The sequence below is a fragment of the Herpetosiphon gulosus genome, from assembly GCF_039545135.1.
Taxonomy (GTDB): Bacteria; Chloroflexota; Chloroflexia; order Chloroflexales; family Herpetosiphonaceae; genus Herpetosiphon; species Herpetosiphon gulosus.
This window is the reverse complement of the sequence record NZ_BAABRU010000016.1, coordinates 57,672-115,342: the sequence shown is the minus strand read 5'-3', so window position 1 is coordinate 115,342 and position 57,671 is coordinate 57,672. Positions and strand designations below refer to the sequence as shown.

Genomic DNA, 57,671 nt, shown 5'->3' with positions numbered 1-57,671 from the left:
GCTTAGTAGATTCATTATACCATGGCCCCATGACGCACAGGATTGGCGCTTAGTTAATCGGCTCAACCAAATGCTGGCGATTGGCTGGGGCTGGGTAGGGTTCGGGCCAGTATTCAACCTGCTTGATAATCAGCCCATCCTGAATCATAAAAAAGCTAATCACCCGTGCCTGCACTTGGCCATCAGTAACCGAAACATCACTACAGGCCTGATCATCACTTGCAATCAAGCGATTGATCGTAAATTGCCAAGCGCCAGCAGCAGGATATTCTTGGTTCATTTGGGCAAAGGCCGCTCGACCTCGAATTCGTTCATTCGATTGGGGCCATTCTAAACTATATTCATCGTGCAATACGCTACCAACCGCCGCAAAATCATTGGTTTGCATCAATTGCCAAAATTGGGTCACCAACTCATAGGCATTGCTGATCATTGAATTCTCCGCAATTAAAGGGCCGCCAAGGTACGCTGGGCAACTTCATTCCAACGACATTCGCGCAGCACAAACTCACGGCCAGCAGCACCCATGGCGGCGCTCAGCTCAGACCGATCCAGCAAATAGCTCAAACTACTGGCCCACTCGCGATAGCCTTGGCATGGGATGCCGCCACCGCTACGCAAGACAAAATCAGTTGTCACCGGGCAATCGGCATTGACCAAGGCCGGGCGGCCTTGCAACCAGCTTTCCATCAATACAATCGAAAAGCTTTCAATTGTTGAAAGTTGGCAAAAAACATTGGCCGCTGCGTAGGCATCATACTTGGTTTGTGGCTCGACAAAGCCTAAATCCAACACCCATGGCGCTAAAATACTGGGGGCATTCAGTTCGCCAGCGCCGATCCGCACAAAACGCAATGGGCGGCCAGTTTCAGCCTTCCATTCACGAAAATAGGCTAGCAACTGCGGCACATGCTTGCCCCAATCGGCTCGCCCAACGTAGAGCAAGATTGGCTCAACTCCAAGCCCATAGTGTTGGCGAAACCGCACCGCATCACCAACCCGGGTGAGATCAATACCCTCGCCCGCCACACTCGTTTTGACTGGATCAAGCTCATACAACCGTAAGGCTAGATCGCGCTCAGGCCGACTATTGAAAATCGTGCCTTGAGCACGCCGCAGCATTTCACGATAGGTCGAATAGTAGGCATATGGCTCGTCGTGCAAGCATGGAATATGGTAGGCACGACCTTGGGCCAAAAAACTGCCCCAATACGACAAGCCCATCGGATAGGGCATAAAAATACAGCGTCGCTCGGGATGTGCTAACAAATGTTCATATAAACCATCGCTATTCGGCAAACTGCCCAATAAATTAATTTCATGGGCAGGATGGTCGGGCAAGCGCCGCCCTGAACGAGCCGCCAACCGCCGCACCACTGGCGGAATGCCCATCGCTGGCGCGGCCATCGGCCAGCGTCGAATTGGCAAACCATTCCAATTGCTCAAGCCAGCGGGATAGTGCTCAGCCGTGCGTTCAGTAAACGAATCGCGGCCTGTCGTCGTCCAGACCTCAATATCCGCGCCTTGAGCATGGATGGCATGGGCCAAATCACGGGCTTGATCTTCAGCTCCACCACGGGTATCGGGGCCAAACCATGGCGTTACCAGCGCTACAGGACGTTGCGATCTCATGCTTGGAGCTCACGTTCAAGTTCAACCACTCGCGCTCGTAGCAACGCAATCTCAGCGCGTTGCTCGTCGATTGTGGTAACTAAGCCATGCAAGGTGCGCACAATCGCATCGTTGGCGGCATTTTGTTGTTCAGCAATTGGGTTAATATACCAACGCAGATAGCGGCGCACAACTTTATTCAATGTCGCAATGACTTTTTGGGGCAAGGTTTCGCCATGCAACGGCCAATGCACGCTAACCACGCGCGTGGCCTCGACCTCGGCAAGCAAGCGTTTGAGATCAACATCACTCAATTGGGGTTCATTGGCTTGGTCAATTAAGCCATTTGCGCGACGTTGACGAATTCCATCACGGATTTCGGCCAAAATCGCGCCAACATCGATTGGGGCTGGGTGCTCTGCCATTGGTCTGCCTCATACGCTAATCATTTCTGCGGGCAGTATAGCAGCAAATTTAGCTCAGGCTGGCACTACAACGTTTCACCGCGTTCGAGCAAGCCGATAAATTCTTGAATGCGTTTGCTACGTGTTTCGGGCTTTTTGGCAGTTTGGATGCGGAACAAAAATGAGTAGCGTTGGGCTTGCTTGAGCGTGGCGAAAAAGCTGGCTGCGCTTGGACTAGCATCGAGTGCCGCTTGAAAATCCTCAGGGATCGTCGCATTCTTCTGTGAATCGTAGGCAGCATCCCAACGACCATCGGCTTTGGCTCGTGCAACTTCGGCCTCACCAGCGGGCTGCATCAAGCCAGCAGCGGTTAAACGTTCGATATGATCACGATTAACTTTCGACCAAATGCTTTTTTTGCCGCGTGGTGTAAACTTTTGCAACCACGATTGCTCATCAAAACTCTTTTTTTGGCCGTCGATCCAGCCATAGCACAATGCCACATCAAGCGCCTCGGCATAATTAATTGAAGCGATGCCCGTGGCTTTTTTGGCCATTTTAAGCCAAATGCCCTTGCTGGTAGCATGTTCAGCAGCGAGCCATTCACGCCATGCCGCTTGATCAATAAAACTAAACGTTGGTAATTCGGCTTTTGGTTTGTCACTCATCACACACTCCGTTAAAAAAACTGACGTGTTCATGGAATCCCCAAAACCATGAACACGTCACCCAAAATACCATTAACATTTAGGGTGTAGCAATAAACCCATTCACAAACGATTCGCCCACTGCGACATCTTGTTTAAGGATATTTTGTTGGCGCAAGAAATCGTGAGTCGCTTGCCAAGTGGCCTGATCAGTAAAGCCAAGGCCATATTTAGCGGTCAGATCGCTTTGCCAATAGCCAATCGTTTTGGCTAAAACTTTTTGTTGCAAGGCTTTGGTTGAATCATCAGCCGCTTGCAGTTCAGGAATTTCGCGCAAACTACTATTAAAGGCCTGAGTCGGATCAGCAATCGTCTCGCTCATACCTTTTAATGTAGCCTTGACAAAGCTCATAACAACGGTGGGTTGCTCTTTAATCAAATTTTCGCTGACAATAAGGCCATCAGAGGTCAAGGCAAACGAATCTGACACCCGAATAATATTTAATTTAACCCCAGCCTCAGCCAATTGAATTGGCTCGTTATTGCCATAGCCACTAGCAACCTGCACTTTATCTTCACTGAGGGCTTGAACTTGAGCAAAGCCAATTTCTTGAATATTCAAATCGCTCTCTTGCAAGGAATTTGAATACATCAGTGCCAACAAACCAATATATGAAGCCCCAAAACGACCTGGAATCCCAACACTTTTGCCTTTAAGATCGGCTGGTGTTTTGATGTTTAACTCAGCTTTGCTATAAAAAACAATCGGTGAACGTTGGCTAATCGTTACAACGGTCATAATCGGCAGACCTTGCGCCCGCGCCAGTAGCACCGAATCGCCGCCAGCCATGCCAAATTGGACTGAGCCATTGGCCACACGCTGGACTGAATCAGTTTCATATTGATAATCGAACGTTACATCCAAACCCTCAGCTTCGTAATAACCTTGGGTTTTGGCCAAGTAAAATGGGGCAAATTGAATATTCGGCACATAGGGCATGGCAATCGTTACTTTGGTTAATGGTTTCGCTTGATCATTACCACTAACGGCGGTTGGCGTAGCAGTTTGCCCACCACAAGCCGCCAAAAAAAGTAGCCCAACAACGGCTAAGACACGACGATAACGCATTGAAAACTCCATCCAAAAAAATTATTCCCAAGTGACCAAACGTCGTTCTAGCCACATTGCTAGCTGATAAAACCCAAATGTGAGCAAGCCCAAGGTTAGCAAAGCTGCAAAAATCAGCGGTGTATCAAACAATCCACGAGCGATGTTAATCAGCGCTCCTAGCCCTTCGCGGCCGCCAATAAATTCAGCGACAACCGCGCCAGTCGTGGCCAAGGCTAGGCCAGTTTTGATCCCACCGAAAATTCCAGGCAAAGCCAAGGGCAATTCAATCTGCCACAAACTTTGCCAGCGATTGGCTCCACTGATCGCCGCCATTTCGCGAATATCGCGGGGCACGCTGCGCAAAGCCACAATCACACTGCTCAGCATAGGAAAGAAAGTAACCAAGGCGGCAACCAACAATTTTGCCCACAAGTCAGCACCGACCCAAATCAAAATTAATGGCGCAACTGCGACAATTGGAATGGCCTGCACAATTGCCAATTGCGGCGAGACAATCCGATCAAGCCAATGCCAATGGGCCAAGATATAGCCCAATACCAAGCTTGCACTGAAGGCCAAGCTAAAACCGCCCAGTGCTTCGACCAAGGTGCGCAAGGTGTGTTGCAACAACGCACCTTGGGTTAATTCCTGCCACCAGCGGCTAGCAACGGCTTCGGGGGTTGGCAAAACAAAAGCTGGGTATTGCTGCCAAGCGACTAAACCGCGCCATGCCAACAGCAAGCCTAGCAACGAAAGCCCAACCCACAACCGACTCGAACTCAACCAAGCGCGGCGTTGCTTGCGCCGCACAGTGGTTTGAGGATATTCAGCAACATAGGCCATGCGGCCATAATCTTGAAGCATAAGTGTGTACCTAAAAACAAAAAACCCCAAAAGAATCAATCATCTCAGGGTCAATCACGACGTAGCTGCAAGCAACCCAAGCACCGCTGAAACCAAACAGCACGCCTGAATTACGCAAATAACCCACAGCATTGTAGGTACACATACGTTGATCGATCTTCTTCCATCCGGACTTTGACCGTCGGCTCTGGATTCGCACCAGCATCCTACCTTGCGGCTCGCGGGCTTATGTGGCTAAACCACCATCACCGCCGATAAGGAATTTCACCTAACCCTGAAGACCAAAGTATTTAGTTATATCTACGATAGCACTGTGTTTTGTAGCTGTCAATACACTATCAGCCCGATTAGGATGTATAAGGGATCAGCAGTCAGCTTTCAGGGGTCAGGATTAGTGCCAGCAACTACTCCCAATCCCTATCAATAATGACCCAATAATTCGGGCAATTCTTCGCCACGAATTGCCCGTTCTTCGCCAACAAAAAAGCAACTGCCCCATTTGACAGTTGCTGTGTATCTAGCTGAAATCAGGCAAGTTTTAGAATTCGATTTTTTCTTCGATCTCGCTGAGCATAATTCGGGCAAGCGCCAAATTGGCAGTAGGTTTGTTGAGCGCTAGGTACAGGAAAATACTGGGTTTCTTTTGCAAAATCCGAATCAGGTGATATTGGGCACCGAGGGTAATCAAAATATCTTCAATCTGATCCTTCAAACCAAGCCGACTCATAACTTTCATTTTAGCACGTACTACTTCAGTGTTGCCCGCCGCAGCCAACTCTAAGTTCAAGGCGCTATTCCCGCCAGCAGTACCAAGGGTCATGCCACTGGTGTAATCGACCAACGCAACGCCCAACGCACCATCGATGTTCATGGCCGCTTCGAGTGACTGTTTAATGTTATTCATACAACGTCCTTTTGTTCTACACTCCAGACACACATAGCTATCATAAAAGGATTAAACTAGCCCGTCAAGAGTTAGCAGCAAATTGCACAGCTATTGATTTAGCTCGCTATTCAGGTTGCTTGCCTTAGCTGAAGCACTCGACAACCTTCAAGTTTCTTGATCGATCAATCCAAACTTCTAGCCAAGGTTCAGCTTCAGCATAGGTACAAACAAGCAGTTGTTGTTCTAACAACTCAGCCCAATCACCATCAGGCCAAACCATATGCCAACCACCAATTGAAGCGATCGCATTTTCGCAGTAGCGTGGATGCTGCGCTTGATACACAGTTTCATAGGCATCAACCAACGAACGATCAGGCATATCATCGGCACAGAGCCAATTATTATCTTCGCAAAATGGTTTACTCCATGCCTGAATCGCCGTTGACCCAAAACGCAACACTGCATCTAATGGCGGTAAACTGGTTGTTGTTTGAGCATACAGCGCAATCATGATTTCATATCCAAAGCAATCCGACGGCTGGTTTTTAATCGTGGCAGAATAGCCTGCAATCGGCTGATCGGGACTGGTTGGTTCGGTAGTGAGCATTGTCCATGGCCGAACTAACCCTTGCGCCTCAGCTAATAAGGTTTCTAAATCCATCCAATAAATCTCCTCTTTTAGTGATTGTATAGCCTCAGCATAGCTTTAAACCCTAATCATGCACAAGTCGAATATCGAGGCCACTAAACGCACTTAAACTATTAAGATCGGTTGGTTTGAAATTAGCAGCTATTAATGTTGAATTATTAAAGCTTATTTTGCAATTCAATATTCTATATTGAACCAGTTATTGACCCTAAACTTGTCACCCTATGCTATGCTCAAACCCTGAGTAGTATTAAAGTTGGGAGCTGCATTAATGAGAAGTTTTATCTCCAACTTGGTTGGAAAGAAAAATGGCCCAAACCATCCTATGCTGACCAAACCAATTCCCATCCCGATGCCGCCAACTCCAGCAGTCCTCGGCAAATGGTCAGCAAATGCTAATGGTATCTTGCCAACAGATCCTCGCTTTCGTTGGGATGAAACCTGGCGCTGGATTAATGGCCTGCCTAAGCCTCGCGAACATATGCTTATGGAGCTAGGTGTAGGCCTGATTTTTCCAAGTTTTATGTTACGACATTTTGCCTATACCACGCGTTGGTATGAATCTCCGATGGATTGGCTGATCTATGGGCGTGGGTTGTACGCTTTTTTGCAACAGCCTGATCGTTTACGTAGCTATCTGTATGGAGCCACTATCAGCCTAGTTAAGCGCACCGAACTTGTCGAGTTAAGTTCCAGCAAGCTGTTTATTGGCCAACAAGATACGTGGAATTACATCGATTCGCTCGAATGCCCAATTACCCGTGCATTGTTAGATGCGGCTCTGAGCTATGCCCTGCCGTTTCTGCGCGACGATCCAGAGTATCAAACCCGTTACCCAAGCAATCCACTTGATCTTTATTTATTCATAGTTGCAGCCAGCGACTTACTATGGCGCATCGACAAAATTCAGCAGATTATTGATGGCGAAGTCAATTCGCTTGAAAATTTTGGCTTTTTTAAATCTCAAATTGATAATCAATACTCAATCACAGCAAAAAGTTGCCTCGACAAACTCGAACAGGCGTGCTTTGACAAGAGCCTCATCCATCGGCTAAACTGAGCCAACGAGCTACAACGAGGCAGATCATGGATGAATTAGAGTTAATTCCACCGCAGCGCAACAATCCACTTGCGCCCGATTTTACGACGGTGATGAAGCAGCGTAGCGCCGTGGCTGATCAGATTTCGGCCCAACATAGCTTTATCGAATATCGCTTGCGTCAACGCCCCCAAACAATTCGCCGCCACAACACCGATTTGAAAATTTTCGCCGATTTTTTGACCTCGATCGGCATCGTCATTCCCGTTGATGAGCAAGAAGTGCCAATTCTAGCCACCGAGCCAACTGCTTGGGCTGAGATGAGCGTCGGCATCGTCACGACCTTTCGCACCTGGATGTTGAATGAAGGCTATGCGCTTGGCTCAATTAATATTCGGCTTGGCACCGTGCGCTTGTACTGCCGCTTGGCCCATCAAGCAGGTGTATTGAGCCTTGAGGCATGGAGCCGGATTCACACAGTTGAAGGCTATCGTCGCCGCGAGGGCGATGGCATCGATGCTCAGCGTGAAGCAACCGAAACTCCCACCCGCCTCTCGACCAAAAAAGCTGCACCGCATATTTTGGATCAAAGCCAAATTCGCGAACTCAAACGGGCCGCCCGCAATAATCCGATCAATCGCATGCCTGAAGTTGGTTGGCGCGATTATTTGATCGTCTGTTTGTTGGTCGATTTGGGCATGCGCTGTGGCGAGGTGGTCGTGCTCAAGTGGGAGCATGTGCAAGGCAAAATCTTGCTGGTCGATCGCCCAAAAGTTGATAAAGTGCAAAAACATCGGCTAATCGGCGATACGGCCAAGGCCTTGCGTGAATATCAAAAAGTTATCGCCCAACCGCTTGATCTCAAAACACCGTTGCTAGCAGCCTTTGATCATAAGGGCAACCATGTTGGATTTGGCATTTCGGAGCGGGCAATTCACAAACGGATTGTGCAGCTTGGCAAATTAATTGGCATCAACAATCTTGCGCCGCATGATTTGCGCCATTCGTGGGCCACGCGAGTTGCCCAAACCAACATTCCGGTGCAAGCCTTGCGTGATGCAGGCGGCTGGACCAACCTCAACACCCCCAATCGTTACATTGCCCAACAAGCGGTTGCCAATGATGGCGTGACCCTGCACAGCGATGATCGGCTGCTTGAGGATGATGACGAAGCCTAATTGCTACTTGCAGCTTTGCCTGTTTGCGTTATGATGAACAACAATTGAGTTTGGCTTGTGGAGTACCATGCAGCGTGGATAGCTTAATTCTGGCCTCGGCCTCACCCCGACGACATGATTTGTTAAGTAGTTTGGGGCTGTCGTTTATAATTGAAGCCAATGATGGGGAAGAGCGCCAAGATCAAGTGCCCTCAGCGATTGTGGAGTTGCTCCCAGCCTTCGACTTAGGCCTCGCCAATCACCCAACCTTATTAGCGTGGCGTAAAGCCCAAGCCGCCCGCGAAGTTGGTCATTCAGCAGCGATTTTGGCTGCTGATACGATTGTGGTGATTGATTCGTTGATCTTGGGCAAGCCACGTGATCCGGCTCATGCCTATGAATTGCTGCGCCGCCTCGCCGGACGTTGGCATACTGTTTATACCGGAGTTGTGGTGCTGCCCACCACCTCAGACCAACCGTTATGCGAGTTGGCTGCTGCCCAAGTGCGTTTAAGCCCGCTCAGCGATGCTGAAATTTGGGACTATATCGCAACTGGTGAGCCAATGGATAAAGCCGGAGCCTATGGCGTACAGGGCATCGGCGGACGCTTGGTCGAAGAGGTTAAAGGCAGTTTTACAACCGTTGTTGGGCTACCGCTTCCAACGACTGTCAGTTTATTGACCCAAGCAGGAATGTATATTCCCTACACGGTCGAGCAAGCTTGGCAGCGCTGGCGTGCTACATTAGCAAAGGAACCACTATGTATGCAACAGTCAAAGTGCTGATGGTCGATGATCACCCATTGTTTCGGCAAGGGGTTCGCTGGGCGCTTTCGAGCGAACGCGATATCAAGATCATTGGAGAAGGTTCTAGTGCCGAAGAAGGCTTGGTCTTAATTTCTGAGCATGAGCCAGATGTAGTCCTGACTGATTTGAATTTACCCAACATGGATGGATTGGAGTTTACCCGCACGATTCGCCGCCAATATCCCAACATCGGCGTGGTGATGTTGAGCGTTTACGAAAGCGACGAGCATGCCTTCAACGCCTTACGAGCTGGAGCTGCCGCCTATTATTCCAAGGAAATTAGCCCCAAAACCTTGGCAACTGTCTTGCGGCGCGTCGCCCGTGGCGAATATGTAATCAACGATGTGATGTTTGAAGATCCACGGGTTGCTGACCGGATTTTGACCCAGTTTCGTGGTTTGCAAACTGGCATCGTGGCCGAGCCGGATCTCGATATTAGTTTATTCTCGCCGTTGAGCGACCGTGAAATTGAGGTGCTAGAGCATATCGCTAGCGGCGCAACCAACAAAGATATTGCCGATGCACTCAAAATTAGCACCCAAACCGTCAAAAATCATATTTCATCGATTTTGCGCAAGCTTTCGCTGAATGATCGAACGCAAGCGGTGCTCTATGCCCTGCGCCGTGGCTGGATCGAAACCCCAGCAACCTTGCTGGAAAGCATCGAACGCCGTGGAGCGCAGGCAGCGCTGAATTTTAATAATGATGATGATAACGACAACGAATGAAGCGTGTAACTGTTATTCTTAATCCAAATGCAGGCAATGCCCACCAACGCCGCGCGATCGCCCAAGGCATTACCGAATGGCGCAGCAACCAAGGCTGGCAAGTGCGGCTACGCGAAACCCGCAAGGCTGGCGATGCCACCAGTTTTGCCCGCGAAGAAGCTAAACGCAACGATTTAATTGTGGCGGCTGGCGGCGATGGCACGATCAACGAGGTCATGAATGGCCTCGTTGGCACCGATACCGCGCTGGGAGCGTTACCAGTTGGCACAGGCAATGTATGGGTTCGCGAACTCCAACAATCGCTCAATCCATTGCATGCGGCGCGACAATTGGTTGATGGTCATGTCGAGCTGGTTGATGTTGGCCAAGCTAACGAGCGCTATTTTTTGCTAATGGCAGGCGTTGGCTTGGATGCCGCGATTACTCGCGAAGTCCATTCAGCTGATAAAAAACGCCTAGGCCGCTTGGCCTATGTGATCAAAAGCTTGCCAGTGCTCTGGCGTTTGCGGGGCACGCGCACCCGCATCAGCCTTGACGGCCAGCCGCTCAAAGGCAATGCCCTGTTTGTATTAATTAGCAACTCACGGCTGTATGGTGGTGTGTTGAATATTGCCTATCGGGCAGCCATGCGCGATGGCATGCTCGATGTTTGTACCATGATGGGCGATAGTGCCCTTGATGCCCCTAAATTGCTAGCTGGAATTTTGTTCCGTGGCTATGGTGTGATCCAAGGCTTAGAGTATGTGCAAGCTCGTGAGATCGAGGTTGCCTGCTCCAAGCCTTTGCCAATTCAAGTCGATGGCGATGCGATTGGCACAACACCCATGACCTTTCGGGTAGTTCCGCAAGCGCTGCGCGTACTCTTACCGCGTACCACTGAAATCAACTAACCCTATAGCCAGATTGAGGTTCTGTGTGAGACGTTCGTTCTATTTGTTGATCCTAGTGTGTTTGTTAGCCGCCTGTAGTGAAGCAGGCTCAGCCCTGCCAACGATGCAGCCACTCCCCACAAATGAAGCCCAACCAGCGGTCGATGAAACCCAAGCCACCCAAATTGTGGTCGAAGATCAGCGCGATATTCCCGGCAAATTGCTGTTCGTGCGGGTCGAAAACGGCTCAGGTGATATTTGGGTTCACGAAGGCACTGAGGCTCGACGCATTACCACATCGCACAAAAAATACCAGCCTAGTTGGTCGCCCGATGGGAGCAAAATCGCCTATATTCAGCGCGAAGAGAGTTTCGCCGATATTTGGGTGATGAATGCCAATGGCTCCAACAAACAGCAGGTCACCAATAACGAACCAACCAATATCGCAGCCCGCTCGGAAGATCATATTCAAACCCTGCGTTGGGCGTTTTATCCGCGTTGGTCGCCTGATGGGCAGTTTCTTAGTTATGTTTCGCAAGCCCAAGCACCGCGCGATGTTGGCGGCGGCTACCAAGAATATCCGCTTTCATTGTATATCTATGGCACACGGCGGATTGGTACTGGCCAATTTCCTGAGGCTAGTTTCCAACGCTTTGTTCAAGCAGATACCGATTTGAGCCACCCAACCTGGTCTGATGATGGATCGATGATTGTCTATAGCCAAGCCGAACGCTGCTTTGGCTGCGAGGCGGCTGAGATTCAGCTGGGCTACGCGGTGCTTGATCTGCCAGGTGGCAACGATAAATATGGGGTGCTGCAAGGGCCGAGCGAAGATACATTTAAAGGTGCGATTGATCCAGCCTTCTCGCCTGATGGCAAATGGCTGACCTTCACCAAAAGCGAAAATGGCTATAGTGATGTGTTTATCGTGCCAGCCCCCGATGCCAACGGTAAAGTGCGCAGCGCTCCAGTTAAACTCACCAGCACCGGACGCTCGCGCCAAGCCACATGGTCGCCTGATGGCACAAAACTAGCCTTTTTCACGATCAGCGATCAAGTCACGCTCTCGATCGCTGATCTCACGATTCAGGGTAGCACACCAAGCCTCAGCCAACCAGTCGATATTCGGCGCGACTTGTTTGATGTCGATTCAGGGATGTCGTGGGCCAAATAAGGCCCACTCCACCAAGGAGCAACGAAGCCCATGGATTTTGCAATTCCCAGCCATATTGCGGCAATGCGCGAACAAATTAGCCAATTTTTGGTTGAAAAAGTCTATCCTAACGAGCAAACATGGTTCGATTATGACGAAAAGGCCTATCCTGCTTGCTCCGAAGATCATCCTGAGATCAAGCAATTACAAGCAGAAGTCAAGGAATTGGGTTTGTGGGCCGGCCATTTGCCCCGCGAAGCTGGCGGCATGGGCCTCTCGATTATGGAATATGGGCTGCTCAACGAAATTATTGGGCGCTCGTACTTTGCGCCGCGCATTTTTGGCTCGAACGCGCCTGATAGTGGCAACGCCGAAATTCTCTGGCACTACGGCACGCCTGCTCAGCACGAGCACTTTTTTTGGCCTTTGCAACAAGGCGATGTGCGCTCATTTTTCAGCATGACCGAGCCAGATGTCAGCGGAGCCGACCCAACCTTGCTTCAGACAACTGCTGAATTAGTTGATGATCAGTGGGTGATTAACGGGCGCAAGTGGTATAGCACCAACGCCAATGGTGCAGGTTTTGGCATCGTTATGGCCATGACCGACCCCAATGCCCCGACTCATTTGCGCTATAGCCAAATTATTGTGCCTGCTGAAGCCCCTGGCTTAACCTTGGTGCGGCCAATTTCGGTGATGGGCCATACAACTGGTGGTGGCCACTGGGAAATTGAATATACCGATGTACGTGTGCCAGCCGAAAATCTGCTGGGCAAGCGTGGCCAAGGCTTTGCCATCGCCCAAACTCGGCTTGGTCCAGGCCGCATTCACCATTGTATGCGCTGGCTTGGTCAGGCTCAACGGGCGTTCGATTTGATGTGTGAATATAGCACCAAGCGGGTGGCATTTGGTGGGCCGTTGGCCGATAAGCAAATGGTGCAACATTGGATCGCCGAAAGTGCTGCGGAAATTCAAGCTGCTCGGCTGAGTGTGTTGCACGCTGCTTGGCAAATTGATCAAGCTGGGGCTAAATCAGCCCGCATCGATATCTCATTAATTAAATTTAGTGTCGCCGCCATGTTGATGAATGTGCTTGATCGGGCGATTCAAGTTCATGGTGGTTTGGGCGTTTCTGATGATACGCCGCTGGCCTTTATGTGGCGGCAAGGGCGGGCATCACGGATTTACGATGGGCCAGATGAAGTGCATAAAATGGTCGTAGCCCGTGAAATCTTGAAGCGTTACGGTTATCCTGAGCGCAAAGCCTAGTTTGCGTGTAGTGTCCCGAGGTACAACCCATGGATACGATTCAAGTTCGGCCTGATGAACAGTTGAATGAATCAGCTTTAGCCGATTATTTATACGATAAGTTGCCTGGTTCAAGCCAGCCCTTGACCGTGCGCCAGTTTGGGGGCGGCGCTGCCAATTTGACCTATCTGCTGGATTATGGTCATTATGAATATGTGCTGCGTCGCCCGCCACTTGGCCCAGTTGCCCCCTCAGCCCACGATATGGGCCGCGAATATCGGGTCTTATCGCAATTACATCCAGCCTTTGCTCAGGCTCCCCAAACCTTTTTATTCTGCAACGAACCTGAAATCATTGGTGCACCATTTTTTATTATGGAGCGCCGCCATGGTACGGTTGTCCGTCGCGAATTGCCGCATCAATTTAACACTTCCGAAGCACCACGTGCCCTTAGTTTAGCCTTGGTCGATACCCTCGCCGATCTGCATGCTGTCGATTATTCAATGATTGGATTGAGCCATATCGGCAAACCCGATGGCTTTATCTTACGTCAAGTTGTTGGTTGGTATGAGCGTTGGAACAAAGCCAAACCCGATGATCTACCAGCAATGGAGAATGTCTACGCTTGGCTTTGCGAGCAACAACCCCCAGCCTCAGCCCCAACCCTTGTCCACAACGACTACAAACTTGATAATGTGATGTTTCGCCAGAACGATCCCAGCCAATTGATCGCGGTATTCGATTGGGATATGTGTACCTTGGGCGAGCCATTGGCTGATTTGGGTACCTTGTTATGTTATTGGAGCCAGCCTGATGATCCGCCAGCCTTGCAAGCAGTAGCCATGATGCCGACCGATGGGCGATTTGCCACTCGTGAAGAGTTGGTTGCGCGTTATGCTGAGCGTTCAGGCCGTGATGTGAGCCATATCCGCTATTACCATGTGCTTGGCCTCTATCGTTTAGTGGTCATTTTGGCCCAGATTTATGCCCGCTATCAACGTGGCCAAACCAAAGATGCCCGTTTTGCCCAATTTGGGGCAGTTATTCCGATTATGGCCCAAGCCGCCGCAGATCTCACCAAATAACCCCCACACTCCAACCCTTCTCCCAATTGCTGGGAGAAGGGAATCTATTGATACCACTCACCTATATTTCAATCATATCAATATCATCAAACCCATTCTCAGGTTTAGACCTGAGAATCATTCCAATCATGGCCTGATGGTTGATTGGCTCATTCTCGGTACGCTTATGGCTAGGGGGTTCTCCAAATTTTTGCGGAGGAATACAGATGGATACCTTGACCGCAGCCCGAGCGCAGATGGAGGTCTCGCTCGCGTTTCACATGGTCTTTGCGGCGTTGGGCATTGGCTTTCCCTTGCTTATGGTTATTAGCGAAGGCTTGGGCTTGAAAACGGGGCAAGCTCACTATCTCGCCCTAGCCAAAAAATGGGCTAAAGCCACCGCGCTCACCTTTGCAATTGGCGCTGTTTCAGGCACGGCGCTAGCCTTTGAGTTGGGCTTGCTTTGGCCAACATTTATGGGTTTTGCTGGCAGTATCATTGGTTCAGCCTTTACGCTTGAGGGCTTTGCCTTCTTTATCGAGGCGATTTTCCTGGGCCTCTATCTCTATGGTTGGAAGCGGCTCTCGCCACTAGCCCACTGGCTGACTGGAATTCCAGTGGCGATCAGCGGGATGCTTTCAGGCGCATTAGTCGTGGCTGCGAATGCTTGGATGCAAACGCCCGTTGGTTTTGATTTAGTTGATGGCAAGGCGGTTAATGTCAATCCGCTTGCGCCGTTTCTCTCGCCTGCTTGGCTCGATATGGCCTTGCACTCAACCTTGTCGTGCTATATTGCCACTGGGTTTGCCGTTGCGGGCGTGTATGCGATGGGCTTGCTCAAAGGCCGCAACGACCGCTATCATCGCTCGGCCTTGACAATTAGCTTGGGCTTGGCAACCGTAACCGCCTTGTTACAGCCGATTAGTGGTCATATTAGTGCCCAACGCGTCGCCAAAGATCAGCCAGCCAAATTGGCTGCCATGGAGGCCTTGTTTGAAACTCAGGCTGGTGCACCCTTGTTGATCGGTGGGATTCCTGACCCTGAGACTGGTGAAATTCACTTTGGGATTGAAATTCCCAAGGCACTGAGTTTTATGGCCACCAACGATTTCAATGCCGAATTACGTGGCTTGAATAGCTTTCCGCCTGACGAACGCCCAAATGTGGTGATCACACATATCGCCTTTCAGGTGATGGTTGGCGCTGGCTTTGCCTTGATTGGCTTAGGTTTGTGGTTTTGGTGGCGACGTTGGCGAGGCAAGTTTTCTCTGAGTCGCAGACTCTTATGGGCTTTGGTGCTTGGCTCACCTTTGGGCTTTATCGCCTTGCAAGCGGGGTGGATTGTGACCGAGGTTGGCCGTCAGCCGTGGATTATTTATGGGGTGATGCGTACTCGCGACGCAGTTACCACGGTCGCTGGCGTGCCACAGGTGTTTTATCTGTTTAGTTTGCTCTATATTGGTCTTGCAAGCGTGTTAGTCTACTTATTACGTCAACTTGCAACGGGCTATCCCGCCGAAGCCAAGGAAAGCGAGGCGACCCATGCCGCTTGAGGTTGTGGTAGCCGCGATTGGCTTGCTGGGCGTGATTACCTATGCGATTCTGGCAGGCGCTGATTTTGGTGGCGGCATTTGGGATTTGTTGGCGTGGGGGCCGCGACGTACCCAACAACGCGAAGCGATTGCCCATGCAGTTGGCCCCGTTTGGGAGGCCAACCATGTTTGGCTGATTTTTATCATTGTCATCTTGTTTACGGGCTTTCCTACTGCGTTTGCTGCGTTGAGCGTCGGGCTATTCGCACCGTTCCATCTTGCGCTGTTGGGGATTATTCTGCGCGGCGCGGCCTTTGTGTTTCGGGCCTACAGCCCTCAAGCTGAGCAAAAACCCAGTCAAAGCAGCCAGCGTTGGGGTACGATTTTTGGGGCGGCCAGCGTCATCACTCCAGTGATTTTGGGCATGGCGCTCAGTGCAGTTTCGGCAGGCCAATTGCGGGTAATCAATGGAGTTGTGCAAAGTGAGGGGATTGTTTGGCTTACGCCTTTGGCAATCGCCATGGGTTTATTAGCCTTAGCCTTATGTGCCTACCTCGCCGCCGTGTACATGACGCTGGAAACCCGCGACGAATTACAAGCCGATTTTCGCCAACGGGCCTTGCTGGCAGGTACGGCAGTAGTTGGCTTATCGTTATTAAGCTTACCATTACTCTATTTCACGGCCCAACATTTGTGGGAAGGCTTGATTAGTATTCGAGCTGCACCAGTGTTGACAATTGGGGTGCTTGCGGCGTTGCTTTCAGGCTGGGCCTTGTTGCGTTGGCGCTTTCAACTTGCGCGAGGCGCAGCAATCGTCCAAATTAGCTGTTTATTGGCAGGCTGGGGCATCGCCCAATATCCCTACATCATTTATCCCGATGTGACTTTAGCGGCAGCTGCAGCTCCTCGGTCAACGCTTGTGTTCATTTTGGTCGCCTTGCCCTTGGGCTTGTTAATTCTGTTGCCATCGCTGTGGTTCTTGTTCAAGGTTTTTAAAAGTGCGCCAATCGACGATCTATAAGCTGTGCTTTATGGCCCAGCACAAGGTTTAGATTTGAATAATCAACGCCCTGTAGCGCTTAGCCGCAGGGCGTTTGTACCGCACTAGATTACTTAATGATCAGCAGGCAAGTTAGCGAGCGTCCATCGTGCCAGATCTTACAAATTAATCGATTGGTTCAAATAAAGGATACAAATTAGGATAGGTAGCCAAATGCACAGGATCATTCCAGATCTGCTCAAGCCTAGCAACATTTTGTTGAATATCAGTCACAAATTGCCATAGAAAATCCAGATTGAAATCAAATTCTCCGTTCGCCTCAAGAAATTCATGCTCAGTTGCATCGAGCGCATACACCACCCGAATATCGCCCCGCCCTCCAAGGACTTGCAATTTCAAACTAAAATTATTAATTTCTCCATAATCAAAATCGCTGATTAATGCTGCATCAGTTGTCCGAACCTTTAGCCAAGGCTCAACCTGTTCAGCAAACGTTTCCAGTGTTGCTCGCGAAAACCAACACCTAAAATCTTCGACCCGCAACCAGTGATCCTTCACTGTTAGACTGACCAAAACCCGTTGCGTTCGCAGATCAAGTTCAACAAAATGCAAAACCAGTCGTCGCTGCGTACCCAAGCCGATCACCAACGGTTTAATCTCCATCGTTCGTTCTCCTATCAAGCTGCACCTATCCGCATCCTAGCATAACTTGCCGCTTGACAAGCCTGCAACTCATCTTTATAATTCGACACACCATGTGTCTTAATTGAATCAAACTATTTCAACAGGTTGCTATTTTTCATCAAATCAAAGACACACCATGTGTCATAAAAATAATTTCACAAGACCTTTGACGTTGTAATCTGCAATTTATTCCCAGGAAAGGGTGCATTATGGGCTGGTTGAATCCGCTTACGCCATGGCGAATCGTCGGTTTATTAACGCTGCTTTGTCTAGGGTTGGCTGGGCTGGCGCGATCGCCACAAGCCTTACCAAGCGCCGATGATCCGATTCAGCGGGCATGGCAATTGGCGCAAACCAGTGGCAGTTATCGCTATAGCATTGATCTGGCCCAAACGACAACCACCGCGCCCAGCCTTGCCAACGCTGGAGCCAATCCGCAACGCACCGAGCGTTTGAGCATCAATGGCGAGATCGATCAGGCCGCTGATCGTATGGAAATGACAATTGCCAACAATGCCGAGCAACATGCTAGCAATAGTTTTGCCCTGAAAATTGAGCAAGGCCGCAGTTTTGGGCGCTATGGCACTGGCAATTGGCAGCCAATCGAGCAATCAAGCGATCTCTTTGCACCTGCTGGCGATCCCTTGGGCTTTTTAGCGGGGCTTGAGCAGATAACCAGCCTTGGTAATGAAACTCGCAACGTTGGTAATCTGCGCTTGGAGTTTCAACATTACACGTTTAATTTCAATGGCGAACAATTTGCCAACTATTTGCAGCCCAAACTCGAAGCCCAATTGCGCCAACGTGGCGAGCTACCGGTCGGCATGAGCCTTGATACCAGCACCAGCTATGCCCAAATGAACGGTACAGGCGAAGTCTGGCTTGATCAGCATGGCTTGCCCAGCCGTTTGAGCCTAAATTTGAATTTACCAACCCAAGCCGATGGTTCCAACGTTAGTGCCAGCATTCGCTCCGATTTTTTCGATTTTGATCAGAGTCGTTTGGCTTTAGCCAGTAGTTCGTTTTGGCAACAGCCTGATCGTTGGTTGGGCTATCGCTTTGAGCAAGCCCAACACCAATTGCAACCACTCGCCCAAATTGCCTTGATTCCATGTTTGGAAATTTTGCTTTTGGCGTTGGCTGTCGCATTTTGGCGTAAGCGTCGCACCCAAACAATGATGGCTGCCAGCGTGATCAGTGCTATGTTGATCACGCCCATGCTGCAAGCCGAGAATGTTGCCGCCGCCCGCAGCAAGCAAATCGCCAAACAGGCCGAACAAACTGAACAACAAGCCCAAGGCGAATTACAACAGCAGGCAATCGCCAAAACCCAAAACCTTTGGCAACCCAATACCAAACCTGAAGCCCAAGCGCTCAGCCCCAAGCAACTTGCCAGCAATGGCAGCGATAGCGATGGCGATGGCTTGAGCGATGCCGATGAAGACGATTGGTATAGCTGTGCCACGCTTGGCTCAAGCACTGGCTATTGTACTGGCGTGAGCAACGCCAAAGATTACGATGGCGATGGCTTGAGCGATGGCGCGGAAGTCAATCAACTTGGCACATTGCCGCGCAACAGCGATAGCGATGGTGATTCGATTCCCGATGGCTTGGAAGTTAAGGGTTTTCGCTATCAAGGCCAGCAATGGTATCTCGACCCACTCAGTAATGATAGCAACCAAGATGGTATGCTCGATAGCGTCGATTGTGGTGTTTGGTCGCAAACCTCAAATGCCTATAATCCCAATGCGATCTGCCCTGATACTGATGGCGACGGCCAGCCCGATCTGTTTGATCGCGATAACGACAACGATGGAATTAACGATGATGTTGATCTTTCGCCCAATTTGCTGAGCAGTACAGTTTTTGATGATCAAAATCCGCTCAAGTTGCAGATTGATAACCTCAAAACCAACCGCCCAGTCTTTGTGGATTTTCAGTTGCGTCCAACCGATCTTGAGCATTTGAGCTATTCTTCGCGGATTTTGGATTGGCCCGCCAACGACAATCAAGGCCAAATTCAGCGGGTGCTCGACACAACCTTTGCCACTAGCACCAACAGCGATATTCGAATCAACGCGATCAACGCCGATTATGGCGATGTGATGATGGTGCCAATGCTGGAAATTACCATGCCCTACAGCACTGGCCATTATGCCAACTTGCCAATTACCACGACTTACCAGAATAATCAGCGCCAACTTGGCGTGGGCGTTGATCAATGGCTCGATTCAAACGAGCTTGATCCTTATGGCATTACGATACGCGATCTGGATACGAATTCGGGCAATTTGCTGGCCTATGTGCCCGTTGTGCGGGTTAGCAATAGCATGGGTGGTAATCCAGCGGCCTTCGCTGCTCGCATGCTCTATTATCCCGAACAAGGCAGCAACGGCACGGCCAATTGGGGCGCGGCTCAACAAGTGCGTTTGGTTTGGCTAGTGCAGATGATCACCGATGAATGTATTGATGCTGAAGCCGACCCCAGCACTTGCGCCCGCCAAGAAAACTTGAGCATCGTGCAGCTCTATGATGAAGAGTGGTCACTCGCCGGCATGAGCGTTAGTGAAGATCATGGCGCAAAAACCGCAATGATCTACGAGCAACCAAGCAGCGACAGCAATTTGCAACTTGACGATGAGCTGTGGATGGTTGCCTGGAATCTCAATAACACGTTTATTCGCGGTCGCGATTGTGATACGCTCAACGGCACTACCTGCCAAGGCAACGGCCAACGCGATGTGCGCATCAATAATCTGGCCAGCCAAATTGCAAGCTGGTCGAGCAATAGTAACAATCTAGCGGTGCAAACCAGCAATTTCTTACACGAAGGTTACCTCTCGCAAGTATCGATGCAGCAAATTAGCGACCTACTTGAAACTCAATTTAATAGTTATAGCAGCCAAACCAACCCAAGCTTGCTGATTGCCCAAGAAAAAAGCAATCGCAGCCTGAATTTACAAGATGGCGCAGGTTTAATCAATGGACTAGCCCGCCTTGACCTCAACCCCAGCACAATTAAATTAACTACGATTGCAGGCATGAGTTGGGCTACCTATCAATATATTAACGGCACTTGGCAAAATTATGCAGTTGATGATTATCTGACCTTGTTGGAAACGACGCTGCGCAATAATCAAGCCTTTATTCAAAATGAAGTTGGCGAGGAGTTATCAGGCAAATTAATTTGGGCACAATTGTTCTATGCCAGTATCAATCAGGGCTTTTTGGGGCTGGCTGAGATCGACAGCGTACCAGTTTGGAAACCAAGCGCCGATGCGTTGACCGAACAGGATTATCAAGCAACCTGGTTTGTCAATGCAAGCCCAAGCGGTGGACATGGCTTTGCGGCAACTGCGAATCTCTATGCTGAGCAATTGCAAAAAGTCTATAAAAATCTGCGCAAAGCCCAATCAACCTCCAATAAATGGGCCAAATTTGATCGCACTCTCAGCCACGACAAGATCGACCCGACAACCTTGCAAGGCCTCAAAACGGTTCGTGCCGCCACCAATTATGCGATTGGGTTTTCGATTGGCTTGACCTTGCTAGGTGGAACCTTGCTATTAATTGGCTTGACCACCAATAACGCCACCCTGATTAAAACCAGCCAAATTATTCTGACCGCTGCATCAATGTTGCTGGTGGTTACCCGTATCACCATGATCGTCAGCCAAATGACGGCGGTTGTGCGGGCTGGCTCAACATTAATTTCCACCTTGAACATGCTGCAATCGGTGGCCAAAGCCAATCGTTCGCTGGGCACAGTTAATTTGGTGATTGCTCTGACCATGATTTGGGGGGTGTTTATCTTCCAACTGGCCAGCGGCCAATTTGGCTGGGGTTCGCATAGCTTCAATTTGGCCTTAGCCCAAGCAATCGCTGCCACCATTATGATTTTTGTGATGTTGGTGATTGCCTTTATCCCGATTATCGGGCCATTGATTGTGGCAATTATTTCGTTGGTCGATTTGATCTTGAAGCTGTTCCATATTCGCGGCTTCAACGATTGGATGAGCCAATTTATTGCCGATCAACTCTACGAAGCCAACAATCTGCTCGATAACCTGAGCGATCCCAATCGGCTCAGCATCACCAGCAAAACGATTGATTTGAAGTTTCCTGAATTGGGGTTTGTGCGCTCGAATGCCTTGAGCATGACCTTCGCAGTCACCAACACGCTCAAATATAACAATCATTTCAGCATAGGCGATGCCCGCCGTGCAACCTTCCGTTATTGGTTGCAAACCAGCGCCACCGATCAGCATGCGGCGCTGGCGCAAAATCAAATGCGCAACGAATGGGATGCAATTGGCAATCGCCAAATTCAAACCAGCGCCGAGATTAGCCTGCCAGAAGCCTTGCCATTCAGTGAGGTTGGCACAGGCATCAATCGCTCACTAGATCAGCAGTTATTTATCACCGAAGCTTCAGTCGCACCCTATGAAGGCTGTTGGTTGGTCACAACCATTGAAGTCGATTGCACGTGGTACGACACCAAATGTTCAAGCCATTCCAACATTGGCGAATTTCAATATTTCGACATTTTGCCCGATACCATCGAAGAATTTGCCAACCTCGACTGGAACATGAACGCCGATCTGCGCTTTAACCAGATTAAAGATGCTGATGGCGATGGTTTGATCAGCCAAGCCTTGGGCGGCGTTGACCCCGATGACACGCGCTTCGATAGCGATAACGATGGCTTATCAGATTATGTTGAGCTAAGCAACGGCACAAATCCACTTAATGCTGATAGCGATCAAGATCAATTGAGCGATTTTGAGGAGCATGCCTACCATAGCAACCCGCTCAAACGCGATAGCGATAGCGATGGCCTAGTTGATTATGTTGAGTTCAAACAGGGTTGGCTGATCGCCTACACCGATCTGAACAGCAACCAAACCAAGCTAGCGCGGATTTGGTCGGGCAATAGCAGCGATGCTGATAACGATTCGCTCAGCGATTTAGAAGAATATACCTTTGGCTTCAATCCGTGGGTCGCCACCGATCCTTCATTGATTGATAATTTAGTGGAGATCGAACAACTCACCGTCAACGAGCAAAACGCCCCGCGTTTGTTGGCGCAATTTGGCGAGCGCGAACAAAGTCAAGCTTTTGCCGATAGCTCAGGCGCGAATCACACCCTGCGTTGTAGCCCAACCCAGTGTCCAAGTTTGGCGATTGGGCGCTATGCCAATGGGGTTAAATTCGATGGCTCAAACGATCAACTGAATAGCAATGTTGGTATGCTCGAATTAGCCCAAGCCAGCTTTACCCTGGCTGCGTGGGTCAAAACTACCAGCACCAAACAAGCGATCATCACCAAAAACGATGGTGATAGCACATGGGAACGCGGCGAAAAATCGTTCTACATCAATGCCAACGGCCAACCAACATTCGTCGGCTTTGGCAACAACTACATCACCAGCAACCAAAGTGTCAACGATGATCACTGGCATCATGTGGCCGTCGAATGGGATTACCCCAACTTGACTGGGACGATCTCCATCGACGGCGTTGACCGCACCAATCGAGCCAGCACCAACTATCGCAGCACCAACCGCGATAACGCCAACGACACATTAAAAGTTGGCCGTAGTAACTCCAACAGCAACGAAGCCGCCAACAATTTCAAAGGAGTACTTGATGAAGTGGCGGTGTTCGATCGCACGCTCGGCAACGCCAAAATCAACGATCTGATGCAAGGACGCTACAATCCCAATGATCGGTTATTGGCTCCAGGTGCAGAGTTGAGCTATCAAGCCACGATTTCCAACACCTTACCGGCCCAAAGCGTCAATGGCCAACTGACTGCCAACAACCAAACCAGCGATCCCGATCTGACGAATCCTAATATTGCCTTGCGCATGGAAACGCTCGATCGCCAACAAAGTTATCGTAATAGTGCTGGCTCCAATGAAACCGCCTATTGTCTTGGCCAGCGTTGCCCAACCAGCGAATTGCTCAGCGGTCGCGATTATGCCGTGCGCTTCGATGGCGTTGATGATCAACTGATCATTCCGATGCAACTTGATGCGGATATCGCAACTGGCGAAATGCTACGTTCGCTCAAATTCTCAATCAAGCTTGAGCAGTTGCCAGCTTCCGGCCAAACCGCCACAATTTATAGTAGCGTCGTCAGCGCAACCAGCGATTTACAGATTGTGATTAATAGTGCTGGCAATTTGGTTATCAGCGTTGGCGGCAGCACCAGCAGCAGTTATTACAACGGTAGCACCACCGATAGCACATGGCGCAAACCGCACTATAGCGTTTATTCATTCACCAACAATCTTAATACATGGGTTGAGGTTCAGCTTGATTATCGCAATTTCAGCGATACAACGGGCCGCACGACGCTTTCGATCAACGGAACTCAAGATAGTCGGCTGGATTATAGTTATTGGCCACGCTTGAATATCGGCAATGCAATGTTGGGCGCGAACGCCAACAACAAGGCTTTTCAAGGCAGTTTGGGCTATCTCTGGGCAACCAACGAAAAAAATGTGCGGGTGCTTGACCTGAATTTCAACGAAGATTATGGCTATACTGGCAATTACTATCACAACACAGCGGGCAACCAACAAGCGCTGAGTTGTGGTACAACCGCCACTTGTCCAAGTTATCAACGACAAGGCTTCAAGGGCCAAGCAATTCGGCTTGATGGTAACGATGATTATCTTAATTTGCCCAATAATGCCAGCTTTACGCCTGGTGAACGCAACTTGCGAATGGCGGTCAAACTTGAGCAACTGCCAGCCAGCGGCCAAGTCGTCAGCTTGCTCGATACCGTTTGCGCCAACAGCAATAGCTACTGTTTGGATCTGACGATTAATTCCAGCGGCCAGTTGGTTATGCACATTTCACCTGGCACGACCCTGACCTCAAGCACAATTTTCAGCCAAGCCAACCTTAACACCTGGGTTCAGCTTGAATTCGATTTTGTGATTGCCTTCAACTCCAGCAGCCGCTCCAGCGTGATGGTCTATGCTAACGGCAGTCTAGTGCTGATCGATAGTCAATTTACGATTGGTGCGTTGGAGCTAGCGCCCAGCCGCATCGGACGCTCGGTGGCTAATACCAATCCGCTCAAGGCTTCGATCGATGATTTGTTTATTCAAGGTAGCTATAACCTAAGCTTCGATGCACCGCCGTTTGATAGCGAAATGCGCAATCATGTCAACCAAGCTCGGGTTGCCAGCTGTGAATTTTTGCTCACCTGCCCCAGCGTTGAGCAAAATGGTCGTTATGATCAAGCGCTTAATTTCGATGGCCTTAACGATAGTTTGCTGCTTGATCGCAGCATCAGCGAAGATTTTAGCATTGGCTTTTGGCTGCGTAGCAACCAAACCAGCGGCGCGGCGAGCAATTGGTGGCAAGGCGCAGGCTTGATCGATGGTAACGTGCTTAGTCCAAGCAACGATTTTGGCATCAGCCTTGGCAACAATGGCCAAGTAATGTTTGGACTTGGCAGCAGCGACGGCACAAGCACCACAATCAAAACTGGCGCAGTTAACGATAATCAATGGCATCATGTTGTTGCCACTCGCCACAAACAAACTGGCACGCTCAAACTTTATCTTGATGGAACCTTGGCAATCAGTGGCACTGGGCATCTCAATCGGCTCGATATTCCGCATTTACGCATTGGCGCAGCCCTGAATAACAGCAACTTCTACCAAGGTCAACTTGATGAGTTGGTGGTTATTCCAGCGGTGATCGAGCGTGATGCAGTGCAATTCTTGATGCAAAGCACCTATCCGGCGATCAAGATCGCTGCCGATTTTGCGCCATTCCACTTGCCTGCCCAAACCAGCAAAGTGGTCAGCAGCACCGCCCAAGTTAATGCCAACATTATCAGCAGTCAACAACGCTTTGAGCAATCAGCCGAAACCGCAATTGCCCTACAACAGAACATTGGCTATCCGGTAACCGACCTCAACGCCAACAAACTGCCAATCTTCTTGCCCTTTGAAGATGTGCCAGGCTCGCAAGTTTTCAAAAATGTTGGCAATGTGAGCTATTGGTCGAATTTGGGCTACGATAAAACTAACCTCGACTGTAGCAATCCCGATTGTCCGAGTGCTGGCTTACGTGGCTATGTCGAGCGAGCGGCCTATTTTGATGGCAATGGCGATCATCTGCGCTTCAGCGACCAATGTTGTAGCCCTGAAGCCACAACGATTGCCGCATGGGTCAATGGCAATAGTGGCACGATTGCCGATTTGCGCAACCCCAATAATGCAACTGGGTTACGCCTCGCCTATGACAACTTCTTGATCACGATCGATCTTGATGGCTCGACCGCCAGTGGTGGCAATGCTAGCTTTATCGTGCCATTTGAGCTACCAGAAGGCCAGTGGAGCCATGTGGTTGCCAATTACGATAAAGCCAACCAACTAGCAACGGTCTATATCAACGGTCAGTTGGCTGCTAGCACTGCCTTGCCTGGAGCCAATGGAACCCACGCCAGCATGAGTTCGCAGTTTCCAACGATTGGAGCAAATCAAGGCGATGGTGGCGATTTCTATCGGGGCTACTTGGATGATCTGCGGATTTATCAGGTGGTGTTGAGCGCGAGCCAAATTCAAACCTTATACACGACTTCAGCACCAATTTTGAAATTTGAATTCGACGAGGAACAAAACGCCAGCGAATTTCACGATAGCTCACAAGCTGGTTATTTGGGCAAACCGATCACAACCCAATGTGCCACGCTCGATCTTGAGAGCATTCGCGCGAATCAATTGGCCACAAGTCCGAGCACCATTTATGTGGCGAAAGCCAATGATCGGCTCGCCAGCCTGCGCTTGAATACCCAAGTTACCCAACCGCTCTCAGCCAGCAGCGTGCTCTGTGCTGGCGATCAACTGAGCGTTGGTTTGATCAATAGCGATGGCAGCACCAGCCTAATCGCCAACAAAACGATTGATGTAAAAGCTGTGGGCAATGGCAGTGCCATTTTCCAACAGGGCAGCAATCGCCTCACCCTGCGCTGGACGATTGACGATCAAGCGTTGTATCGCCACAACCCAGCACCTGGCACCGATGGCAAAATTGGCCGCACCGTGTTGTTTGATGGCAAAGGCGCAATTCAAGTTGATCGAGCCAATGCAATCAATAATTTACAAAATCAATTCACAATTTTGGCATGGATCAAGCCCGATACCATCACCGACACCACCTCGTTGCAACGCTTTATCGCCGCAGGCCGCGATAACTCAGTCAATGGCTTTGGCTTTGGCTTGAGCGGCTCAGCCTTGAATTTTGGCATCTTTGGCGGCTTCAAATATAGCAGCAGCGCCACGGTTGCCCCACGGGTTTGGCAACAAGTCGCGGTCGTATTCGATGCTAGCAATGATGCCAAGTTCTACGTCGATGGCGAATATATCGACACCATCGCAGGCAGCAGTGTCGTACCAATCAATAGCGACGACCCGTTGTATATCGGCGCAAGCACCGATCAACAAGGCCTGTTCAACGACCAATTCCGTGGACAACTCGATGAACTTACAATCTATCAACGCGAGTTGAGCACCGCCGAAATCTACAACCTTTATTTGCGCGATTTACGTTGGTATCGGGCGCGTTCAACTAGCTATTTGACGATCGATAACGATCAGCCAAGCGTTAGTTTGTTGGCGAGCAATCATTATCGAGCCAATGCGCCATTCCAACTAGCGGTTTCGGCCACCGACCCAAGTTCACGCGTCAGCTTGGTTGATATGGGCGTGCGTGGGCCACAAGCCAGCGATTATGTTTGGACGAGCGTTGCGGTATGTGCCGAAGCCCAAGCCAATAACGCCGCTTGGTGTCCAGTGATCGACCCCAGCGAATTTGGCGGCGCAGGAATCTACCAAGTGATTTTCCGCGCGGTTGATGCAGTTGGCCATGAAACCACCAGCGCCGCAACGACCCTGTATGTTGATGGCGCTGGCCCAATCGCCACCCTAGAGCACAGCCAAAACTGGCGTGAGTTACAGCCAGTTGCCAACCATGATCTCCAATGGACGCTAGCACTATCGGGAACGATCAGCGATCCTCAGCTTGGCAGTGGGATTGCAGGCAGCGGCCTTGAGCAAACCAAAGTCTTGATTGGCTTGTTCGATCAGCAAAATCGTTTGATTGGCAGCGAAAGTTGGCAACAAGCGCAGGTTTCGGGCGAACGTTGGTCGATCGATTATCACATTAGTGGCAGTCGGCCAAGCGGCAGCTATCGGGTCGAAATTAGCGCGGTTGATCAGGTGGGCAACCAATTAATAACCGCCCTGCGATCAAACCAACAGCAAACCTTGCTGCTTGATGCCCGCCCACCAAGCGTCGATCTGTTCCAAACGATCGTAGCCACACCATTAATTAGCGAAACATGGCAGATCAGCGGCACACTCAACGAGCTGCCAAGCTGGCATGGAGCCGTCGCCAGCTATCACTTTGAAACGCTTGCACCGCGCAACGATAGCAGCGGCAATAATCAGCATGCAAGCTGTAATGCCTGCCCCAGCAGTGCAACTGGCCAATTTGGCATGGCCGCCAGTTTCAACCCAGCCAACCAACAACGCCTGACCGTAGCGGCAACTACTAGCTTGAACCTAAGCCAAGCCAGCTTCAGCGTATGGATCAAGCCAGCTTGGAATAGCAGCCCTGGCTCGGCCTATAGTATTTTGGCTTTGGCTGATAGCAGCAACACCCGTTACAACTGGCAAATTGCCAGCGATTATCGCAGCATTCGCTTATTCAATGGCAGCACAACCAGCAGCATTAGCGCCACAATCATGCCAAATCAATGGCAGCATGTGGCCTTGGTGCAAACTGGCAGTGAATGGACAGCCTATTTGAATGGCACACATTTGGGCAGCGTTGAACAAAGCTTTGGCACTGCCAGCAATCTGCCGTTACAGATTGGTGCAGCCAAGCCAAACAGCGGCTTCTTCAATGGGCAACTTGATGAAGTGCAAATCTATGAGCGAGCCTTATCGGCGCGTGAAATCTATGCGTTGGCCCAAACCGAGCATGCGGGTGTAAACCAGGCCCAAATCTGGCTCGAACCCTATCATTTTGATGGCAGCCCCAGCAGCGAAGTTTGGCAAGCAGCACCAATTCAAGCGCAAGGCACAGATCTGGCAACTTGGAGCTACAACCCACCAGCCGCCAGCGAAGGCTTTTATCAATTGCATGTTCGCGGCAACGATGCCTTTGCCAACACCAACGACGAACGAATTATCTGGCGTGGTAGCATCGACACCCAAGCGCCACGGGTCAGCATCAATGCAACCCAAGGTGGCAGCGGCGCGAATAGCTACACCGATTATGTCATCAGCGCCGAGGACTTATTTATTGATGAAAATTCGTTGATCTCGCCATGTGCTGGAAGTTCAATCAGCTATGGCTACTACCCAAATCCAGCACGGATCAATCGGCTCAGCGTCAATTGTCGGGTCAATGGGCATAGCCAAAGCGTGGTGATTGCCAAAGCCTGTGATTATGCTGGCCACTGTAGCGCCAGCAGCGTTGATCCATTGCCAACCCCAACACCAACTGCGACCGCAACGCCAACGGCAAGTACCACTGCAGTACCTTCAGCCACGGCCAGTGCAACACCAACGGCAAGCGCAACGGTGGTTCCATCAGCAACATCAACCGCGATTGCGACGGCAAGCGCGACCGCCAGCGCTACGGCAATTGCTTCGCTAACCGCAACCGCGACGGCCACGCTGACGACTACACCTTCAGCAACCCCAACCGCGACCGCGACGGTAACTGCAACGGTAAGTCCTTCGATCACACCATCGCCGACCCCAACCATTGTGCGTTGGTATCTGCCGTGGGTGACGGTTCAATAATTAAAACCAGACGCTCTGGGATTAGCTACCTCAGAGCGTCTCGTCGCTAAAAAGCTCATTTCTGCTTAGGCTATCGCCAAGCAAAACCCGAACTTGTTATAGATTAATATTCTACCTGGCTCAATTGATCAGTTATCAACGAATCCTAACGATATGGAAGCTACATAAGGAAATTTCATAGCTAGATATCCGATCATATGCAGATAATTTGATATAGATTATGGTACAATGGCGCAGCTTTATTCTAGTCTTACTGGTTAAAGGAACATGGTCATGGGTCAATTGCCGAGCTTTGCAGATCAGCCGATTGCCGAAGTTATAAAGCATTGTCGCAATGAGCGTTATCGCTTTATCCAAGAACAGGAAAGTGAATCAGCCGCCTGTTCAGAGCTTTTTTGGCGAGCGTTAAAAGGTAATGATCAAGGAGCATGGAGCGCTATTTACGAGCAATTTAAGGGTTTAATCTATCATTGGATCAATGATAGTCAATTTGCTGATCCTGATGATATTCTCCAAGAGGCTTGGAGTAACTTTTATCATTATGCTCCAAAAAATCAGGAGCTTGTTGAAAGTTACAATTTATCGCGCTATCTTAAATATTTATTTCGCTGTGTTAAAACCGTTATCATTCGTCAGGCACAAAATGAGCCTAAACAACATTTATATCTAGATATTAATAATCCAGTTTTTGCAGATATTACCCTAATCGACACCAATCAGCTAAATAGTGCTGATGAACATCAATTGACTCAACGTTTAATCGAATTAAGCCATAATGAGCAAGAGCGATTAGTTTTCATCCTTAAATTTATCTATGAATATAAGCCTAGAGAAATTCTAGACCGTTATCAACAGCGATTTCAGGATATTCAAGAAATCAACAAAATCATTCAACGGTTGGTACGGCGCTTTCAAAACGATCCAATTATCCAACAATATAACCCCAATCTCGTTGCTGAAGAATGCCAAAATCGAGCACCAGTTGACTCGCTTACAGTAGCAAAATTTAGTTCTGATACTGAGGCTGAGGATACACTAATGGGTCAACCATGTTCATTAACCACCGATGTATTGTTAGATTATGTGCTAGGGCTAGCATCACCAACAATCCAAGCACAAATTAGCGCCTCAACGGCATGTCAAGCCGCCGCACGGAGCCTAGCCCAACGTATTTTACCGTTCCGTTGGTTTATGCATAGCTTAAGCTGTCCTGATCCAGAGCAACTGCTTGCCTATCAAGAAAAGCTATTAACTACAACTCCGCAATTAATCGTCTATGCTCATATCAAAACCTGTCCACTATGCCAAGATATTCTCGTTTTGCTTGATCACCTTGATCAGCGATTTGAACCACCACAACCAACCTTTGCACTATTTCGTAAACCACTAAGTTTTGGCTTACGTGGGGCAAGTAATACAATTTGGGATTTTGAGACTCCACGCTATTGGATTACATTAAGAGCAGATCGGCAAAGTCTCAATCAGCAGCGCTGGGATCTTGCAGGCCAAATTCGGCTACTCGAGGATCGCCAATTAGCAGCCCATGAGCTACAAGCATTAACCCTGCGATCAATTACCGATCCAAATCACACGTTTAGCAGTAGCGAACCTCAAGCAGCCCGCTTCCGAATTTTAAACATTCCAGCCGGCCACTACACCCTTGAGATCATGACCATCCATGGCCAGATCATCCTTGAAGCAATCAGCATCGAAGGAGTTCAGGCCGATGCATGAATGTCGGACATGGCTTGAGCATTATCAGCGCTTGGCTGAGCCGCAACGCCACATTTGGCTGCAACAACATCCTCCCTGTCTACAATGTATAGCCGAACTCAAGCACCAAAGTGATCAGCATTTACGGGTAAACGGCCAATTAGCTGATTGGTTCAGCCAAGCCGCCATTGAAGCTGCCTTGGCAAGCTCCGACCCCGAAATTCAGGCACTAGCCGATTGGGCGCGTGGTAATTGGGCGATTTATCACGATCATCAACAGGTTTTTGGATTCTATGAACAAGCATTAAGTTTCTACCGCAAGCAAACCGATAATCTTAGTATTGCGCGATTATTGGGTAATTTGGTTGGTGCCTATGCCGACCGTGGCGATTTTAAAGCAGCTGAGGCCGCCTATGCTGAGGCCAAACAACGCTACCAAGGTTTTGATCTTAGCTATCAATTAGTTTTGGAGCAAAATTATGGCATTGTTTTGAGTCGCCATCGCCATTATCCTGCTGCCCTAGCTTGTTTTAGCCAAGCAATTGTTATGGCCCACCAACTTAGCTTAGAGGATCGTGTTTTAGAAAATTCGGTCAATCAAGCCCTAATCTTCTTTTATCAGGGGCAGTTTCGCCAAAGTGAAGCCGGATTACTCAACAGCTATCGCTTGGCCCAAGCGCTTGACCATGGGTTAACAATTGCCCGAATCGCGATGAATCTCGCTGAAGTGTATGCCAATCTTGGGCAACCAGCTTTGGCGATCGATTATTTTAAACAGGCGCGTTTGGGCTTTCAACACCAACATGCCCACATGGAACAGGGATCGGTTTGGCTGCGCGAAGGCCAACTTTTTGAACGCCTTGGGAGTTTTGGCGCAGCAATTCAGGTTTATCAAGCCGCCATCAACCACTTCGAACAGCATGCCATGCAGCCACAGGTCGCCGAAGCATATGCCCGTTTAGCAATTGTATTTCGCGCCACACAGGCTTTTGATCAGGCAAATCAAGCGTTATTGCAAGCACAACAACGTTGGCAAGCATTAGATCATCAAAGTTGGTTGTTGACAATCAGATTAGAACAGATTGCCCTTGCATTAGCCCAAAAAGCCTATCAATTGGCTGAAACAGAGCTGGCACAGCTTCAGCTACCTGACCCTACTTATCAGTACCACATTATTGGTGCATATAAGGCTTTAGCCGCCGAACAACGCTTTGAGGCAACCCAACAGCTAGCAGCATTCCAGCAAGCAACCGAACATTATCAGCAACTACTAGCCTATGCGCAACAAGAACAACATCAGTGGCTTGCCCGTGATAGTTATGCTGGTTTGGGACGTTTAGCCTATGAACTCGATCCAATTCAAGCTCTAACAGCCTTTGATCAGGCATTAACTCATGAAAAAGCGATCCGCCAAGCACTTAGCGTCGAAGAACTCAAGGCCAGCTTTCATGCTCAAGCCTATGCGGTATACCACCTACCCATTGCAATCTGTCGCCAATTGCGGCGTTGGGCTGATTTGTTAAATTATGTATGGCACTATAAAGGCAGTGCTTTAGCCGAAATTATCCATGCCAAATCTCAACTTCAGATTAACCCTCTAGAATTACAACAACTCAACCAGTTGCGCCAATTGTTGGCGAGTCGCCGCTGGGAATATGGGCAACGCTCAGGGTTTGATCCAGAGTTTGCTGCCGAGATTTTAAGTTTGGAACAACAAATTCAAACCTTACGCCGTGAACGCAATAATCAAGCATTCAGTCAACCAAGTTTTGGCACGCTGCCAATGGTTTTTCAGCAGCATCAGGCCAGTTGTTTAATCGAGTTCTATACCGATCAGCACTTTTTGTATGCCCTGCGGATTGAACAAAATGGGAGTATCCAGCACTATCGATTGGTCGATCTCAACCAACTAAAAATACTCCTGATCGATCTCCAGCTTAGTTTCCGCAATGTCCTAACGCTGACACCAACCCAGCTCCAGCAACAACTGACCATGTGGCAGCAAGAAAGTCTGGCCTTATTAGGTGAATGTTTTGATTGCTTAATTCGTCCGCTCGGCTCTTTCAAGCTGCATAGCCAGATTCTGATCTCACCCTGCGATCCGCTCTATTTGGTGCCATTTGCCGCGCTATGGGATGGTCAAGCATATTTTGGAACAAATGTAAAGATCAGTTTAACTATTTGTGCTGGAATCTGCCAACCAACCAAGCCACCTGAGTACAGTGACTCTCAGCTAGCCCTATTGATTGGTGCTTCAGCTGAGGGAAAGCTTGAGCAAATTGAAGCAGAGATTAGCGCGATCCAAGCGATTTTACCCAAGCATCAAGCTTTATTTGATCATCCAGACGATTATCAATGCTTAAGCCAATTAGAGACTAGCCCGCGCTATCTCCATATTGCTGCCCATAGTATATTACGCTTTGATGCCCCGATCTTCTCGGCAATTCAACTCAAGGGTGGGGTTTTTGCGGTTGAACAATGCTATGAATTACCTTTGAACGCCAGCGAATTAGTTGTTTTGAGTGGCTGTACGACTGCTACAGGGTTAGACACTGGTGGGTCTTTACTCGCATTCCAATCAGCATTTTTTGTTGCAGGAGTGGGCCATGTGATTAGTAGTTTGTGGGAAACCCATGATCAAGCAACCATGTTGTGGATGCAAAGCTTTTATCAAGGCCTCACCCAAGGTTTAGACGTTCCTCAAGCAATCCAGACAAGTCAAGCTTGGCTACGCCAACACCCACTTTATAATCATCCCGCCTTTTGGGCAGTATTTAGCCATAGCCGTATCTAACGAATACCTAGATTAGTGCCAAAAAAGCCCAAACGCCGCCTCTCTTAGGATAGACCACAAGCCTTAAACATGTAGAAGGAGTTAAGTTATGCGGCTGCGATGGATGCTCAAACTATGGCTTTGCTTAATTGGATTAAGCATCGTTGGGATCGTTCTGCCAGCAACGACTCTTGCTGAATTCACCAACTCAGGCTATGCGCCTGATCCGATTGGCTTGCCTGGTGATTGTATTGGAGTTACCCCACCAAGTGGGGCAACCCCGATTTGCTGCATGAGTGGCTATGTTTGGTTTGATGGAGCAACTATTCAAGGGGCAATTGTAACGGTTGAAACCGCTAGTGGAACGCAACAAACCCTCAATACAGACTTTCATACAGGTAGCCCATATGCCTACTATAAGACAGCCTTGGCAGGCGCACCATTGAACCTCGTCGCGGGTCAAACAATCAGCGTTACGGCAACCTATGGTGGCTATACCCAAACCATTAGCCATACGGTTCAACGCGGTGGGCAACAGGTTGACCTCGTTTTGGCCCGTCAATCAGTCAATGATTATCGCTTCCAAACCAAAGTATGGCCAAGCGGGGCTTTAGGTAGTTTTCGTAACCCGCAGGCACTTGCAGTCAGCCAGCTTGAGAATGCGATTTATGTTGCTGATAGTGACAATTACCGCATTCAGGTGATTAAAAATGGGATATTTCAACAAAGTTGGGGTTCAATTGGCAATCTTGTCGATGAATTTGCTCGAATCTCAGATATTGGCTTAGATCAACAGGGGTTTGTCTACGTTGTTGATGCAGGTAATCAACGTATTAAAAAAATTAAAGCTGATGGTCAAGTCGTAGCGATTTGGGATAGCGATCAAGGATTAAACCAACCTGAAAAAATTGCGCTTACGCCTATGAATCAGTTATATGGCTTAAGCGTCGATGGAAGTGTCGATATTATTAATACGCTCAATGGACAGCATCAAGCTCATTGGAACTATAAACTCATTCTCAATAAGCCTTTGGGTATTATTCGAGATATTGCGGTTGACCAATATCAACAAGTGTATATCGTTGATGGTTACTACAATGCAATTTATAAATTCACCAGTAATGGTCAATATATTGGCACAATTGGTAGCCAACAACCTGGATTTAGACCAAAAGCAGTAACAATTAACCTTGAACAAAATACATTGATGGTAAGCGATATTTGGAATCAAAAGATTTATACAATTGCAGCAAATGGCTATACTTTAGAAGTATTAAACAATCAAAACGCTAATGATCTTGCACTTAGTGCAACTGGAAAGCTCTATGGATTAAATCAAAATCGAGTTCAACAAATTGGTTCAAACGGGGTAATTATTCAAGAATGGGGCAGTGATGCAACTGATCAGGAAATCCGCAAACCTGATGGAATCGCGATTAACGCTCAAGGCCAGCTCTATGTTGTCGATCAAGATCAAGCTCGGATTTATCAATTCGATCAGCAGCAACAATTAATTCATTCATGGGGTGGTTTTGGTAACTCAAATGGCCAATTTAATCGCCCAAGCGGCATTGCGATCGATCGTCAGAATAATATTTATATTGCAGACACCAATAATCATCGAGTTCAGAAATTCAATTCCCAAGGTCAGTGGCTAATGAGTATTGGTAGTTATGGAATTGGCAATGGAGCATTTGATCGGCCTCAAGGAATTAGTATCGATCAGCAAAATGGCGAGATCTATGTCACCGAATATGGGAATCATCGAGTTCAGAAATTCAACCAACAAGGGCAATTTTTGCTAGCTTGGGGTGGCTATGGCACAAGTAACGGCCATTTTGATGCCCCGATTGGCATTGCGCTTGGCACAGATCAGCTTGTCTATGTTGTAGATAGCGCCTTTGCGGCCTCCAACACCAATCATTCACGCATCCAAGTTTTTCGTAAAGATGGAACGTGGGTCAAAAGCTGGGGCAACTATGGCTTATTAGGGCATCCACGCTGGTTATTAATCGATGAAAATAATCATCTCTGGCTCAGCAATGCCCAACACCAAGGACGCATGCTCCAGCGTTTTAACAGCGATGGACAGCCGCTTCAGGCGTTTGGTAGTTTAGGTCAAGCCAACGGCCACTTTAATACGCCAGTTGGTTTAGCAGCTTACCAACAAAACCTCTATGTTAGCGATAGTCTTGATCGACGGATTCAAATTTTAACCCCCATGCGCTATACAAAACCGATTGCGACGATCACATGGGCTGGTAAATTACAACTTACCTTAGACACCGATCGTTTGGTGATGTATGGCCGAGGCTTCGATAGTAGTCAATCAAGCTATACAGATGTGCAGTATCAATGGTATTTCGATGGCGTTTTAATCGGCAATCAAGCAGTTTTAGATTTTGATATTCAGCATGCCTCGATTGGTCAGCATATTGTTAGTTTACGGGTTCAGAATCAAGCTGGTGAAAGTTCAGAAGAACGTTTTATAGAAATACGGATCTACCCAGTCCCTCAAACGACCTGGACTTTTCTACTGTACCTCGTTGCTGATAGTGCCAATGATGGTTCGGAATTATTGGCGGCAATGGATAGTGATGGCTTAGGCCAAGGCCTATTGGCTCGAATTCGCCAGCTTCAAGCACAAAATCCTAATGTTCATGTCAATGTTGTTGCCCAAATTGATGGCTATAATCAACCAACTCGTCGGCTAACCTTACAACCAGATGGAACATTTAGTGATCAACCAATTGGTGAGGTCGCAATGGATACCAGCTCTGGTCTGGCTGATTTTATTAGTTGGGGCAAAACTGAAAAACCAGCAATGTATTATTACTTGGCAATTGCAGGCCACGGCAATGGAATTCAAGGAACAGCATGGGATGATTCGAGTGGCTCAAATCAATATTTGAGGATCACAGAACTCCGCGCGGCCTTAGATGAAGTCCAAATCGCCAATCAACCAGTAATTGATGTGCTGCATTTCGATGCTTGTTCGATGGGTTTATTTGATATCGCCTATGAATTACGCCATCATGTCCGTTACATCGTAGCTTCACAAAATTTGGCTTGGTCTTTTTTCCTCCAAGATCGTTACTTTGCGCAAACTGGCGAATATACGACACCCCAGAGTTTAGCAACGTTTATTGTTGAAACCTATGCCAATCATGCCGATCAGCTCAGTCTAAACCCGTTGGCAGAGCAATATCCCTATACAATTGCTCTGCTTAATCTGGCACGTAGTGAAACCACATTAACTGCACTTAATCAAGTAGCACAACAATTAATCACTATCAGCAGTACCAATGTGGCTATGCGACAACATTTGGCCGAGATTCGCCAGCAGAGCCAAAAATTTGATTCCGATGGCTCATATGAGATTAGTCCTAGCGACGAATATATTGATCTTGTGCATTGGCTTGAACGGCTGCAAAGTAGTCCTGAATTAAGTGATCCGACGCTCCAGAGCGCAATTCAGACCAGCTTAAACAGCCTGAGTGGCGCAAATCCTTTGATTTTAGCTGATGCTTCAAGCGGAGCAAGGTATCATATGCCCAGTCGGTATCAATCGATCCCGACAGATTTAAGTGGGGCAAATGGCATTAGCCTCTACTATCCAGCTCCCAACTCACCAAGTGTTCCTACCAGTTTATGGGCCGAATATCGCAATCATCAACGCTTTTCATTAACTCAGGCATCGGCGTGGGATGAATATTTAACCCTAAGCCTTGGGCCATCCGCCTTACCACCTGGCCAAATTCCATTACCTGAGCCAGGCTATCCCTTCAATCAACGCCATGTTGTATATCTCCCGATCAGTCGGAAATAAGCTTACCGAGCTGTATGCAGGTTAAAAACCCCCTCGACTTGGTTTTTAGCCTGCATGCCAAAAATATCAGCAACGATACTCTCTTCTATCATAGACGCTGCATCCTAGTGCAATCTAGGGATAGTTCAGGGAGTATCTATATGGCCCAACGATCAACGCAACCGCCGCGCAAACTGTATCTTTGGATTATGTTTATCCTCGGATTAGGGTTAACAAGTGCCTCTGCTCGTACCGCAAGTTTTAGCGCAATCGATCCTCCATTCACCATAAGCTATCAGGGAAGTTTAGTTGATGGCTTGAATCAACCAGTTAGCGGGGCAACTCCCATGGTCTTTAAACTCTACAGTGGCCCCACCAGTGGCACTCCGCTCTGGACGGAAACCCGCAGCGGCAATAATGCTGTAGCCGTCAACCAAGGCCTCTTTCATGTGTTGCTTGGCAGCCTCAGCCCACTTGATGTCCAATTGGCCACCCAAACCCTGTGGTTAGGCATTAGTGTCAATGGCGATGCCGAAATGACTCCCCGCAGTCAATTAGGTGGAGTTCATTTTGCCCAAGTTGCAGCCAATGTACCAAACCAGAGTATCAGCAGCGAGAAGCAAACCATTCAAACGCTCCAAGCGACTGATCTTCAAGCAATTCGGATTCGGGGAGCAGTTCCATCACAGCTATTAAGCGAATTTATCTTTGAGGATGTTCCAGCTGGCGATATTAGTATCAACGCGACATTGGTTGGCCGTTTAGAAGAAGGCTTAGGCGATGGCTCACTCAGCCTCAAAGTTAATAATGCCTTGATAGATTATCGCCCTAGCCATGTTATTACCCAGGATTTTACCCAAGTAACCTTGATTGGGAGCGTTGATAATTTCGCTGGTGGCACACTCACAATCCAAATGAGCGCATCAACCGAACAAACCAACGCCCAAGTGTTATATGGAATCGACAATGATCCACGCTTTCAACGCAAAGTGGTCTTAACCGTTGGTCAATAAATCGCGTTAGGAGATTTGTTTCATGAAATTACGAACCCAGGTTTTACTCAATCTGTTAACCATACTGAGTGTTTTGGCGATTGTGCTAACCCATTCCAGTTTTGCGGCGATCACCGCCAATCCAACCCTCAGCAATCAAACTACCACCATTAGCTACCAAGGCACACTCAACGATTCGCTTGGTCAGCCGATTAGCGGAGCCACGCCGATGATCTTTAAACTCTACAATGGCCCCGCTGGCGGCACTTCGCTCTGGACGGAAATTCGCAGCGGCAATAACGCTGTAGCCGTCAACCAAGGCCTCTTTCATGTGTTGCTTGGCAGCCTCAGCCCGCTTGATGTCCAATTGGCCACCCAAACCCTGTGGTTAGGCATTAGTGTCAATGGCGATGCCGAAATGACTCCCCGTAGTCAATTGGCCAGTGTCCCGTTTGCCGCCGTTGCTGGCACCGTCCCCAATGGCAGCATTACCCAGCTTCAAGCACCTAATCTGATCGAAGGACCCACGGCTAATACCAAATTGGCCCACGGCCAAGCGGTCGCAACTCGAATCAACAATCAAAGTAGTTATGGCAATGTAACAATTTCGCTGGAAGATTATGCATTTAGCCAAACCCCCACGGTATTATGTTCAACTGCGGGCGGAGGCGGCTTTGATTGGACATGTCATGTCGAATATGAAACGCCAACTTCATTCACGATTTGGGTTGCGCGGCGATTCGGTGGCAACGATTGGGTAACCGCGCCCGTTCGTTGGATTGCAGTAGGCAATTAGGAGCAGCATATGCAACATTTAAAGCTTGTAAGCCAATGGTTTCGATTGATCGTGATTAGTTTTCTGCTAAGTAGTAGCATCTTAAGCCGATCATACGCTCAGAGCACCGAAGCCCCTATTTTGGTTGATCCAAAAGGACTCTTGTCAGCCGATCTGCATCCAGCGGTTATTGCGGCACTGGGCCAACCAACAATCAACCCAACGAGTAGCCATTATCTTGTTGGCAGTGTGCGGCAGGAGGCAGGCTGGGCACTTATTTCACTGCTGGTTTTGGAGCAACCCTCAAGTTCGGAGCTTGATCATGCACCATCGATTTTACTGCTTGCCCAGCAACAACACCTGCAATGGCAAGCAGCAGCGGCTCCTAGCCAGCAATTCAATCAGTTCGTTAGCGATGCTCCAACAACCTTTCTGAGCGCGAATGCCAAGCAAATCTTACAACTTGATCCTAATCGACCTCAACAACCAACCTTGGTAGAGTATAAATTTCCTTGGGTTAAAGATCTCGCATGGGCATTAACCTCGGCCCGCAATCCAGCGTGGCATGATGTATTTGGCAATACCGCTGCGCTAGATTTTATTACCAGCGGCGCAGACAAACGGGTTTTAGCCTCGGCAGCAGGCACGATTACTGGGATTTGTAATGGCTCAAATGGCCTAGCGTATAATGTCGAAATCATGGATAGCGATGGGGTGAAAATCAATTATGTTCACCTTGATCAAGCCGCATGGGATCGTAATGCAATCGCGCTTGGGCGGGTTGTTCAGCGGGGAGCTATTTTAGGCAATGCTAGAGCTGGTACCTTCAGCGATTGTGGCAATACCAATCAACAGGCCAACAGCGCCCACGTTCATTTAGTGGTACCAATAAATCGCACGATCGTCATGGATGGCTGGACGATTCAATACCCCAATAATTATCTTGAACGGAATGGTGAGCGACGTGGACCTGGTAGCTTCTTTACTTCAAGCAATGCCCTAGACTCAATTCCGCCAGTGATTAACTTTGTGGCAGGGCCAGCAACCGAACGTTGGTATAACACCAACCAACGGATCGAATGGCAAATCAGCGATCCTGACTCAGGTGTTCGCGGAATGAGCCAAGCTTGGGATAGTACCCCGCCAGGGCCACCACCGCAATTTGCCACCAATCAAGGCTGGCTGGATTTTAGTGGGTTGAGCGAAGGCCAGCATACAGTCAATGTCCGCGCTTGGGATAATGCTGGCAATGAAGCCAGTAGCAGTCGTGGCTGGTTTGGCTATGATATTAGCCAGCCCCAGGGCAACATCAGCAGCCCACTCAACAATACAATCATCACCAGCCCACAGCTTGAGATTAAAGCAGGTGCAAGTGATAGCTTAAGCGGAGTTCAAGAAGTTAGCTTCTATGCTCAATATAACAACACACGGCAGCAGATTTGCACTAGCACAGGAGCACCACACCGCTGCCAATGGACTATACCGCAGGGCATTTCCGATCAGTCAATTATTATTTCAATTGATGTGCTGGATAATGCAGGCAATCTAGCCCAGAATAGTGGGGGAACCCGGAGTCTGATTCTTGATCAAACCGCACCCGTTGGGGCTGTACATCTAAATTATGGCTGGGGATTTGCTCATGGTCTGGCCATGCCGCTTAATCTTGTTGCCGATGGCACAGGGAGCCCATTACAGAGCATGCGCTTAAGCCACAATGGAGTTGATTGGGCCGAATGGCAACCGTTTAAAGCTTGGTCATGGGTATTGCTTACTGGTGAACACCAGCAAACTGGGCGCATTTATGCTCAGGTTAAAGATTATGCCGGGAATACTTCGGCAACCTTCGAAGGCACAATCGACTTAAACTTTTACCCAACCGTACCACAATCAAACCATTACCAACTGCCTAAAAGTATTCATGCACTTGGTGGCACGAATCAGCAATCGGCCAATTATCAGATCATGGGTACAATCGGCCAACCAATCGCTAACAATGGCGATACAACCAGCAGCAACTATCGGCTTACCCTTGGATATTGGGGAACCCATGTAGTTGCCGAACCAGCGGTTTACACGGTCTATCTCCCCTACACACGCAAGTAACAAAATGCAGGGCGATTCCACGTGTGGAATCGCCCTGCGCTTTGGCGAATTAGCGTAAAATCGTTGGTAAATATACATGCTGCGCTGGTAAATCAATTAACTCCCATGTTAATCCACCATCCTGGCTTGTCCATAATTCAGTTTCAACCGCACAACGTAGTCCATCGCACTCCCCATTACGCGTATAGGCCCAACCATGGTCTTGGTCGATAAAATCTAAATCGTAGAGTTGGGCAGGTAAGCTATTAGCCAACACAGGTGCACCGATCAACCACTGCTGAGCCGATACAATCTCTATAGGCAATTGATCGATTGAATCAAATGGCTGATCAAGCGTCATAGACTGTGTACCATGCCATGTAAGCCCGGCATCGCTACTTATACGTAGACTGATGGTATGCTTTTGATCAGTTGTTTCAATCACAACCAGCGCCAGTTCACCAGTATCCAACTGCTTAATCTCGGCAATATACAGCTGTGCTTGAGGCTCAACCGTCCCAATTGAAGAATGAGGCTGCCATGTTACGCCACCATCAATTGTCCGATAAAGCTGAGCATTGGTGGGATGGGCAATCAGCCAGCCTTGAGAGGCATCAACCATTGTCACTGTTCCAGCAACTGGTAGTGGGTAGGCTTGCCAAGTCGTACCAGCATCAGAAGTTTTAAGCAATACCCCATAACTAAAATTACTACTAGAAGCATATTTAAGGGTCATCCAGCCTTGATTACGATCAAGCATTGTTAAATCGTGAAGCGTTGGCATTCCTTGGCTGACTAAATCATTAATGGTCGTGATAACGTGAGTTTGCCAAGTTTGGCCTGCATCAGCGGTTTGCCAAAGGTTAATTGCCCCCGCTGAATCATCGGGATTAGGGCTACTAACAATCCATCCATGAACTGAGTCACTAAAGGCAACTTGGTGAATAATTTGGTTTGACCAAGCAGGGGTAATTGTGCGCCAAGTTCGGGCATTATCATCAGTCCACTGTAATTGCTGGTTGCGAATAATCCATCCTTGGTTGGGCGCTACCAAACGGATCGACCGCAGTTCAAACGGATCTTGGATCAGCGTTATTGATGGCTCGGATTGGAGTTTATGCTTATGATTAAGCGTGGCATAATTAGCTTGAGCAGTAGCCACAATCCCATCAAGTGCATTCACATCAATATTCAGGGTTACCCCACCCCAAGTTTCGCGATGGCCCCCAGTATATTGCCGAATTCGTTGCTGATTTGGCCATAAATGGTTTGCAACACATGGCAGATTTGTCACACCCATTTGGGCATCGTAGCTTGGGCGATTCCATGCCGCAATCCAAACCGCATCAGGTTTATAACTGTTTTGTGCCCAATCACTAGCGGCTGAGCCACAAGCTGAGCCATACACGCCAGCTTTATTGGCACGGGCTTGCAATTGGCTCACCCAACCATCAATAAACGCCCTAACTGCTGCTCGACAGCTAGGATTGTTCGTCGGATACGCCTCTAGATCATAGTAGATGATTCCTTTGGCCTTGGCGAGATTGGTTAAACCTAACTGTTGCGCAGCATTTAACGCTGCATTGGCCTCAGCAATTCCTTGGTTGCGAGCAGCACTCGGCTCAGCACTCATCCGTGAACGAAAATTACTACAGGGAGCCTGAGGACCAACCCAAATTGGCATAAAATTCCAGCCCAATTGACTGGTTTGATTGACCCAATCGGCAGTAAGATTCGGTTGCGCACAAGCACGGGCCGAGCCACCAATATAGATGCCGATATTGCGATATGGGCTATGCCTTGACCAAATCCGCATGGTTGCTAGCGCCGGAGCTGCGCAGGTATCAAAGCCGGGCAAACGACTAGTCGTTGTATAGCTATCTTGCTGTTCTAATGAAGCAGGGGGCAAATTACCACTAAGGCAGCGGATTTGGCCTAATCCATCAACCCGACAACTATCGCGGCGAGCATTCGCCATAAATTCTTGATCAGTTAAGGCTTGATTGATCACGGTTGAATATAATCTGAAGGTTGTGCCAGGTTGCAAGCGAGCCGCAACTGATTCAGGAGTACTACAGCGCTCAAATAAGCTAGCCGTGTGATCAACTAATTGACGTTGGGGTTCTAATAATTCGGCGCGAATACGATAATATCGACCTTGACCACAAACACTTGATTTAACCGTAGTGGCCTGATGCTCAACCACTGCTTGGATTTGAGTCGCCTCATGAATTGCGGCAACTGGCGGGGTTGCACCTTGTTGGCAATCAATAATTCCACGACCAACAATCATACAAGTATCTTGGCGGGCACGTGCGAGAAAATCTCCATCGGCAATATTGCCATTAAAGACACTTGAATTAAATCGAAACTGCTGACCAATTTGACCATTAATCACAGCCCGATAGTTAGGACTACAGCCTGTTAACCCCGTATATGTTCGATCCCACAAAACTGTGCTGGTATCTACATCAACACTGCGAAAGCGATATTTGCTGCCTTGACCACAGACTTTGAGGAAAATCGTTGTCCCATCCCACTCAGCCCGCCCAGTTAACATGGTATCTGAATGCACAACATTGGTTTGTTGATCAATTGTTAGATGCCATGGATTCGACCACCCACTGAGTAAGTGACCATCACGTGCTTGGACTTGCCATTGATATGTGCCATCATACGGCAAGTTAAGCTGAGCGCTCGTTGCAGTCTGCCAATCAGTAATGTGTTCCCAAGATTGATCACTATTGGTAACTTTCAACATAAATTCACGATACGGCCATGGACGATTATCAGGATCGCCTGCATCAAGCCAGCTGAAATTCACAGCATAATCGTTCAAAATCGCTCCGTTGTTTGGGGTTTGGAGCGGTGGCTGATGTGGTGGATAATTGTTGTCAATTACAATAGGCTGTTCAATCTGCATCCAGCTATTGTTCATGGTGCTATAGCCAGCAACTTGCAATGTATAACTGCCATTAGGATAGGCGCGGGTATCAAATGTTAGCTCGTAGCCAGCATTGGTAAAACGGCTATCACCCAATTGGGTCGCAATGTCTGGACGAGCTAAGCCATACGTTGCGTTTCCTAGCGTGTAACTAGCCTCTTGATTGATTAATGTTATGGATACTTGGTTGATCCCTGAATTCGCCACCGCCGCGAGATCAACAAACCATCCTCGAATAGTCACTGAATCAGTTAAACCTTGATTATGCGTTGGAGTTTCAATCGCTGCCTGGGGGGCACTAACAACTTCTTGATGACAGCTAATCGAGCCTGTAGCGCCATTATTGACATAGCAAACATGCCGCCGCGCCCGTTGCAGAAAATCAGCGTCATTAACTGGTTGATCAAGTACCATCGAGTAAAACCGAAATTCCTCACCAGTTTGGGCTCCAATAATTGAGCGATAGGCAAATGGAGTACAGCCATTGACGGCAACATCATAGGTTTGATCCCACAAGATGGCATTATCATGAATTCGCGTCGAACGAAATCGATATTTTGGGCCATTGCCACAGATCCGCAACCAAATTGTTGTTCCACTAAATGCTGATTCATATTGGCCGCTAAGGCGCGTTTCAGTATGGTTTGATGCCTGTAACGAAGTTGGAAACACGCTGATAACAAGACTCAACCAAGCTAATAATAATCCCCAACGATACAACGACTGCCGAAATCGCATGATTACATTCCTCCTAAAACACCAAAAAGTGCCTCCTAAGATTGCTCTGGCTAGAACGCTAAACTTGGTTGCAGTCATATCATAAGGGCCAACAAATAAATGCATGCAACAAAAGTAGGGTTTAGCCTATCAACAGAGAGCAATTTAGGGTCTTTTTTTGGCAGAGGAACAGGGTTAATCTTGGATTATGGCTCCAATCAGATCATGATTAACCAGTCGTTTGAATATATTTCTAGCCGCGAACCACTCGCAGCCTTGCCTGCTCCCGCAAATGCTTGAGCGTCGCAACAAACGGATGATCATTAGCTTTAATATTGAGTGGGAGTACATATTGTTTAAGAATCATAGGTTTAAGCTCCCAAGGTTGGGCGTGCAGCATCCATGAAACCCCAGTATGTTGCGTTAACCAGCGTGATAACCGCTGCTCACCAGCGCCAAACGTTAAATATTTACTCGCTCCATGGGGAGCCAGACGTAAATTCAGTTGTTCGCTCAACAAACAGCCTAAACTCATGCGCAAGGTCGAACGATTAGCACCACCAGACAAATGATCATTCAAGCGCTGACGCAAATGGCGGGTCGTTTTTGGGTTATGGCCAGAGGGAGAAATTCCGATGTGTAGCAATGTCCAGTCATCAACTTGCCAACAGCCTGCGCTGGGAACTTGCGGCGGAAGCGTTTTAAACCACCAGCCATACATCCCTGATTCTGCCGGAATAGTAGCGAGTTGATCGATTAGCTTTGCTACAGGCATAATCGTTGTAGGCCGCAACAGTGGGATCAATTGATCGTCCATAACTCCTCACATATAAAAAAAGCTCAATGCTTTTTTAAGGCATTGAGCATCTGATCAACAGCTATTACTCGTCGTGCTTCTTCTTGAAATCGACGAAGCGATAGCCGACCCCACGTTCGGTCAAGATATAGTGTGGGTTGGCTGGATCTTCTTCGATTTTTTGGCGCAGGTAGGTGACATACAAGCGCAAATAATGGCTTTCATCACGATATTCTGGCCCCCAAACTTTGGCTAGCAAGGTTTCGTGCGGCATCACAAAGCCAGCATTTTGCACCAAATGATAGAGCAAGCGATATTCGGTTGGGCGCAAGCTGATCCGTTCGCCATTGACCAAAACCTCGCGTCGATCAAAATCGACGGTTAACCGATCGTCGATTTTGGTGGTTGAAACCGCTTGAGTTGGGGTCACATAATGGCGACGTAGTACTGCCCGCAAGCGGCTGACCAACTCACGATGGCTAAATGGCTTGCCAATATAATCATCAGCGCCAAGCTCCAAGCCGCGAATCCGGTCATCCTCTTCGTCTTTGGCAGTCAGGAAAATCACTGGAATCGACGAAAATTCACGTAGGCGGCGCAAGGTTTCATAGCCATCCAAGCCAGGCATCATAATATCCAACAGCACCGCATCGGGCATATCTTCGCGCACTTTTTCCAGCGCTTTGCGGCCATTCTCAGCGCTAATTACGCGACAACCCTCGGCTTCGAGGTTAACGCGCATAAATGTGACTAAACGTGGTTCATCATCAACCACCAGAATGAGCTTATCTCGTAGCTCAACATTGAACGTATCCACAACAGACTCCTTCTGTGGGCGAATGTTTTAAGCCAATCCTTAATCAACAATTGCAAACATTAGCCCACCTTCGGCAACCACTGTGCCATCAACTGTGGCCTTAGCTTGGCCTTTGCCAATGCGGCGGCGCATTTTATCAAGGCTTACTTCTAATTTAAGTGTATCACCAGGTGTCACTGGGCGCTTAAACCGAAAATCATCGATCCCAGCAAACATCACAATTTTGCCAACATACTCGGGCTGGCGCAAAATGATTACTGCCCCAACCTGAGCCAGGGCTTCGACAATCAATACGCCTGGCATCACAGGCCGACCTGGGAAATGGCCCACGAAAAAAGGCTCGTTCATGGTGACATTTTTCAAGCCCACTGCTCGCACACCATCTTCGATCTCCAAGATGCGATCAACCAACAGAAACGGCGGGCGATGCGGCAGAATTGCCAAAATATCTTCAACGGTCAGCATTGCTTACACTCCTAGCGGCTTTCAAAACCTCTCACAAAGCTCTCAGATAGCCTAGGCCTTAGTGTAACCGAGCCTAAAGCCAGCGGCAAATCCGTTGACGCTAGGATCGTTTTCGGGTATGCTTTGCTCTACGCGATAACTTTCACAAAGACCGAATTTATGTAGGAAGCGTGCTATGACGCACACATTAAAACAATTGGAAATCCCAAGCACGTTACGCCATGATCTGCAAGCCGTCGAAGATCGCATTATGCAGCGAGTCGAATCGCAATCGGCGCTGATCACGGCTGCTGGTCAACACATTGTTAGCTCTGGTGGCAAGCGTTTACGGGCCATGATGGTTCTGCTTGCGTCGCAATTAGGGCGCTACCGTTTGAGCGATAGCTTGCATGCGGCAACTGCTGTCGAGTTGATTCATGCAGCCAGTTTGGTTCACGACGATTTAGTCGATGATGCCGACCGCCGCCGGGGCAAAGTTACCGTCCATGCCAAATGGGATCAAGGCGTAGCATTGATGGTTGGTGATTACCTGTTTGCGGTGGCTGCTGGCGAAATGGCACTAGCTCCCGACCCACGGGTGATTCAGATTTTCGCTGAATCGGTTATGACGATTTCAGCTTCTGAATTGCACCCCGTTATGGCGACGCTCCCCACGGCAACAGCCCTCGAACAATATTATGCCAAAATTGGTGGTAAAACCGCCGCTTTGTTTGAAGCCGCTGCTGCTGCTGGGGTAGTTTGTGGTGGTGGTAGCCCCGAGGAAATTGAGGCCGCCGCCCGTTATGGCTACGATATTGGTTTAGCCTTCCAAATTGTCGATGATATTCTCGATTTCGTTAGCACTGAGGAAACCCTCGGCAAGCCTGCTGGCAACGATTTACGTGAAGGCACAATCACCTTGCCCTTAATCTTGGCGGTCAAAGATCATCACGAGCATCCGTTGGTCAACTTGCTTGACCAATACGAGCAACTTAGTGATGAGCAAGTTACCCAAGCAATTAGCCAAGTGAAACAGCTTGGTGGCATCGATCAAGCGATCGCCCAAGCTCGTGAGATTACCCAACGTGGCTTGGCAGCACTCGATATCTTTCCGCCATCAGATGCCAAAGAGCTGCTACGTGAAATCGCCGAATACGTGCTCGATCGCCATTTCTAAAATTCATCACGATTACTTGCTACTCGAAACCCTGTTGCAGTGCAGCAGGGTTTTTGAATGTCTTCCCTCACCCCCAGCCCCTCGCCCACTGCGGCGGGCGAGGGGCTGGGGGTGAGGGGACAAAATGGATTATCAATCGTATGAATCATTTATGCGCCAAGTAGCGAATTGGCACGCTTTCGCCAACCATCTAATCACGTATTTCAGCCACAAACGCTTTATGATTAATGTTGATGCTGGCTTGCTCGTCCGTTACCCCAAACCTTGTTGTGAAGAATGTAACAAAATCGCTGCAAGCTGCATCAATTAAGTAGCAATTGATGTTGCCATTTAAATTTGAGGCTTGTGATGAAAATTGTGATTATCGGCGGGGTCGCTGCAGGCATGAGTGCCGCCACCCGCCTCCGTCGGCTCGACGAACATGCCGAGATTGTGGTGTTGGAACGTGGCGAGTATGTTTCGTATGCCAATTGTGGCTTGCCTTATCATATCGCTGGCACAATCGCCGAACGCGAAAAGCTCTTAGTTGCCAGCCCTAAATATCTACGCCAAACTTTTAATCTCGACCTACGCTTGCAACACGAGGTGATCGCGATTGATCCCCAGCAAAAAATCGTGACGATCAAAACACCCCAACAGCCCACGCCAATCCAAGAGCGCTACGATAAATTGTTGATTGCGGTCGGCAGCCAAGCCTTGCAATTGCCAATTCCTGGCAGCGATTTACCGCAAATTCACACAGTTCGTAGCATCCCGGATGTTGATCAGATCAATCAATTATTGGCCGATGGCGCACGTCATGCAGTGGTAATCGGCGCTGGTTATATTGGCCTCGAAATGATTGAGGCCTTGCAACAACGTGGCCTAACCGTCGAGTTGGTTGAACTGGCCAAGCAAGTTTTGCCTTTATTTGATCATGAGATGGTCAGCGAAGTTGCTGATTTGCTGCAACAACACGGGGTCAAATTGCATCTTGGAGCCAGTGCTCAGCGCTTTGTACCAACCAATCAGCAGATCGCCGTACATCTCAGCGATGGGCGGCAGATTAAAACCGATTTGGTGATTATGGCGGTTGGCGTGCGACCAGCCAGCCAATTAGCTCAAGCCGCAGGCCTGACGCTTGGCGAACGTGGCGGCATCGCCGTCAACCAGCATCTGCAAACATCCGACCCAGCGATTTATGCTGCTGGCGATGTGATTGAAGTGCAAGATACTGTGTTGCAGCAACCAGCCTTGATCGCACTGGCAGGGCCGGCCAACCGCCAAGGTCGCATCGTGGCGGAGCATATGCTTGGGCGCAGCAGCCGTTATCATTCCAGCCAAGGCACGGCAATCGTCAAAGTGCATACAACCACCTGCGCCATGACCGGAGCCTCGGAAAAGAGCCTGCAACGCGCCAAACGGGCTTACCACAAAATCTATTTGCACCCCAACGATCACGCGGGCTACTACCCCGATGCCCAACAAATGCACCTCAAACTGTTGTTTGCCCCTGCCGATGGCAGAATTTTAGGGGCACAAATCGTCGGTGGCGCTGGGGTCGATAAACGCATCGATGTCTTGGCAACGGCAATTCGCGCTAAAATGAGCGTCCACGATTTGACTGAGCTAGAGTTGGCCTATGCGCCGCCCTATGGCTCGGCCAAAGATCCAATTAATATGGCCGGATTTTTGGCTAGCAACCTACTCGATGGCACGGTGAAATTCTGGTATGCCGAGGAATACCCCGCGATCACCGAGCATGCGCTGATCGTTGATGTGCGCAACCCTGATGAATATGCAGCCTGGCACATTCCGCAGGCGATTAATCTGCCACTGGCTGAATTACGCGCAGCCATTCCAAGCCTCAAAGCCCAAGCCGAAGGGCGGCCAATTCGCTTGCACTGTATGGTTGGCATGCGCAGCTACATCGCCTACCGGATTTTGCGCCAAAGCGGCTTTGAGAATGTCGCGACACTAGCTGGCGGTGCGTTGACCTTGAAGGCTTTTACTCATTAATCATTTTTAGAGTTGTTCATGTGTCATGCCTAAACCCTGTTGCATTGCAACAGGGTTTTCTGGTGTAATGCAGAACAATACTGATTAATCAAGGAAACGATGATGATTGTCAACTTAGTTCCGGTTACACGCGATAATTGGCAAGCATGTTGCGCATTAAGTTTGCCTGCCGAACAGCAAGATTTCGTCGCGTCCAACCTCTATTCAATTGCCGAGGCGCAATTTTATCCCACTATGCAAGTTCGAGCGCTTATAAATCAATCCTCTACGTTGGTTGGCTTGGCGGTTTATGGAATTAGCCCAAACACTGGCCAATATCGGGTTGCGCGATTAATGATCGATCAGGCTTTTCAAGGCCAAGGCTACGGACGAGCAGCGATGCAGGCGATTTTAGCTGAGGTAGCGGCATTAGGAGATGTAGATCAGGTCTGGTTAAGCTATCGCGAACATAATCATGCCGCCCGCAACCTCTATCAATCCTTAGGCTTCCAAGAGCAATCCTGCGATCCAGCTGGTCGCATTGTGGCGATGTATTCTTTGGTTGCACAGGATTAATCAGCCACGATTACCCTTTATCTAGCGGCATAACCCTTGCTCAAAGCCTGCCCAAAGCGCACATATCAGGAGCAGCCAAACAATGGATTTAAATAGCGGGTATCCGTTTTGGGCAGTCAAAAATGGCTTGTTATCTATCTACCCTCGTTTGCAAAATGATTTGACATGTGAGGTTGTGGTGATTGGCGGCGGTATTAGCGGAGCGCTGATCGCCCACTACCTCAGTGAGGCCAATATCGATACAGTGGTGCTGGAAAAACGCGAGCTTGCTGGGGGCAGCACCAGCGCTAGCACCGCCTTGCTGCAATATGAAATCGATACGCCATTGACTGAATTGGTTAAATTGGTTGGCGAGCAACAGGCAGTTCGCGCCTATCACTTGTGTCGCGAGGCGATTGATAAGGTTGCCGATTTAGCACAGAAGGTTGGTGTAGCAGACCATTTTTCACATAAAACCAGTTTATATTTGGCAAGTAGCCGTTGGCATGTCAAACAATTGCGCCAAGAATTCGCCTTACGTCAAGCTTATGGTTTCAACTTAGACTACCTCGACAAAGGCGCAATTGGTGAACGGTTTAGTTTTACCGCTCCGGCGGCGCTGTATTCCTACAATGCGGGTGAGGTTGATGCCTTTCAACTAGCCCATGCGATCTTCAAACATTCAGCGCAACGTGGCGTACAAATCTTTGATCGAACTGCGGCCAAAGAATGGCAGGCCGATAGCGCTGGCGTGACGGTCACCACCGAAACAGGTTGTCAAATTCATGCCAAATACTTGATTTTGGCGGCAGGCTATGAAGCTCAACACTATATCAAGCCCAAATTGGTAAAATTTCGCAGCAGCTATGCACTTGCCAGCGAGCCATTAACCGATTTTAGTGGCTGGTATGAGCAATGTTTGATTTGGGAAAGCGCTCGACCATATGTCTACCTGCGTACCACCAGCGAAGGGAGGGCGATCATCGGCGGCGAAGATGATCAGATTGATCTGCCTGCTAAACGCGATGCCTTGCTTGAACGCAAAGCCGCCAAATTAACCAAACGTTTTAATCAATTTTTCCCGCATATTCCGCTGCATATCGATTATCGTTGGGCTGGCACTTTTGGCGAAACCAGCGATGGCCTGCCCTACATCGACAATCTGCCCGATCAGCCACGAATTTTGGTGGCGCTGGGCTATGGCGGCAATGGCATCACCTATAGTGTAGTCGCCGCCGAACTTTTGCGCGATCGCTTGTGTCAAAGAACTAACCCCGATGCAACGATCTTTCGGCTTGATCGCCATTGAGCCAACTTGGGCAACCTGCCCAAATCGCGCTAAAAGCCATTTGTCACAAGCAATTGACTATGCTATAATCGCCAACCGAACTGTGGAAAATCAGTGAATAAGCGATCTCTCATCGAGATGGGCAGAGGGACTGGCCCGACGAAGCCCGGCAACCCCATTTTTGGAAGGTGCCAAATCCTGCAGGTTCGGCCTGATAGATGAGTTTGAGCATGCGGGCCTCTCTCTGAGAGGTTTTTTTGTGTAATGCAACCAATGGCTGAAGTACTCAAAACTGTTTGGTGGGATAAAGTTCCCTGTTTGATCGACCAACGTCGCTTGCCAGCCACGCTGGATATTGTGCGTTGTGAGGATTTAAATAGCGTGATTGAAGCAATTCGCTCAATGCAAGTGCGAGGCGCTCCAGCAATTGGCATCACGGCAGCCTATGGCATGGCCTTGGCAGCCCAACGCAGCACGGCCCAAACCAGCAGTAAATTGCTCGAAAAACTAGCCAAAGCCAAAGCGCTGCTTGATGAAGCGCGGCCTACGGCGATCAATTTAGCTTGGGCCACACAGCGCATGCTCGACGTAGCGCAGGCAAATCAAACACTTGAGGTTGATCAATTACGCCAGCGGTTGTTGGCTGAGGCCGAGGCAATTCGCGACCAAGACGAGGCAATGTGTCGCGCAATTGGCCAACATGGCAAAGTGCTGTTGGCTCAATCACGCAATGTGCTGACCCACTGCAATGCTGGTGGTTTAGCTACGGCAGCCTATGGCACAGCCCTCGCACCAATTCGCGCAGTTCATGAGGATGGTCAGCCAATTCATGTTTGGGTCGATGAAACCCGACCATTCTTGCAGGGCGCACGCCTTACCGCGTGGGAATTGCAACAGGCAGGCATCGATTTAACTTTAATTACCGATAACATGGCCGCTTATTTTATGCAGCAAGGCCAGGTTGATTGTATTATTGTTGGCTCGGATCGGATTGCGGCTAACGGCGATGTTGCCAACAAAATTGGCACCTATGGGTTGGCGGTGTTGGCCAAAGCGCACAATATTCCATTGTATGTTGCGGCACCAACATCGACCATTGATTTGCAGACTGCCAATGGTGCGGCAATTCCAATCGAGCAACGTTCAAGCCAAGAAGTTACCCATATTGGGCAACAGGCAATTGCGGCAGCAGGCATTAAGGTGGCGCATCCGGCTTTTGATGTGACTCCAGCCCACTTGGTAACGGCAATTATTACCGAACAAGGCATTGCCTACCCGCCCTTTGCTGAACATTTGCAAACCATGGTTGAGGCTGCCAATGCCGCCAACGCTAGCCAGTGAGTTTCGCTGTCAAGCGATTGCCCCATTTGATCTGCCCTACACCAATCAGGCAAGTGCCTGGGCAGCCCAAATGCGTTGGACTCAGGGCTATCCGGTTGCCCCAACCTTTGTTGCTCAGCCCTTATGGCGTTTGAGCACCCATGGTTTTCCTGGTTTGAACAGCGACCCACACTTCGATCTAGCTCAGCTCGAACGCCAGCTTGAAGCCCATCAATTGGCCTATCTCGAAAATACGGTTGGTCATGTGGCAGTTGACAGCGTTGAACAATTGCTTGATCATACGCCATGGCTTAATGATCGTCAGTTGCTACCACAAGCCTTGGGTTTTGGTTTATATGGGCCGTTGAGCTTAGGTTTGACGCTTGTCGATGACCAAGAACGACCATTATTGGCCGATCAACGCTTGCGCGAGGTCTTGACACAGCATTTACACTTACGGATTGGTTGGCTAGCACGCGAATTGCGCATCCACGATATCCAAGGTTGGGTCTGTTTGATTGAGCCATTTTGGAATGCCCAAGCGCATCCATTTAGCCCAATTAGCCAAGCTGAAGCCTATGGTTTGTTGGCTGAAGCAATTCAACATAGCCCGATTGCTTGTGGGATTGCACCAACTGGTATCGCCGTCGATTGGCCCTTGTTGATCAATAGCGGCATGCGGGTATTGGTGTGTAGCAAACAACAACGCCAAGATTTGCTGGCTTGTGGCAAGTGCATCAATGATTATTTAGAAAATGGCGGGGCGATTATTTGGGAATGTTTGCCCAGTGATCCCGCGCAACTGGCTGAAATTCAGGTCAGTGATGTCATCAACGAATGGACTGAATTATTACGTGAAGCACTCGATCACGATATACTCAACAGTCGCATGCTTGATGGCTCGTTATTAACTATCGCACATGGTCTCGCTCAACACGAGCCAAACCATGCCGATCACGCACTTGGCCTGTTGGCCGAGGTTAGCCGCGTCATTCGGACGCACTATAAATTGCAGTGAGCGCTGCTATCCACGTAGCATAGCAGCGGTATCGTTCTCATATAGGAGTTTGTTCGTGCGGATTGTTGTAGCTGGATCAATTGCCTACGATTACATCATGGTGTTTCCTGGGCAATTCAAAGATCATATTTTGGCCGATAAAGTTCACGTGTTGAGCGTGAGCTTCTTGGTAGAATCAATGAAGCGCATGCGTGGCGGCACTGGGCCAAATATTGCCTATAACTTGGCTTTGCTTGGCGAACGCCCCACGGTTATGGGCACAGTTGGCGAAGATTTCAGCGAATATCGCACTTGGCTCGAAAACGCTGGGGTCGATACTGGCTTGATCAAAGTGATCGAAGGTGATTTTACGGCTTCGTGCTTTATCAACACCGACCTTTCCGATAACCAAATTACCGCCTTCTACCCTGGTGCGATGGCTCAAGCGCATCGCCAACGCTTGCCACTCGACGGGCATCGCCCCGATTTCGTGATTATCGCTCCAAACGACCCGGCTGCCATGGCGCAACTGGTGATCGAATGCCAAACCAACAATATTCCCTACTTGTATGACCCAAGCATGCAAGCACCCCGCATGAACGGCCCAGAATTGCTGGCAGGCTGTCGCAGCGCCGCAGCCTTGATCGGCAACGATTATGAATTTGCCATGATGGCAGAAAAAATTGGCTGCACCGAGGAAGAATTGCATCAAGTCGTTGGCCTAACGGTTGTTACCAAAGGCGGCGAAGGTGCTACAATCTACCAAAATGGCCAAGTTTATGAGATTCCAGCGGCCAAGCCCACAATTGTGGCCGACCCGACTGGAGCAGGCGATGCATTCCGCGCCGGATTTGTGCGAGGTTACTTGGCAGGCTTGCCCATGCCAGTTACCGGTCGGATCGCCAGCTTGACGGCTTGCTATGCCATCGAGCATCACGGCACGCAAGAACATCGCCACACCAAAGCTGAATTCATGGCACGCTATGAAGAAAACTTTGGAGCCGAACCACTCTTAGCTGAATTATTTGGCTAAGTTCAACCATGGTCATGTCAGTAATGCTGCTTCGGTAGCTTACGATTCAGGTATTCAGGGGTGCGGTTCATCCTTCATCCCTCTGCCTTCATACTTTTATTAAGGAGTTTTTCGTGGCTAAGGATTTCGATATTAAGGATATTAAGCTGGCCGACGAAGGCATGCGCCGCATCGCCTGGGCCGAGCAAGAAATGCCAGTGTTGCGCCAATTGCGCGAGCGGTTCGCCAAAGAACGTCCACTCGAAGGCCTCAAAATGTCGGCCTGTTTGCACGTTACCGCTGAAACCGCAAACTTGATGCGCACACTCCAAGCTGGTGGCGCTGATATTGTGTTGGCAGCCTCAAACCCACTTTCAACCCAAGATGATGTTGCTGCAGCACTGGTGCAATACGACGAAATCCCCGTCTATGCCATCAAGGGCGAAGATAACGCAACCTATTACAATCACTTGAAAGCTGCCCTCGACCATGCTCCTCACATCACCATGGACGATGGTGCTGACCTCGTGAGCGCCGTGTTGAAAGATCGCCGCGAATTGTTGCCAAACTTGCTTGGCTCAACCGAAGAAACCACCACCGGTGTGATTCGGCTTCGCGCGATGGCCAACCAAGGCGTGCTCGAATTCCCAGTGATTGCAGTTAACGACAGCCAAACCAAGCACTTGTTCGACAACCGCTATGGCACTGGCCAATCAACCCTCGACGGGATCATCCGCGCAACCAATGTGTTGATCGCTGGTAAAACCGTGGTTGTAGCCGGTTACGGCTGGTGTTCAAAAGGGATCGCAATGCGTGCCCACGGTCTAGGTGCCAACATCATCGTCACCGAAATCGATTCAATCAAGGCGCTCGAAGCTGCAATGGACGGCTTCCGCGTGATGCCAATGGTTGAAGCTGCTCGCATTGGCGATATCTTCATCACCGCCACTGGCGATATTCACGTACTCGATGCTGAAGATTTCGATGCAATGAAAGATGGCGCGATTGTTTGTAACTCAGGCCACTTCAACGTTGAAATCGATATTCCAGCCTTGGAAAAAATGGCAGTTGAAAAGAAACAACCACGCGAATTCATCGATCAATATGTCATGGCTGATGGCCGCCGCATCAACTTGTTGGGCGAAGGCCGCTTGATCAACTTGGCTTCGGCTGAAGGTCACCCAAGCGCCGTGATGGATCAATCATTCGCCAACCAAGCTTTGGCCAGCGAATACCTCTTGACCAACAAAGGCAAGTTGGAAAACAAAGTGTACGCCTTGCCAGTCGAAGTTGACCAAGAAATTGCTCGCTTGAAGCTTGCAGCAATGGGTATCAGCATCGATATCTTGACCGAAGCTCAAGTAACCTACCTCAACTCATGGGAAGAAGGCACCTAGTCTGATCGATCGTTTGAGGCTGGTTCAGGCTAGTTCAACGATCTTATGCTAACGTGACTGAGGCCGAAGTGCATTAATCCGCCTTCGGCTTCAGTATTAGCAATATTCCCTCACCCCCTAGCCCCCTCTCCTGCACGCGAGGCGAGGGGGAAACAAATACCCCTCTACCGCCGCAGTCGGCGAGGGGCTGGGGTGAGGGAATCCAAGCATTAGCAACCAAACCAATCCTCAGAGAACCCAATGAGTGTGGAATTTCAAGATTGGTTAACCATAGATTTAGGAGATAAAACTCAATGGATGCAACTACGTTTATGCGTGCTCCACAGTTCTTCTTCACCTCAGAATCGGTGACTGAAGGACACCCCGATAAAATTTGTGACCAAGTTTCCGATGCGATCTTGGATGAATTGTTGGCCCAAGACCCCATGTCGCGGGTGGCTTGCGAAACCGCTACCACCACCGGCTTGATCGTGGTGCTTGGCGAAGTTACCACCAAGGGCTATGTTGAAGTCCAAGATATTGTACGCAAAGTCGTCAGCGATATCGGCTACACCCGTGGCAAGTTTGGCTTCGATGCCGAAACCTGTGGGATTATCGTCGCCTTGCACGGCCAATCGCCTGACATTGCTCAAGGCGTTGACGTGGCCTTGGAAGTACGCGATGATCAAGCCAGCCGCGAAGCTGAAATTGAAAAAGTTGGCGCTGGCGATCAAGGTATGGTTTTCGGGTTTGCTTGTAACGAAACCGATGAATTTATGCCTTTGACGATTTCGTTAGCTCACCAATTGACCC

39 protein-coding genes and 2 riboswitches (1 of these 41 only partly in view) are annotated in these 57,671 nt (G+C 49.1%); of the genes, 26 read left to right on the top strand and 13 right to left on the bottom strand.

The window, feature by feature from the left end:
* Positions 1-49: 49 nt before the first annotated feature.
* From ABEB26_RS20080 to ABEB26_RS20045, 8 genes are all read right to left on the bottom strand, one after another.
* Positions 50-433 (bottom strand): nuclear transport factor 2 family protein, encoded by a 384-nt coding sequence (locus ABEB26_RS20080; RefSeq protein ID WP_345723845.1) that lies wholly within the window; start codon positions 431-433, stop codon positions 50-52.
* 14 nt (positions 434-447) lie between these two features.
* Positions 448-1,632: a glycosyltransferase family 4 protein gene (locus ABEB26_RS20075; RefSeq protein WP_345723844.1), complete on the bottom strand. Its 1,185-nt coding sequence runs from the start codon at positions 1,630-1,632 to the stop codon at positions 448-450.
* Positions 1,629-2,036 carry a hypothetical protein gene (locus ABEB26_RS20070; RefSeq protein ID WP_345723843.1) on the bottom strand — a complete coding sequence of 136 codons (408 nt, stop codon included), beginning with the start codon at positions 2,034-2,036 and terminating at the stop codon, positions 1,629-1,631. Before ABEB26_RS20070 ends, ABEB26_RS20075 begins: the two co-directional genes overlap by 4 nt.
* 65 nt (positions 2,037-2,101) lie before the next feature.
* On the bottom strand, positions 2,102-2,683 hold the full coding sequence (locus ABEB26_RS20065; protein ID WP_345723842.1) for a YdeI/OmpD-associated family protein: 582 nt from the start codon (positions 2,681-2,683) through the stop codon (positions 2,102-2,104).
* Between the two features lie 79 nt (positions 2,684-2,762).
* A complete protein-coding gene (locus ABEB26_RS20060; protein ID WP_345723841.1) occupies positions 2,763-3,791 on the bottom strand; it encodes an ABC transporter substrate-binding protein in 1,029 nt (342 codons plus the stop codon).
* A gap of 21 nt (positions 3,792-3,812) precedes the next feature.
* Positions 3,813-4,637, bottom strand: a complete 825-nt coding sequence (locus tag ABEB26_RS20055; protein WP_345723840.1) for an ABC transporter permease — start codon at positions 4,635-4,637, stop codon at positions 3,813-3,815.
* Positions 4,638-4,788: 151 nt separating this feature from the next.
* Positions 4,789-4,923: riboswitch (FMN riboswitch) on the bottom strand.
* Between the two features lie 252 nt (positions 4,924-5,175).
* On the bottom strand, positions 5,176-5,541 hold the full coding sequence (locus ABEB26_RS20050; RefSeq protein WP_345723839.1) for a hypothetical protein: 366 nt from the start codon (positions 5,539-5,541) through the stop codon (positions 5,176-5,178).
* 124 nt (positions 5,542-5,665) lie between these two features.
* Positions 5,666-6,184 (bottom strand): hypothetical protein, encoded by a 519-nt coding sequence (locus ABEB26_RS20045; protein ID WP_345723838.1) that lies wholly within the window; start codon positions 6,182-6,184, stop codon positions 5,666-5,668.
* Between the two features lie 259 nt (positions 6,185-6,443).
* Between ABEB26_RS20045 and ABEB26_RS20040 the strand changes: the two genes are divergently transcribed.
* From ABEB26_RS20040 to ABEB26_RS19995, 10 genes are all read left to right on the top strand, one after another.
* Positions 6,444-7,232 (top strand): hypothetical protein, encoded by a 789-nt coding sequence (locus ABEB26_RS20040; protein WP_345723837.1) that lies wholly within the window; start codon positions 6,444-6,446, stop codon positions 7,230-7,232.
* Between the two features lie 26 nt (positions 7,233-7,258).
* Positions 7,259-8,389 (top strand): tyrosine-type recombinase/integrase, encoded by a 1,131-nt coding sequence (locus ABEB26_RS20035; RefSeq protein WP_345723836.1) that lies wholly within the window; start codon positions 7,259-7,261, stop codon positions 8,387-8,389.
* Positions 8,390-8,463: 74 nt separating this feature from the next.
* Entirely contained in the window at positions 8,464-9,153 is a 690-nt protein-coding gene (locus ABEB26_RS20030) for a Maf family protein (RefSeq protein ID WP_345723834.1), read from the top strand.
* Positions 9,129-9,902, top strand: a complete 774-nt coding sequence (locus tag ABEB26_RS20025) for a response regulator (protein ID WP_345723833.1) — start codon at positions 9,129-9,131, stop codon at positions 9,900-9,902. Before ABEB26_RS20030 ends, ABEB26_RS20025 begins: the two co-directional genes overlap by 25 nt.
* Positions 9,899-10,792: a diacylglycerol/lipid kinase family protein gene (locus ABEB26_RS20020; protein ID WP_345723832.1), complete on the top strand. Its 894-nt coding sequence runs from the start codon at positions 9,899-9,901 to the stop codon at positions 10,790-10,792. Before ABEB26_RS20025 ends, ABEB26_RS20020 begins: the two co-directional genes overlap by 4 nt.
* Before the next feature lie 25 nt (positions 10,793-10,817).
* Positions 10,818-11,945, top strand: a complete 1,128-nt coding sequence (locus tag ABEB26_RS20015) for a DPP IV N-terminal domain-containing protein (protein WP_345723831.1) — start codon at positions 10,818-10,820, stop codon at positions 11,943-11,945.
* A gap of 30 nt (positions 11,946-11,975) precedes the next feature.
* Positions 11,976-13,193, top strand: coding sequence for an acyl-CoA dehydrogenase family protein (locus ABEB26_RS20010; RefSeq protein ID WP_345723830.1), 1,218 nt, complete (start codon positions 11,976-11,978; stop codon positions 13,191-13,193).
* 29 nt (positions 13,194-13,222) lie between these two features.
* Complete coding sequence (locus ABEB26_RS20005) at positions 13,223-14,257, top strand: phosphotransferase family protein (protein ID WP_345723829.1); 1,035 nt, start codon at positions 13,223-13,225, stop codon at positions 14,255-14,257.
* Positions 14,258-14,463: 206 nt separating this feature from the next.
* Positions 14,464-15,789 (top strand): cytochrome ubiquinol oxidase subunit I, encoded by a 1,326-nt coding sequence (locus tag ABEB26_RS20000; RefSeq protein ID WP_345723828.1) that lies wholly within the window; start codon positions 14,464-14,466, stop codon positions 15,787-15,789.
* A complete protein-coding gene (locus ABEB26_RS19995) occupies positions 15,779-16,789 on the top strand; it encodes a cytochrome d ubiquinol oxidase subunit II (RefSeq protein ID WP_345723826.1) in 1,011 nt (336 codons plus the stop codon). The genes ABEB26_RS20000 and ABEB26_RS19995 overlap by 11 nt, the downstream gene beginning before the upstream one ends.
* Before the next feature lie 144 nt (positions 16,790-16,933).
* Here ABEB26_RS19995 and ABEB26_RS19990 read toward each other — a convergent pair whose 3' ends face one another.
* On the bottom strand, positions 16,934-17,431 hold the full coding sequence (locus ABEB26_RS19990; RefSeq protein ID WP_345723825.1) for a hypothetical protein: 498 nt from the start codon (positions 17,429-17,431) through the stop codon (positions 16,934-16,936).
* Positions 17,432-17,661: 230 nt separating this feature from the next.
* Between ABEB26_RS19990 and ABEB26_RS19985 the strand changes: the two genes are divergently transcribed.
* The 7 genes from ABEB26_RS19985 (at position 17,662) to ABEB26_RS19955 (ending at position 41,459) form a co-directional block, all read left to right on the top strand.
* On the top strand, positions 17,662-29,295 hold the full coding sequence (locus tag ABEB26_RS19985) for a LamG-like jellyroll fold domain-containing protein (RefSeq protein WP_345723824.1): 11,634 nt from the start codon (positions 17,662-17,664) through the stop codon (positions 29,293-29,295).
* A 273-nt stretch (positions 29,296-29,568) separates the two neighbouring features.
* The gene (locus ABEB26_RS19980) at positions 29,569-31,029 is read left to right on the top strand and encodes an RNA polymerase sigma factor (RefSeq protein ID WP_345723823.1); all 1,461 of its coding nucleotides are present in this window, start codon (positions 29,569-29,571) and stop codon (positions 31,027-31,029) included.
* Complete coding sequence (locus ABEB26_RS19975) at positions 31,022-33,802, top strand: CHAT domain-containing protein (RefSeq protein ID WP_345723822.1); 2,781 nt, start codon at positions 31,022-31,024, stop codon at positions 33,800-33,802. Before ABEB26_RS19980 ends, ABEB26_RS19975 begins: the two co-directional genes overlap by 8 nt.
* Before the next feature lie 88 nt (positions 33,803-33,890).
* Positions 33,891-37,610: a clostripain-related cysteine peptidase gene (locus ABEB26_RS19970; RefSeq protein ID WP_345723821.1), complete on the top strand. Its 3,720-nt coding sequence runs from the start codon at positions 33,891-33,893 to the stop codon at positions 37,608-37,610.
* A 140-nt stretch (positions 37,611-37,750) separates the two neighbouring features.
* A complete protein-coding gene (locus ABEB26_RS19965) occupies positions 37,751-38,602 on the top strand; it encodes a hypothetical protein (protein ID WP_345723820.1) in 852 nt (283 codons plus the stop codon).
* A 22-nt stretch (positions 38,603-38,624) separates the two neighbouring features.
* Complete coding sequence (locus ABEB26_RS19960) at positions 38,625-39,377, top strand: hypothetical protein (protein ID WP_345723819.1); 753 nt, start codon at positions 38,625-38,627, stop codon at positions 39,375-39,377.
* Positions 39,378-39,386: 9 nt separating this feature from the next.
* Positions 39,387-41,459, top strand: coding sequence for an Ig-like domain-containing protein (locus ABEB26_RS19955; protein ID WP_345723818.1), 2,073 nt, complete (start codon positions 39,387-39,389; stop codon positions 41,457-41,459).
* Positions 41,460-41,508: 49 nt separating this feature from the next.
* Here the strand turns inward: ABEB26_RS19955 and ABEB26_RS19950 are convergent, their stop codons facing one another.
* The 4 genes from ABEB26_RS19950 to fabZ form a co-directional block, all read right to left on the bottom strand.
* Positions 41,509-45,120, bottom strand: coding sequence for a glycoside hydrolase domain-containing protein (locus ABEB26_RS19950; RefSeq protein ID WP_345723817.1), 3,612 nt, complete (start codon positions 45,118-45,120; stop codon positions 41,509-41,511).
* Between the two features lie 232 nt (positions 45,121-45,352).
* Positions 45,353-45,916 carry a GIY-YIG nuclease family protein gene (locus ABEB26_RS19945; protein ID WP_345723816.1) on the bottom strand — a complete coding sequence of 188 codons (564 nt, stop codon included), beginning with the start codon at positions 45,914-45,916 and terminating at the stop codon, positions 45,353-45,355.
* A gap of 64 nt (positions 45,917-45,980) precedes the next feature.
* A complete protein-coding gene (locus ABEB26_RS19940) occupies positions 45,981-46,712 on the bottom strand; it encodes a response regulator transcription factor (RefSeq protein WP_012189886.1) in 732 nt (243 codons plus the stop codon).
* Positions 46,713-46,751: 39 nt separating this feature from the next.
* On the bottom strand, positions 46,752-47,177 hold the full coding sequence (fabZ, locus tag ABEB26_RS19935; protein WP_345723815.1) for a 3-hydroxyacyl-ACP dehydratase FabZ: 426 nt from the start codon (positions 47,175-47,177) through the stop codon (positions 46,752-46,754).
* 175 nt (positions 47,178-47,352) lie between these two features.
* Between fabZ and ABEB26_RS19930 the strand changes: the two genes are divergently transcribed.
* From ABEB26_RS19930 to metK, 9 genes are all read left to right on the top strand, one after another.
* Positions 47,353-48,333, top strand: coding sequence for a polyprenyl synthetase family protein (locus tag ABEB26_RS19930; RefSeq protein ID WP_345723814.1), 981 nt, complete (start codon positions 47,353-47,355; stop codon positions 48,331-48,333).
* A 348-nt stretch (positions 48,334-48,681) separates the two neighbouring features.
* Complete coding sequence (locus ABEB26_RS19925; RefSeq protein WP_345723813.1) at positions 48,682-50,331, top strand: FAD-dependent oxidoreductase; 1,650 nt, start codon at positions 48,682-48,684, stop codon at positions 50,329-50,331.
* A gap of 99 nt (positions 50,332-50,430) precedes the next feature.
* Positions 50,431-50,886: a GNAT family N-acetyltransferase gene (locus tag ABEB26_RS19920; protein ID WP_345723812.1), complete on the top strand. Its 456-nt coding sequence runs from the start codon at positions 50,431-50,433 to the stop codon at positions 50,884-50,886.
* Positions 50,887-50,968: 82 nt separating this feature from the next.
* Positions 50,969-52,174: an NAD(P)/FAD-dependent oxidoreductase gene (locus tag ABEB26_RS19915; protein ID WP_345723811.1), complete on the top strand. Its 1,206-nt coding sequence runs from the start codon at positions 50,969-50,971 to the stop codon at positions 52,172-52,174.
* Between the two features lie 106 nt (positions 52,175-52,280).
* Positions 52,281-52,378, top strand: a riboswitch (SAM riboswitch).
* Positions 52,379-52,426: 48 nt separating this feature from the next.
* Positions 52,427-53,494, top strand: coding sequence for an S-methyl-5-thioribose-1-phosphate isomerase (mtnA, locus tag ABEB26_RS19910; RefSeq protein WP_345723861.1), 1,068 nt, complete (start codon positions 52,427-52,429; stop codon positions 53,492-53,494).
* Positions 53,472-54,491: a hypothetical protein gene (locus tag ABEB26_RS19905; RefSeq protein ID WP_345723810.1), complete on the top strand. Its 1,020-nt coding sequence runs from the start codon at positions 53,472-53,474 to the stop codon at positions 54,489-54,491. Before mtnA ends, ABEB26_RS19905 begins: the two co-directional genes overlap by 23 nt.
* 55 nt (positions 54,492-54,546) lie before the next feature.
* Complete coding sequence (locus ABEB26_RS19900; protein WP_012189894.1) at positions 54,547-55,503, top strand: carbohydrate kinase family protein; 957 nt, start codon at positions 54,547-54,549, stop codon at positions 55,501-55,503.
* Positions 55,504-55,616: 113 nt separating this feature from the next.
* A complete protein-coding gene (gene ahcY, locus ABEB26_RS19895; RefSeq protein WP_345723809.1) occupies positions 55,617-56,879 on the top strand; it encodes an adenosylhomocysteinase in 1,263 nt (420 codons plus the stop codon).
* A gap of 293 nt (positions 56,880-57,172) precedes the next feature.
* Positions 57,173-57,671, top strand: the beginning of a protein-coding gene (gene metK, locus ABEB26_RS19890) for a methionine adenosyltransferase (RefSeq protein ID WP_345723807.1). The gene runs 719 nt beyond the window's last position; the window shows 499 of its 1,218 coding nt (coding positions 1-499); its start codon is at positions 57,173-57,175; its stop codon lies beyond the right edge, outside the window.

Bases quoted from the DNA above. Each gene is read 5' to 3' on its own strand.
- ABEB26_RS19985 (WP_345723824.1), top strand. From the start codon at position 17,662: ATGGGCTGGTTGAATCCGCTTACGCCATGGCGAATCGTCGGTTTATTA.
- ABEB26_RS20005 (WP_345723829.1), top strand. From the start codon at position 13,223: ATGGATACGATTCAAGTTCGGCCTGATGAACAGTTGAATGAATCAGCT.
- ABEB26_RS20035 (WP_345723836.1), top strand. From the start codon at position 7,259: ATGGATGAATTAGAGTTAATTCCACCGCAGCGCAACAATCCACTTGCG.
- ABEB26_RS19990 (WP_345723825.1), bottom strand. From the start codon at position 17,431: ATGGAGATTAAACCGTTGGTGATCGGCTTGGGTACGCAGCGACGACTG.
- ABEB26_RS20080 (WP_345723845.1), bottom strand. From the start codon at position 433: ATGATCAGCAATGCCTATGAGTTGGTGACCCAATTTTGGCAATTGATG.
- mtnA (WP_345723861.1), top strand. From the start codon at position 52,427: ATGGCTGAAGTACTCAAAACTGTTTGGTGGGATAAAGTTCCCTGTTTG.
- ABEB26_RS20040 (WP_345723837.1), top strand. From the start codon at position 6,444: ATGAGAAGTTTTATCTCCAACTTGGTTGGAAAGAAAAATGGCCCAAAC.
- ABEB26_RS19930 (WP_345723814.1), top strand. From the start codon at position 47,353: ATGACGCACACATTAAAACAATTGGAAATCCCAAGCACGTTACGCCAT.
- ABEB26_RS20020 (WP_345723832.1), top strand. From the start codon at position 9,899: ATGAAGCGTGTAACTGTTATTCTTAATCCAAATGCAGGCAATGCCCAC.
- ABEB26_RS19920 (WP_345723812.1), top strand. From the start codon at position 50,431: ATGATGATTGTCAACTTAGTTCCGGTTACACGCGATAATTGGCAAGCA.
- ABEB26_RS19975 (WP_345723822.1), top strand. From the start codon at position 31,022: ATGCATGAATGTCGGACATGGCTTGAGCATTATCAGCGCTTGGCTGAG.
- ABEB26_RS19945 (WP_345723816.1), bottom strand. From the start codon at position 45,916: ATGGACGATCAATTGATCCCACTGTTGCGGCCTACAACGATTATGCCT.
- ABEB26_RS19915 (WP_345723811.1), top strand. From the start codon at position 50,969: ATGGATTTAAATAGCGGGTATCCGTTTTGGGCAGTCAAAAATGGCTTG.
- ABEB26_RS20065 (WP_345723842.1), bottom strand. From the start codon at position 2,683: ATGAGTGACAAACCAAAAGCCGAATTACCAACGTTTAGTTTTATTGAT.
- ABEB26_RS20010 (WP_345723830.1), top strand. From the start codon at position 11,976: ATGGATTTTGCAATTCCCAGCCATATTGCGGCAATGCGCGAACAAATT.
- ABEB26_RS19970 (WP_345723821.1), top strand. From the start codon at position 33,891: ATGCGGCTGCGATGGATGCTCAAACTATGGCTTTGCTTAATTGGATTA.
- ABEB26_RS20025 (WP_345723833.1), top strand. From the start codon at position 9,129: ATGTATGCAACAGTCAAAGTGCTGATGGTCGATGATCACCCATTGTTT.
- ABEB26_RS20000 (WP_345723828.1), top strand. From the start codon at position 14,464: ATGGATACCTTGACCGCAGCCCGAGCGCAGATGGAGGTCTCGCTCGCG.
- ABEB26_RS20045 (WP_345723838.1), bottom strand. From the start codon at position 6,184: ATGGATTTAGAAACCTTATTAGCTGAGGCGCAAGGGTTAGTTCGGCCA.
- ABEB26_RS19995 (WP_345723826.1), top strand. From the start codon at position 15,779: ATGCCGCTTGAGGTTGTGGTAGCCGCGATTGGCTTGCTGGGCGTGATT.
- ABEB26_RS19955 (WP_345723818.1), top strand. From the start codon at position 39,387: ATGCAACATTTAAAGCTTGTAAGCCAATGGTTTCGATTGATCGTGATT.
- ABEB26_RS19980 (WP_345723823.1), top strand. From the start codon at position 29,569: ATGGGTCAATTGCCGAGCTTTGCAGATCAGCCGATTGCCGAAGTTATA.
- ABEB26_RS19950 (WP_345723817.1), bottom strand. From the start codon at position 45,120: ATGCGATTTCGGCAGTCGTTGTATCGTTGGGGATTATTATTAGCTTGG.
- ABEB26_RS19960 (WP_345723819.1), top strand. From the start codon at position 38,625: ATGAAATTACGAACCCAGGTTTTACTCAATCTGTTAACCATACTGAGT.
- ABEB26_RS20050 (WP_345723839.1), bottom strand. From the start codon at position 5,541: ATGAATAACATTAAACAGTCACTCGAAGCGGCCATGAACATCGATGGT.
- ABEB26_RS19925 (WP_345723813.1), top strand. From the start codon at position 48,682: ATGAAAATTGTGATTATCGGCGGGGTCGCTGCAGGCATGAGTGCCGCC.
- ABEB26_RS19965 (WP_345723820.1), top strand. From the start codon at position 37,751: ATGGCCCAACGATCAACGCAACCGCCGCGCAAACTGTATCTTTGGATT.
- ABEB26_RS20060 (WP_345723841.1), bottom strand. From the start codon at position 3,791: ATGCGTTATCGTCGTGTCTTAGCCGTTGTTGGGCTACTTTTTTTGGCG.
- fabZ (WP_345723815.1), bottom strand. From the start codon at position 47,177: ATGCTGACCGTTGAAGATATTTTGGCAATTCTGCCGCATCGCCCGCCG.
- ABEB26_RS19905 (WP_345723810.1), top strand. From the start codon at position 53,472: ATGCCGCCAACGCTAGCCAGTGAGTTTCGCTGTCAAGCGATTGCCCCA.
- ABEB26_RS20075 (WP_345723844.1), bottom strand. From the start codon at position 1,632: ATGAGATCGCAACGTCCTGTAGCGCTGGTAACGCCATGGTTTGGCCCC.
- ABEB26_RS20055 (WP_345723840.1), bottom strand. From the start codon at position 4,637: ATGCTTCAAGATTATGGCCGCATGGCCTATGTTGCTGAATATCCTCAA.
- ABEB26_RS20070 (WP_345723843.1), bottom strand. From the start codon at position 2,036: ATGGCAGAGCACCCAGCCCCAATCGATGTTGGCGCGATTTTGGCCGAA.